Source organism: Flavivirga rizhaonensis (assembly GCF_004791695.1).
GTDB lineage: Bacteria > Bacteroidota > Bacteroidia > Flavobacteriales > Flavobacteriaceae > Flavivirga > Flavivirga rizhaonensis.
This window is the reverse complement of record NZ_SRSO01000030.1, coordinates 1-57,671: the sequence shown is the minus strand read 5'-3', so window position 1 is coordinate 57,671 and position 57,671 is coordinate 1. Positions and strand designations below refer to the sequence as shown.

Genomic DNA, 57,671 nt, shown 5'->3' with positions numbered 1-57,671 from the left:
CAAGGGCAATAAACTTTATGCCATTGTTCTCGATTGGCCAGAACATGGCAAGGTCAACATCGCTTCGCTTGCCAAAAACGCCGAGCATGCCAAGAACCTGGACATATCCGAGGTTCATGTTTTGGGGAGCGGGGAATCCATCGAGTGGTCACAGAACAACGAGGGATTAGTGGTAAACATGCCAAAAGAGAGGCCCTGCGATTTCGCTTTTACTATTGTTTTGACTCTATAAACATATATTAACCTTCAAGGTTTCAAAACTAAAATAAAAACACCTACAAGGTGTTAAAAACCTTGAAGGAATATATACAAGTTAAGCAATTTCGCTATGAATGTACTTTTCATAAAAGAAGTTTTATACCTTAGAATAAAAACCTAGCTACATAACATTAATAAGCCAAGGCAGATAAAAAACTGATTTAATAACAATACTTTCTAAATGAAAAAAAGCAACCTCATATTTTTATTACTATCAATATGCTACACGTCTCTAGCACAAAACCCATTGGTAACTCATCTATTTACCGCAGATCCAACAGCTCGTGTCTTTGATGGTAAGCTATATATTTACCCCTCTCATGATATCGTTCCTGAACATGGCGTTGATGCACCTAAGTTTTGCATGCCTGATTATCACATGTTCTCATTAGAAAATGGAAGCACGTGGAAAGATTATGGTGTAATTCTAGACCAAAACGAAGTACCATGGGGCGAAAAGAATTCGAATGGTATGTGGGCTCCAGATTGTGTTAAAAAAGGAAACACCTATTATTATTACTATCCCGCAAAGCCTAAAGATGGTTCAGCATTTAGACGAATTGGTGTGGGCACATCAAAATCGCCAACTGGTCCTTTTAAATGGGGAAAAAGCTACATAAAAGGTTTGAAGGGAATTGATCCTGGATTGTTAATAGACGACGATGGCAAGACTTATTTGTACTTCGGCGGGGGTAAAGAACTCTTTGTTTCACAACTTAAAGATAACATGAAAGAAATTGCTTCAGAACCCATTAAAATTGAAGCGTTGCCTGAAGGTTACAAAGAAGGTTCTTTTTGTTTTAAAAAAGACGGGATTTACTATTTTACTTTTGCGCATGTATTCCCTGGCGAAGGCTATACTATTGGGTACGCTACGGGCAAAAGCCCTTTTGGGCCTTTTCAATACCGAGGTAAGATAATGGATAATATTGGTAATGGTACGAACCATCATTCTATTGTTAATTATCAGGGGAAATGGATTTTATTTTATCATTGGTGGGATATTAGTGGATACAATAAACTACGATCCATGCGTGCAGATTATATGGAGTTTAAGGAAGATGGCTCCATTAAAAAAGTAAAGCCTTCGTTACGAGGCATTGGTAGTCCAAAAGTTGGGGATACTATACAAATAGATAGGTATAACGAGATAAATGGCGCGAAAACTACTTTTGTAGGTGGTAATGAACCCAGTGGTTGGATGGTTTGCGATACTAGAATGTTGAGCCATGTGAAGTTTAATAATGTTGATTTTGGTAATGGCTCAGCGACAAAAATGCAAGCAAGAATATCCAGTGGACAGCGTATAGGTCATTTTGAGGTAAGATTGGGTAATCCCAAAGGACAACTAATTGCAGATTTTCCTGTACAATACACCGACGGATGGAATTCTTGGAAAACCATTGAAGTTCCACTACTAGAAAAAGTTACAGGCAATCAGGATATTGTTGTTGTTTTTATTTCGCATTGGGATGTCGATAAAATTGTAAACCTAAATTGGTTGCTTCTTAAATAGATACTTTGCTTTTTTTGGTAAAAATTCCAATTATATACATACGTGCTATTATATAAACCATGAGAACAATTATTCGAATTGACAACAAGCACAACAAAATATAACTTTGTGTATTACATAATAAATTATTACAGTAGCTTTTTAATATGGTTTGCAAACTATGAACTCATCTTGACTTTTTGTTTTTAACCGAAAATGAGATAAAATTTGTTCAGATGAGGCATTTTTTGCAAGGCATAGCAGTGCTAAGCATAAAAAAAGTAACAACATATGGGCGAATTTTAGCCATTTTTTAGGAAATAGAAAAAGTCAAGATGAGTTCTATATTAAAAGGATCCTATATATACAATACTATAAAACAAAAAACAATGTCGGTTTATGAAAAAAACTATACTACTGTTTGCCTGTATGTTATCACTATCTATGTTAAATGCTCAAGTATGGGCACCAGCAGGACAAAAAGCAAAAGAAGGAATTAACGCAACCAACAGCAAAAATTTTCCTTTTATGAACCCAACGCTTCCTTTAGATGAGAGAATTTATGACCTCATTGATAGGCTAACCATCGATGAGAAAATCCAATGGACCAAGAGTTACAATTCAAAAATTGAACGATTAGGAATTTCAGATTTTGCATGGCAAGGCGAAGCTTTGCATGGTTTGGGCATGAAACGGGCCACGATGTTTCCGCAAAGTATAGGCTTGGGCGCAACCTGGGATGATGCCCTCATGCTAAGAGTGGCAAGCGCAATTTCAACCGAGGCTAGAGCAAAATACAATAATGGAGAGGGCGCTAATCTTTCATTCTGGTCGCCTAACATTAATTTGGTAAGAGACCCACGTTGGGGCCGAAATCAGGAAACCTATGGCGAAGACCCACACCTAACGTCTAGAATGGGAGTCGCTTTTGTAAAAGGGATTCAAGGAGATGACCCCAAGTATCTAAAAGCCATTTCTTGTCCTAAACACTTTATGGTACACAACGGTCCTGAAGTTGGTAAAACCTACGAAAACCGCATTGTAAGCGAAATAGACCTTTTGGAAACTTATAAACCTGCATTTGAAGCTGTTGTAAAAGAAGGGGGAGCCAAAGGTATTATGGGTGCCTACAATATGCTCAATTGGGAATCATGTGTAACATCAAAATATCTCACTACGTCATTATTAAGAGATCAGTGGGGTTTTGATGGCTATGTAGTTACCGATTGCGGTTCGTTATCAACGGCTTCCAATGTTCAAAAACGAGTGGCTACTCAAGAAGAAGCTGTGGGACTATCCATAAAAGCTGGCGTAGATCTTAATTGCGGAGATCAATTCGAAACGCACATGAAAGCAGCACTGGAAAAAGGCTATCTCACTGAAGCAGAAATTGATAATGCATTATACAGAACCATAAAAATAAAGATGCAACTAGGATTGTTTGACCCTCAAGAAATGTGTGCATACAGTAAAATAAGTCCGGATGTCATTCAATCTGATGCTCATAAAAAACTAGCCCTTGAAGCAGCACAAAAATCAATGACTTTATTAAAAAACGACAAGACACTTCCTATTACTAAAAAAGTGAAGTCTATTGCTCTTATTGGTCCCAGTGTAAAAAATTCACATGTTTTAACAGGAAACTATACCGGAATACCAGACAAAATCTATACGATTTACGAAGGTATTGAAGCTAAGGCCAAAGAGAAAGGCATCACTATAAATTATGCAAAAGGCACTATTCATGGAGATGAAGATTATATGGAATTAGTACCTAAATCGGTACTTACAACTCCCGATGGCAAACCTGGGCTTAAAGCGGAATTTTTCTATGAACCAGATTTTAAAAAGTTGGTCAAAGAAGATATTGTTGATGAAGTAGATTATACTTACGAGTGGAAATCTATTGTAGACGAACAAAGGTGGAATGCTAATTCGGTTAAGTTTAGGGGATATCTCACTCCCAAAATTTCAGGCGAGTATTTGCTTTCTATGGAAGGTGGACAAGGTTTTGGTCTAGTTATAAATAACGATACTATCGTATACCGTGATAGAGATAGAAAAGGAAACTGGCAGAAATACCAAGTCCTTAAAGACACCTACACTTTAAAAGCGGGAGAAAAATACAAATTAGAGGTATTTGTAAATAAAACGCAAGGTAAAAACGATATGCATTTCAATTGGAAAAAACCTGGTATAGACCCTGTAAACCAAGCTTTAGAAATGGCTAATAAATCAGATATTATTATTTTTTCTGGTGGGTCAAGCAATGTGTTTGAAGATGAGCAAAACGATCGTGAATTTATTGGCCTTTCTAACAAGCAACAACAGTTACTTTCTAAATTATTAAAAACAGGAAAGCCAGTAATTATGGTACTTGTTAATGGGAGTATGACGGCACTCACTCCTGAAGATTTAAAAGTAAACGCCATTCTAGATGCATGGTTCCCAGGGCAGGCAGGCGGACTGGCGGTTGCAGATGTTCTATTTGGTGATTACAACCCAGCAGGAAGAACAGCCGTAACATTTTATAAGTCTGAAAAGGATTTACCAGACTTTAGAGATTTTAGTATGAAAAACAGAACCTATAAATACTTTACTGGCACACCTAATTTTAGGTTTGGTCATGGATTAAGTTATACCAAATTTAAGTATAGTAACCTAAAAGTTTCTTCGGAATCTAGTACTAATCAAGATTTAGAAATATCGGTAGACGTTACCAACACTGGAAAATATGATGGTGATGAAGTGGTGCAGGTTTATGTACATATCAAAGATGCCGATATGCCGGTTCCTATATCTTCACTCAAAGCATTTAAACGTATACACATAAAAAAAGGAAAAACAGAAAAAATAATATTCACACTTAAACCTAAAGACTTGGCTTATGTGAATAGAAAATTTGAACGTGAGGTAAAACCAGGAGATGTAGATATATTTATAGGAAATTGTTCACCAGAAGTTAAAAACAAAAAAGCTATTGCTTCAGAAAAAATATTGAAGAGCACAATTAAGTTAACAGGAGATAAAATCATAATTGAGTAACGAGAAGATTAACCCGCTCTATACATTAGAAAATCCCAGCCTGACCGGTCGGGCGGCTATTGTATCTCTGAGTTAATATATAGATCGGGATTAATGACTCAAAAAAAGTGTTTATCATAACTTTATAATCTGCTAGTGTATAACTCAAATAATAAAAATGATCATGAAATTCAATTCCACATCAAGACTTTCAATGCAAGTAATCCTGTTATTTATTATTTCCTCAGCTCTTGCGCAAAAAAGTAATAATCGGCCAAATTTTATTTTTATTCTTACCGATGACCAAAGGTTTGAATTACTAGGGGCAAATGGAAATCAGATTATCCAAACTCCTAATCTAGATCAATTGGCCAAGGAGGGCGTGTTATTTACAAATGCACATGTAACCAGTGCCATCTGCACACCTAGCAGGGTCTCCATCTTACTAAGCCAGTTTGAAAGAAAGCATGGTGTTAATTTTAACTCAGGAACTGCTGTTTCTAAAGAAGCATGGAAACAATCATACCCTGTAATTATGCGCGAAAATGGCTATTATACAGGGTATATTGGCAAAAACCATAGTCCAATTGGAGAGGGTGGTTATAGTAGTGGTGTTATGGAAAAATCCTTTGATTATTGGTATGGTGCTCACGGTCATCTGTTTTTTTATCCAAAAGAAAAACATAAAATATTCAACGGAGCTCAAAATGATACTCAGGCTGAAATATTAAATGAGGGGATAAACGATTTTTTTAGTAATGAATTTAAACTAAAAGGTGCGGAACATTTTTTGAAAAATCGCCCTGTAAACCAACCTTTTTGTTTGAATATTAATTTCAATCTTCCCCACGGCGCAGCCACAAGCCGTATGGAACAACGTGAAAGTGATTCTACTATCTATAAAACACTATACCGTGATATTGATATACCATTACCAACCCATTATATTGCTAAAAAAGATATAAAAACTCAAAAACTACCAGAAGATTTACTTTTTACTGAAGCCAGACAACTAGGATATGATTTTACCTATACACCAGAAACCATGAAAGAACGAAAGTTACGCCACATGCAAGCGGTTACTGGTATTGATGCCTTGGTTGGTCGCTTAAGAGCTAAGCTTGAGCAACAAGGTTTAGCTAAAAACACCATAATTGTTTTTACGTCAGACCATGGATTATTCTGGGGAGAATTTGGAATGGCCGGAAAAGCTATGTGCTATGAAGTATGTACTCGTGTACCTTTTATTGTTTACAATCCTATGGCGCCTAAAAAAGCTAGAGAAAAAGTCAGTAATGCATTGGTACAAACCATTGATGTTGCACCTACACTACTTGATTATGCGGGAATACAAATGCCAGAACATTTCCAAGGAAAAAGCATTAGGAAAATTATTGATGGGCAGAGTAGTGATGTCCATGCATATCTCTATACTGAGAATCTTTGGTCTAACACGTTTGGCAATCCTCGCTGTGAAGCTGTACAGAATAAAATATGGAAATATATTAGATACTATAGAAATGATAACATGAAATCCAATGAAATAATGGAAATGACCGAATTTCTAGGAATTAATAGGATGGAAATGTTATATAAAATATACCTTCCTGAAGTAGCTAAATATCGAGCTTATATAGAAAACCCATTACGAGGAGAGCAACCTGTATTTGAAGAATTGTATAATTTATCTGAAGACCCAGATGAAATCACCAATCTGGCATTCGATAAAAATCATGCCATACAAATAAAACATATGAGGGAAATATGGAAAGAAAAAATAAAATATGCCCGTGGCAATGAATCCCCCAAAGTTGTATTAAAAAACTAATACTAGTCCTAAATTTGGAATGAACAAAACGTAAACTGGCTACTTCTTAAATAGTTCATGGCATTTAATAAAATTATAACTTAACTAAAACATGAAAAAATCTTTGAGACACTTAATTTTAATAATCATTTCTTTTTTTGTTAATGTAAGTATATCACAAACAGTAAAAAGACCTAATATTCTTTTTGCTATTGCGGATGATATGTCACATGCCAGTTCTTACGGTTTTAAATTTTTACATACACCTAATTTTGATACTGTTGCAAAGGAAGGTTTGTTGTTTAACCATATGTATACACCTAGCAGCAAATGTGCCCCTTCCAGAGCCGTGTTAATTACAGGTAGAAACCCCTGGCAATTAGAAGCCGCAGCAAATCACCAACCAACATGGCCAGATAAATTTAAAAGTGTTATTGAAACACTTACAGACCATGGTTATTTTACGGGTTTTACAGGTAAAGGCTGGAATCCGGGAATTCACCCTGAAGGTCGTAATTTAACGGGTAAAGAATACAATAATTTAAAAAGAGAATTTGTTCCTGCTAAAGGAATAAACACGTATGATTATTCTGCAAATTTCAAACAATTTCTTGCAGACAGACCTAAAGATCAACCTTTTTTCTTTTGGTATGGCTGCAAAGAACCACACAGAGGTTACGAATATAAATCTGGGGTAAAGCATGGTAAAAAAATTGAAGATCTAGATTTTATGCCCTCTTTTTGGGTAGATTCTGAAGCTACAAAACATGATATTTTAGATTATGCTTTTGAAGTAGAATATTTTGACCAACATTTAGGCGAAATTTTACAATATTTAAAAGAAACAGGGGAATTAGATAATACACTAATAATCGTAACCTCAGATAACAGCATGCCCTTTCCTAGATTTAAAGGTCACCCACATGAATTTGCTACACGCGTTCCTTTTGCTGTGAAGTGGCCTAAGGAAGTTTCAAGCCCTGGTAGAATTGTAAATGATTTTGCAAGCTTTGTTGATATTGCACCAACATTTCTTAAAGCTGCTGGGATTAAAGAAAACAAAAGCGAGATGCAACCTATTGAAGGCAAAAGCTTGATGGATATTTTTAAAGATAAACCAAGAAATCGCTTAGAAGTGTACACAGGCAGAGAACGTAATGACATGTGTAGACCAAACGGCTGGTCATACCCTGTGCGTAGCATTCATAAAGGTGATTTTGTATACATGCACAATTTTGAACCTAATCGTTGGCCATGTGGCACCCTAGAAGCTGGTTTTAGAGATACCGATTGGAGTCCAACCAAAGTGGCTACTATGGAAGAAAAACCAGGAACAACTATCTATGATTTATGTTATGGAAAACGACCTAAAGAAGAACTTTATAACATTAAAGATGACCCTGAATGTTTAACTAATTTGGCAGAAAACCCAAAGTATTTAAAAATTAAGAATGCTTTAAAAAAACAACTTTTCAAGCAACTAAAAAAACAAGGAGACCCTAGGCTTACTGGTTATGGTGATATTTTCGACACCTACGATTTTGATAGACGTGCTCCTGAATATGATAAATTAGTTGAGAAACGTAAAAAAAAGGATTAGACTGGAAAACAAAGCATTATAAACTGCAAATAATAACTGTCTGTCAGATTAAGTCTTGTTCATTACACCTATACTTATAAAATTCATTTTAATAATAATCCCAAAAATCATAACGTTCATTAATACTTTCTTTTTTATCTCCCAGTAAAACGGCTTTCTGCTTCATCTCTTTTCTCATTTGTAACACTACCTCTTTAAATTCAGGGAAGAAAGACAAGTCTTGAGTTTCCCAAGGGTCTTTTTCAACATTGAATAATTGTGTAACCCTTGAGCCAGATTCGAATTCAAGTTCTATCCCTTTTTGTTTTTTGGAATCTTTTGCTCTAACATATTCAATTAATTTATAATCCCCTTTTCTATAGGCACGTTGAAATTGTCTATAAGCATGATAAGTATAATCTCTAACTTGCTCTGTACTATTATTAATTACGGGAACTAAGCTCTTACCATTAACAGACTCAGGAATTGGAATATTAACTAGATTGCAGATGGTTGGAAATATATCGTGTGTATAACTTAATGCATTTTTTCTAATACCTTTTGTCTTCATAAATCCTCCAGAAAAAACCAACGGTATATGCACCCCATCTTCATCATAAATATTTTGTTTACCCATTAAACCATGATTTCCAACCGCTAACCCGCTATCACCTGCAAAAACAATCAATGTGTTTTCATAGGCTCCTGTTGCCTTAAGTGTGGCAATAACTTTTCCTATTTGGTCATCTAAATGTGTAATTATTGCATAATAGTCTGCCAATTCTTTTTTCGCTATTTCTGGAGTCCTTGGCCAAGGCGCTAGCGCTTCGTCTCGTAGAACCATATGGCCATTATCAAAAGGATGCTGATCCATATACGAAGGAGGTAATTGTATGCTATCTGATGGGTACATGTCCTTATAGTGTTGTGGTGCTTGACGTGGATCGTGAGGCGCATGAAACGCTAAATACATAAAAAAAGGTTTGTTTTTTTTGCAATTCCTTATAAAGTTTGACGCATTTTCAGCAAAAATCTCTGATGTGTGTGGTCCGTTCAATTCAGTTCCCGTAGACCCTTTTTTATCATCTTTGGTTAATTGTCGTCGTTCAACTTTTCCTTTTTCCCCATTTACAAGTAAATAGGCATCTTCAGCGCTAAAGTTTCCTTTTTTATCCCAATCCCACAGGGGCATTCTAAAATGATCAACTAGATATACACCACGCCCCATAATAGTACTACCCGAATTAAAGGACCGTACCAAGGACTTATTGTCTTGATGCCATTTCCCAACGATATGTGACATATATCCTGCCTTTTGAAATGCTTCTCCGATAGTAACATGGTCTTCTGGTATAGAATGCCCTTGCCCCCTTAGCGAAAACAATTGTCTACCAGATAGTAACATCGCTCTACTTGGAATACAGGTTGCTCCAGAAAAGGCTCCCATTAAATAGGCGTTTTCAAAAACAATACCTTCATTAGCCAAGGCATCCATATTTGGTGTTTTTACCTGCATACCGCCTAAACTATGTACGCCTGTATATCTGTGGTCATCTGTATAAATAATCAATACATTTGGTTTACTGATTTTATTATTTTGACCATTAGAGACTATAGATGAAAGCACAAGAAGGGTAAGGAAAAGTTTGTTGTATATAGTCATTATATTATGTTTTATGATTTAATTAATTTCGTAAAAAATAGTAGTTTAAAATTGCATCAACTTTTAATCAAACTATACTTTTAAGCTTCTTTTTACAATATTGAAAACTGGCTTTTGTCTTGTCTGTTATTATTTTAACGAACTCTGTCTTTCCTTTTGGTCTTTGGAGTATTATCTAATCAATTTTCAATCAACTCCTTTTCAGATTCAAAAAATTGAACCCCAATTCAGATTATATTTGCACATTTCAACAGGAAAAAGTACACCCTATTCCTTAATACTTAATTCTTCCCGTTTTTTATTCATTTATTATGGCTTTCAGCTTACTTCTATCTATAACATGAGATTCAACATCGTCAAAAATAATAGACTTCCTTTCGTCCTTTGTAGCAATATTAAATGTAGTAGTGCCTATGTTCAAATTTTCAATATGTCTTCCATAGATACCATAAGCAGGAAGTACTCCAAAAAACGTGAATTCAGGATATTTTTTTTCATCCTCTAAAACCTCAACAACATTGGCTTTTAAACCACCTCCCGGAAGTTTAATTTTTATATTCTCCAAGTTAATGGTTCCTATTTTATGGTTTGGAGTTCCTGTAATAAAAATTCCAGTGGGTGGGTTAACTCTGGAATGTTCTAAACTCCGAGTTACAGCATTCACATTACTTATTTTAATGTCAGTTATTGAACCTACAGGTTGTATCTCTGAATCCCTATACGTTCTTAATCGCTCACCTAAGCGTATAAATATGGGCATATCTACATTATTCATTTCAATGCTGTCTATGGTTATATTATGAATGTTGGCCCCATCTACACTTAATATTTTAATACCACCTCCTTTGGTGTCATAAACTTTACTATTTCTAATATCAATATTATAAAAATCGCCCATAGACTCTGTTCCAAATTTTATAGCACCCCAATCACTTTTTAAATTACAATTATCAATTTTAACATTATATGTTGGTAAGGGGCTGGTGGATTTAATACAAATGGCATCGTCTTCAGAATTTATATTGCAATGGGTTATCACAGCATCGTGACTAGAATCTAAATCAATACCATCGTTATTTTTATTGGCATGATTATAAATAGTAATATTGTTAACGATTATACTATTTGATTGATAAAAATGACACGCCCACGCCGCCGCTTGCTTTAATGTAATATCTTTCAGGTTTATTTTTGAAGATTTCACAAAACGTAATAAAAATGGACGGTTTTTACCAAAGTTTTTAGTTTCTTCTATACCTAATGTTTTCATTTTTTGAATCAGGTTTTTTTGAAGAAATGCAGCACCGTTTCCATCTATAATACCTTTACCCACTATACCAATGTTTTTGGCATTCATAGCGCCAATTAAACAAGTTCCTCTTTCCTGTCCTGTAGCGTCTATAAACGTATCAATACTCTGATAGTCTATTGGATTTGAACTCCCAACGAGTTTAGAATTTTCATCAATGTGAAGTGTTACATTATTTTTTAGTAATACGGTTCCGCTAATATAAATACCTTTAGAAATTAATACTGTTCCTCCTCCGTTCTTAGAACATGCATCTATGGCACTTTGAATGGCTTTTGTATTTATGATTGTACTATCACCAACGGCACCAAAATCATTAACATTATAAAGTTTATTATTAACGTTACATGACACCAAAGGTCCAAGGACAATTAAGAAGCCAAATAATTTAAGATACTTGGTAAGATTCATTTTATCTGAAATTTTTGAATGGTCTTTAGACTTATTTCAATACTATTATTAGTTATTGTACTTTTTATAGGTACTGTATAGAAACAGGTTAAAATGGATTTATTCATTATTATTGAAAAATAGCTACTTGATAACTATGTGTTTTTTATCGGCTTCTTTTTGGTTGTAATACAATTGTTTAATATCATGATTTACAACGTCATCAAACACTACAAGAGGTCTTTCGTCTTTTAAAACCGTTTTTATATGTACATTATTAATAAATAATCCGCTAATATGACGTGCATAAATACCAGAGGCTGGCAGCGTTCCTACCAAATGAAATTCTGGCCACCACCCCTTTAGAACATCTAATGTGTATTCATTTAAATCTGTTTTTTCTGCATCGGCTTTGTTCCCTCCTCCAGAAACGGTCATTTGCACATTGGTTAATTGAATATTGGAAATATAGTGGTTAGGCATTCCTGTAATAAATATGGCAGAATTTTTATCCAGTTCCTTATTATCTACAATTAACCCATTAAAAATAAAGCCATGCATCGCCTTCATTGGAAACATGTCTTCAGGAGTATCGACCCCAGCACGCTGTTGGCAAAATGTCATAAAAATGGGTCTTGGCACGTTTTTCATTATCAAATTTGAAAACACCATATTTTTCATTTCTCCGCCTTCATTCATCTGAATCTTTAAGCCAGAATCTTCAATATCATGAAACGTACAATTACTAACTGTAACGGATTCAAAATCTCCACGAGATGCCAAACCTATACGCATGCCTGCCCATTTACTTGTAAATATGCAATTGGTTATAACGATATTTTTACAAGGTTTTTCTGGATTTGATGTTTGTAAACAAATAGAATCATCACTAGTATCGAAAGCAGAGTTAGCGACACGTACATTGGTGCATCCATCAAAATCCAATCCATCGCCATTATTATTTACCCGACTTAATATTTTTATACCGTCCACTACAATGTCATTACAGTATAACCATGCGGATGTCCATGAAGCTGGGTTTTTAAGGGTGACATCTTTTAAATGAATATCATTACAATTAAAAAAACGCATCATCATTGGGCGTCCATTCTTTTTTGCAGTAAAATTCTTAGTGTAGCCGTTAGCATCAATAGTTCCATAACCTTCAATGGCAAAGGATTTGGCATCTTTCGCAAAAATTAAACAACGATCCATGTGGGGTTCGTCTTTATAGGTATTTTTATGCGTATTGGTTGTGTAATCCTCATAGTTTGTACTCCCCAATAATACCCCACCATTTTCAATATGTAAGGTGACAAAGTTTTTTAAATAGATGGTACCAATTACAACGGTTTTCCCAGATGGAATTAAAACTTTTCCGCCACCATTTTTAGAGCATAAATCAATAGCCCTTTGAACAGCTTTTGTGTCTAAAGTAATACCATCTCCTTTGGCTCCATAGTCTAGTACATTGTATTCTTTTGCAAAAACATGAAGATTGAAACTGATTAATAAGATTAGCGCGATTCTTTTCATTATGATTTATTTAATGCAGTTATCTAAAAAGTAATAATCTTTTTAAGTACATGATAAAATTGAGGTAAGCATAAAGGACCTTAAATTATATTTAGATCTTAGACCTGACAGGTTTTAAAACCTGTCAGGTCTTGTTGTAAAAACAATATTAAACTATTTTGATATGATAGAAATAACGTCAGATTCTAATCCATTGGAAGTCGCTGTGACTTTAATAGTTCCTGCATTTTCAGTAGCTTTAACTATTGCTAAACATTGTCCACTAAACGCTTTTCTGTAATTTTCTTGGAAAGCTTCTAATGAAGCTGCATTCCCATTACCAACTGCTGTTAAAGTTCCTTCTCCTTCAACATTAAAATTCACTAAATTAGAAGCCTCTGGACATAAATTACCGTCTTTGTCTTCTATTCTAACTGTAACAAATGATAAATCCACACCATCAGCATTGATATCAATCCTATCAGCATTCAACTTAATTTTGGCTGGCTTACCTGCAGTTTTAATTTCTTTTGTAGTCACTTCTTTACCCCCTATATAACCAACAACTTTTATATTCCCTTTCTCGAAAGGCACATTCCACGACAATCTATATTTAGACTTGTACATGCCCTTTTCAAATCCATTATACTCCGCATGAATCATAGTAAAATCTTTACCCTTTACTTTCTTTCCAAAGGATTTTCCATTCACAAATAATTCTACTTCCTCACAATTTGTATAAGAATAGACAGGAATTATCATACCTTCTTTCCAATTCCAATGCGGTAGTACATGTACCATAGGTTCTGTTATCCATTGACTTTGATATAAGTAATACCTATCTTTTGGAAATCCACACAAATCTACTGGTGCAAAATACGATGAACGCGATGGCCAGTCATCGTTCCAATAGCCATTTGTTGAGTTATCTCTGCCTCCGTAAGGCGTTGGTTCTCCCAAATAATCGAAACCTGTCCAAATAAATTCTCCAAGTGATGTTGGATTTTGTTCCTGCGCATCAAACTCTACATCTGGTGGATATGCCCATTTAGGACCAGTGGTTTCATCGTGACTGGATACTTGAAAGGTTTCTTTTCTATGTTTGTATTCCAAAGGTAAGTGGTACACCCCTCGACTACTTGTTTGAGAAGACGTTTCAGACCCATAGTATATCATATCTGGGTTTTGTGACCTTATTTCTCCATAAAAGGATGGTTTGTAATTTACGCCTACCACGTCTACCTGATAAGCCAACTTATTCTCAAAAGAAGCAGGATAATAGTTAAACCCAGCGGTTGTTGGTCTGCTATCATCTTCATCATGACAAATATCATTTAAATGCTTCGCTAATTTCCAGCCATCTTTTTTTGATTGTTCTAAAATTTCGTTTCCTATACTCCACATGACAACAGACGGATGGTTGCGGTCTCTTTTTATCATATCCCGTAAATCTTTCTCATGCCATTTATCAAAATATTTGTGATACCCGTTAGGTACTTTAGCTATTTTCCATTCATCGAAAGCTTCATCTATTACCACAATTCCTAATCGATCACAAACTTGCAACATCTCAGTTGATGGTGGATTATGGCTCGTTCTTAATGCATTAACCCCCATATCCTTCATCATTTGCATTTGGCGTTCTGTGGCTCTGTAATTAACAGCTGCTCCTAGTGGACCTAAATCGTGGTGCATGCAAACCCCATTAAACTCCACCGGTTTTCCGTTTAAAATAAATCCTTTTTCTTTATTGAAATGAATGGTTCTAATACCAAATTCTGTTTTATATTCATCTACAATAACACCACCGACTTTAATTTGACTGGTTGCTGAATATAAATTAGGTTCGTAAATGCCCCATTTTAATGGGTTATCAATTTCAATATTTTGAGTAACTTCATTTTCTGTCGTTTTTTCAACAGTAATAGCTTCTGAAGCTGAAGCCACAATAGTTCCATTAGGGTCTATTATGATGGTTTCCAAAGTTGCCTTTGCTAACGCATTCCTAGCATTTTTGATTTTAGTTTTTATGCTTACAGTAGCTTGCCTATCTGTAACAGTTGGTGTTGTAACAAAAGTCCCCCACTGTGGGATGTGAAGGGCATTATTTATTTTTAAACGCACATTTCTGTAAATACCTGCACCTGGATACCATCGTTCAGACAATACCTCTGGAGCTAATTTTACGGCAATAACATTATCTTCCCCAAACTTAATATGTGACGTTAAATCGCATTCAAACCCAATGTATCCGTAATGCCTTTCGCCAACAAATTTACCATTAATATAAACTGTAGCATTATCCATAACACCATCGAACTCCACAGAAATTTGCTTATTTTGGTGTGCTTCATCAATGGTAAAATGTTTTCTGTACCAAGCTATACCATCAATAGGTAATCCACCATTTCTGGCATTATGCACATTACTAAATGGTCCTTCGATAGCCCAATCATGTGGTACATTTAATTTTCGCCAACCACTATCATCAAAGCTACTATTCTCAGCTCCCACAATCGTATCTTTTTGAAATAGCCAATCTTTATTAAAATTTTGATCCGCTACAAATGAAGGCTTTTTTGTATTTGATTGACAGGACATAACCAGTAAAGTCCCTGCAAGTATACAGATAGTATAGTATAGTTTGAAATTTTTCATTTAATTCGATTTAATTATTTATTGTGAATTCGTACTGATTCAAATTATAACGTATTGTAAAGTCCTTCCAAATTCACTGGGTCATCCATATCTTTTTGAAGCTGAATCAATTCTTCGAACAATGTCTTAACTCTTTCTTTATTTGAAGGATTGTCTGCAATGTTGTTCATTTCCTCTGGGTCGTTCTTCAAATCAAATAAGAGTATTTTATCAATATTAGGGTACACCAATAATTTATAACCATCTTTTCTAATCATACGCTGTACATCAAGATAGGCACCGTAAATAGCATTGTAATGGCTTTTATCTGTTGTTCCTTTAGCAATATCTAAAAAACTGTTAAATTCTACATAGGTTGGTTTTTTAACACCTGCTATTTCTAAAGATGTTGCCATAATATCTTGTAAATAAACATCTGCATTCACTTTTTTGTTTTTGGGAATATCTGGTCCTATAACTAGCATTGGTGGACGAATACTATGATCGAATAAACTTTGTTTCCCCAGTAAACCATGTCTGCCCATAGCTAAACCATGATCTGCTGTGAGGAAAATATAGGTGTTATTCATTTTTCCGGATTTTTGAAGTGCTTCAAGAATTAATTTTATTTGAGCATCTACATGTGTAATACTAGCATAATATTCTTTAGTATGTACTTTTATGGCATATTCTGTTCTTGGAAATGGTGCCAGAGCCTCGTCCCTTAAATCGTTACTGTTTTCAATATTGTGTCTATAAGGATACTCTGGTAAATAACTTTTTGGCACGGAAATCTTATTAATATCGTACATATCTTGGAATTCCTGAGGTGCTTGTCTGGGATCGTGTGGTGCATTAAAGGCCAAATACATAAAAAACGGTGCGTCTTTAGTTTTCGCTTTATCTATAAAATTGATAGCATCATCTTTTAAAACTTCGCTCCAATGTTTTCCTCCTTCCCAAAATCCGCCAAATTTTGTATCTGTAGGACTCCAAGTGGTATCATTCACATGTAATGGACGGTTATAGCCAACGGGCATAATAACGCCTGAACCTCCCCTTTTTAATGCTGGCATAGAATCAAACTTGGAAGCCATTATTTCGTGAGTCCAACTATCATTGGGCATTCCTGGACGAACGTGTACTGTATGCTTGAAAACATCATCGGCTTTAGCATCTATGTGCCATTTTCCTGTCATATAAGTATCGTAACCCGCAGATTCCATGAGTTTTCCCCATGTTTTACTTAGCGAAATAGAATCTTTTTTTAACCAGTTTTTTCTATAGTCATTGGCTCTCCATACAAACCTTCCAGACATAATCATAGCTCTTGAAGCCGCACACACCGCACCGCTCCACGACCCCATATTATAGGCATGGGTAAAGGTTGTACCTGAACTAACCATATTATCCATAGCGGGTGTGATAATTTCGTTATTGCCTAAAGCGTGAATTGAAGAATACGTTTGATCATCTGTAAAAATGAATACAATATTAGGTTTTTCCCCATCATTACCTTTTTTGGTTGTTTGGTTACAACTTACAATAAAAAAAATGGTAAAAACAATACAGATTTTCACTTTCATACTAGATGCAATTTAAAATAATAATCCTCGCTTTTAAAACGAAAGCAAGCATTATAAAAACAGAATAATATAATCCCATAGACCATTACAAAAATGAATAATAGTATTACAACTAGTTACTACAAATGATTTTTAAACTAAAACAAATGATTAAGAATCCTCTTAATCGTTATCGGCATTAATCAAATTTGTGCTTTTAATATATTTGCTAGGGATAACTCCAAATTGCTTTTTGAAACATTTTGAAAAATAGGACGCTGTACTAAACCCAGTCATATACATAATTTCTTTAACCGATAAATCACTCTTTTCTAATAATTGTACAGCACGCTTTAAACGAATATTTCTTATAAATTCACTAGAAGACAAACCCGTTAGCTCTTTTGTTTTTAAGTATAAGTTACTTCTGCTTATACTCATTTCTTTAACTAATAACTCTACACTAAATTCCGAATTAACCATATTTTTCTCAACAATACCAATAGCCTTTTGCAAAAACTTTTCGTCAGAGGAGGTTACTGTGACTTCTTCTGGCTGTAATGTTATTTCCCTATTAAATCGTCTTCTTAACTCTTCCCTATGCCTTAAAATATTAGCTATTTTCAACTCAATTAATTCAACTGAAAATGGTTTCCTAATATAAGTATCTGCTCCTGTTTTAAGGCCTTGAATTTCCCATTCCTGAGACATTTTTGCAGTAAGCATGATTATTGGTATATGACTGGTTTCTTGTGTTGTTTTTAATTTATTACATAGCTCTACGCCATCCATGACTGGCATCATTAAATCTGTAATAATAATATTTGGCATAACCTTTTTTGATAAATCGAAACCTTGTTTACCATCTTCAGCTTCATATATATAATATTTTTCTCCAAGACTATTTTTTAAAAAAGACCTAATGTCTGGATTATCATCAACTATTAACAATACAGGCAATTTAGAACGCATTCTGGATACATTTTTATCTACAATATCATCTAAAACACCAATAGCATGCGATTCTGCATCTACTTGATTAGCTAATGAATTATCATCTAATGTATAGTGAAAATCTATTTGATCGTTATTTTCATAAGACTTTTTATCTTTTGGTAACCAAACTAAAAAGGTGGTGCCATTTTCACTATCACTTTGAACATCGATATGCCCTTTATGTAATTCTACTAGATTTTTTGTAAATGACAGACCGATACCCGCTCCTTTTGCATTTAATTCTTTTCTTCCTATATCTGTATAAAATCTTTCAAAAATATGTTTAATTCGATGTTGAGGAATGCCAGGTCCGGAATCTTTCACTTGAATAACCAAATAATTTGACTCATCGATTTCAGGTTTCAATGTTTTTGAAGGTTTAAAATCTATACCCTCGAATATTTGTAAAGTAATAGAGCCTTTTTCTGGTGTAAACTTAAAAGCATTAGATAAAAGGTTGTTTACAATTTTTTCTAAAGCATCAGCATCAAACCATGTCGTGATTGATTCTTTTGTAGACTTTAATTTAAAATCAATCATTTTCTTTCTACTTAAAAATTGAAATGGTTCTGCAACTTCCTTAAGGAATTCAACAATGTCGCTTTTGTTTAGAACCAGATTCATTTTTCCTTTATCCATTTTCCTAAAATCTAACAACTGATTTATTAACCGTAATAAATAGTCCGTATTTTTCTGCATAAGTACATACTGACGATTCGCTTCCTTAGACGTAATATTCCCAACATTCTTTTTTAAATATTCTAAAGGGCCATTTATTAAAGTTAACGGCGTTCTAAACTCATGTGATATGTTGGTAAAAAACTCAAGTTTTAAACGATGTAATTCTTCATTCTTTTCCTTTTCAAGATGCTCAAGTTCCAGTTGATGCTTTTTGGTAGAACTAATGATGGTATATCGTCTGAAAGCCAACAAGCAACCTAAAGCTAAGAGCGTGTAGATCATGTATGCCCATGTAGTACGCCAAAAAGGTGGAATTACTTTTATTGTTAACTCCGTAGGCGTATCATCCCATACACCGTCATTATTAGAGGCTTTAACTTTTAATGTGTACGTACCTGGTTGCAGGTTTGTATAAGTAGCAAAACGATTCTCTGAAGAGGTATGTATCCAATCTTCATTAAAACCTTCTAACTTATAAGCATATTTGTTTTTTAAAGGTGCCGCATAGTGCAACGCTGCAAATTCGAATGAAAAACTATTCTCGCGATGCTTAAGTTCTACAGTATCAATATCGTTTATAGATTTATCTAAAACAACCCTACCATTCATTTTCTCTCCAATAGAAATAGGCTTATTGAATATCGAAAAACTTGTTAAAACAGTTTCGGCATTTACTATGTTTTCTTTTAAACTATTAGGATAAAACACAGTAACGCCATTAACACCACCAAATAACAGCTCTCCTGTACTTCGTTTAAAACTTGCCAATTCACTAAATTCATTACCTTGCAAACCATCATTAACATCAAAATTCTTAAAGGTTTCATCGCTTATATTAAATCGGGACAAGCCTTTATTTGTTGATAACCACAAGTTACCTTCATCATCTTCCAACATGGCTTTAATGACGTTGTTGGGCAGCCCATCTTTTTCAGAATATGTTTTAAAACGATCTGTTTTACCGTCTGTAGACGGTATAAATTTACATAGACCGCCTCCTAGAGTTCCAGCCCAAATATCGCCTGAATTACTTTCGAATACGGTTAATATATAATCATGACTAATACTTTCTGTATCATTTTTTATATTCTTATAAACTTGAAATTTAGGTTGCTTAGCACGTACTTCAGTTAAAGATAGCTTAGACAAACCATCTCCGGTTGCAAACCATATATTGCCCTTAGAGTCTTCAATAATATCGCGGATTATATTATTCGATATACTAAAAGGTATATTTTCATTTTCAGATAAAATATCCTTTTTATACTCATTAGATTTGTCGGTAGCTAGCCACCTATGAACCCCTCTGTTGTAGGTACCAATCCATATATTTTTATTGGAATCTTCAAGAATTGAAAATGCACTTGTACCAATTTCTTTAACTTCTTTAATACTGTTATCTGAAATTTGATCTGGATTTGTAATATCTAATTCATAAAGGCCAGGGCCGTTTTCTGCACCTATTAAAAGTTTCTTCTTTCCGTCTATTTTAATTTCTCGAATAACAAAAGGCTTAAGAACCTTTTTTAAATTTATAAACCCTTCATGTATAGACCCATTTAAATTTTTTTTAAGCATATTCAAACCTCCCCCTTCGGTACCTATCCATAAGTAACCATTACTATCTTCAAATATTGAACGAACTTTATCATTGCTCAAACTATTAGAATCCAACGTTTTTCTAATATGCTGAAATTGCTTTCTGTCTGGATCAAATTTATTAACCCCTCCTCCATTTACACCAACCCAAATAATTCCCGTACGGTCTATAAATAAAGATTTAATGTTGTTTTTACTTAAACCCCTTTTTGGGTCTTTAGGGTTATACTTATAATGATGCTTTAACGTAGGAACATTTAAATTCGAAATATTTTCATATTGCATCAATCCATCATCTGTTCCTAACCAAATATTTTCTTTGTATGTTAAAATTTGATTAATAATGCCTCCATAAATTTTCTGAATTTTGTATGTATCTGATTTTGATTTAATAATAAATACACCCCTAGTAGTTCCTGCAATTAAATTCCCATAACTATCTTCACAAATTGACACAACTCGTACTTTAGGCAAATTTAAAGTTTGGTTAGCAGATTGAAAATATAAGTCACCATTCTTATCTCTGGATAATTTAGATAATCCTTTAGCCCCACCTATCCATATTTGTTTGTATTTGTCTTCATAAATTGAATAAACAGTATTGTTTTGAGGCAAAAGTGTTTTATTGTTATAAATTTCGTAATGATTAAATTTTATTGAGTCCAATGGTTTTTTTAAATCAACCATATCTACTCCTTTATCTGTACCAATCCATAATCGATCCTTACTATCGGTATAAATAGTGCTTATATGGTTACTTATTAAACTATTGGCATCACTTTCATTATGCTTATAATTAGTAAACTTCTCTTTAGCTTGATTGAAGTAACTCATGCCATTCCCTGTTGTTCCAATCCACAAACCACCTTTACTATCACCTACAATCTGCCAAATTAAATTGCTGCTTATGCTATTAGAGTTGTTTTTATCTGGTTTAAAAACCCTGAATTTATAACCATCATATCTATTAAGTCCATCATGAGTACCAAACCACATAAACCCATGATTGTCTTGATATATGCAATTAACATCGCTTTGCGATAAGCCATTTTCTGTTGTTAAATGAACAAAAACACCAGGATTTTGGGCATTAGAAACACCTATAAAAGCAATAATAAAAACTAAATATTTAATATAAGACACAGAAAAAATATACTTTTAAATGGTTAAACCTCTTCTAACAAATATACCAAAAGAATATACATGGTTCAATTTAAGCCCGCAGAAGAGTGCTTAAAACGAAATTCAACAAAAAACGTAAAATTCTCAATAACAAATACTTAAATAATTTTACTTATTAAAAAAATTAAGTACATAACATATGTGTTAGCTTTTTAAACATTTAGTATAATTAAATAATTTTTATTGACTACTTAAATGGCTCTTTAGGCTGAAAATTAACTGCAACTAACAAAAATACAGGAACAGGAAAACCTTATGTGAAGCTATCAGCAAGGATTATCTTGGGCAAAAAATGAAGCAAAATGAATAACTACAGAAAAGTGTTTAAACCAATATGAAACTTTCCTTTAGCTAGAAAAGTTAATTATCAAAAAAAAACATTTGTAATAGTATCCAAAACAAATGTTATACAATTGCATTCTATTATAAAGTAACTTTACGAGAAATATACCCCGTATGAAAAAACTAAACTACCTTTTTTTATTATCATGTTTCTTTTTTATAAACAGTTCACGAGCTCAAGTTGAATTATTATTTCCCCGAAACAATGATGAACTGACCGATATTGCTGTTTCTTTTAGAGTAAAAGTAAGCACAGATGGTCCTTACGAACTTCAGGTTTCCAAAAACCAAAATTTTACGGCGCCTGTTGTAAAACAAGCACGTACCGTAGACGATAGATATGACGATAGAAACATCGTTTATTTCTATTCAAATTATGGCACTATAAATCCTTCCAAAAAATTCTTATTAGATCCAGGTACTTGGTATTGGAGGGTAACACAAGATGGAGGGACTACTTTTAGTGAAACCAGAACACTTGTAGTTAACGATGATAAATCTCCAACTCCCGTACAAATAGATATTAGTCCTGAGAAACCCTTTTTTCATTTTAGAATAAATAGTCGAACAGTTTATGAATCTTCTGACCCTGCAGCGTTAATGAAAGAAATGGTTCCAGACCATTTAAAAGATTATGTAGTTTTAGACCTCGGACAATCATTTTTTAGTAACACGCAAGGTGTTGATTTACTAGAATATTCACGTTTTTTTGATGATTTAGGTTATAAGTTTTTATTTGATTCTGGTGGCGTTGGCGACTTATCTCCTAGAGGTAGAAGTAGTTTGCTTTCTGAAATTGAAATGGCCTTTAAAGAATTACCAAACTGTGTTGGGGCAGCAACTTCAGAAGCCTTTTATGGTTACTTTTTTGATGAAGATAAGCGATCTAATATAGACGGTATTATAGAACTATGCCGAAAATACGGTAAAGTATTCTCTTATGGAGATATGAATTGGCAAGCAGCAAAATGGCCATTATTTTCTTATGCTAATTACGATTCTTATTTAGATAAAAATTATGGAGATTACTTATTGCCCCAAAATAAAACTACAGATCCGTGGGGTGCTTATACTAACGTAAGTTCTATTCAGGGTATGAAACTTACGGGAATGATAAAAAATATTGGAATGTGGTCTGATGCCTGGTGTTGGGAAAAATTTGGTGATGTAGACGATTTTGAACTTGAAGAATGGATGAATGGCACGCATGCCACCGGAAGTGGCACAAAATACCACCCTTATATACAAAACATGAAACAATTTATTTATGGGATAACTTATGGATCTACTGTATTTACAATTGAACAAAGTACACAATACGATCGTTTTACAGGCAGACCTACAGATCATTATCACAGATATCTTGAGCCATTTATTAATGCCGTAATAGACGAAAAATTAATTCCGTCGGAACAAGCAATTAATAACAACTTCAAAATAATAGTAGATACAGGAATTAATACGACTGATGCCAATAGCACGCCTAACATAACCTATATGCCAGGGAATATATGGGGCGATGTTCTTCGCTCAACATATGGTATTTCAGACCTTGCGCCTTATAGCGATGTTGTATTTACCAAACAAAACTACGACATACAACAAAGTGCCTATTTAGAAATGATTCCGAATACAGACAGGTATCCTTCTGGTATTCCGTTTTTACCTAAATCGTCGGTGAGCCCGCCTGTTATTAACGGCACGCCATTGGCCGTTGTAAAACTAGAGGACCTAGATACGCAAGCAGAAGCAGATGCCAATTTAAATATATTTTATCCAGAAAGCACAAACGAAGCTTACGCACAAATTATTGATAATTCCATCTTTGTGTTCAATACCTTAGAAAATCACGATATAAAACAAAGCTATACCCTAAATATAAATCATGCTGGTATAGAATCACTATCTGGAAATATTGACTTAATGAGTTATGTTATTGGTAAATTAAAGCCTGATGATGGAGGTTCGATATTTTTTCAAGTGAATGGTTATGTTCCTAATCCGAGTTTGAGAGAGGGTGAGTATTCACTACCTGCCTACCCGTCTATATTGACCTTTAAATGTACGGCTCAGCCCAATATTAAAATTGAGGAATTGGGAGCTATTAAAAATTACAATTGGAATGACGCCACAAATGAACTTTCCATTGAAATTGACCATACTATAGCAGGAGCCGTTAATTTCACGCTTCAGCAAGATCCAGTTACAGAAACCATCAGTATTGATGATGTGCCAGATTTAATTACAACTTCATCAAATTTAGATTTCAAAATAGGTTATAATTTAAGAGAAACTAGGGATATTGTTGTATCTGTATTAGATCCCAATGATGTGATAATGGCATCAACAACAAAAACCATAATTAAAGGTGTGAATAATGATGTATTTACGCTGAATTTTAATCCTATTCCAGCCTCTGGAACAGGTTATTCGGTTGTTGCTCAAATTAGACCCGTTGGTGGCGATGAAACACAAATCATTGTTGAAAAAAAAACTCCCTTTGAGTTTTTAACTGAAGCCACTTGTCCAAATACAGACGTTTACAATGAATGTTTTGAAAACGGTATTGGTTTATGGTTTGGTGGGTCTGGAACAGCAATACGAGAAGTTCAAAGAAACGAAGTTTATCAAGGAAACTATGCTTTAATGGTTAAGGGCGAAGGCGCTTCTGCTGCTACAATTTCAAATCTTAACCCAAATAACAATTACCAAATTAAAGCTTTTGCTAAAAATTTAGGAACTGGAAATATTAATTTTGGACTTAAGGATCACGGTGGCCCAGAACAATCTACAAGCGTAACAAATACTACTTTTGAAGAAAAAACCTTAAGTTTTACAACTGGTGCAAATAATACAAGTGTTAGAGTTTACTATTACTCTCCTAATTCAGATGCAGAAGGCTATTTAGATAATATTTCGCTAATAGATTTGGGTTGTGCTGGTGCTAACTGTAACGATACTGATCTGGATGGCGTTCTTAACGCAGATGACGATTGTCCAAATACTCCTGCTGGAGCTGCTGTAGACTCAAATGGTTGTGAAGTCTTTTCAGTAGTTGCTGATAATTTTTTAATTAAAACAACAGGAGAAACTTGTAGCTCTAAAAATAACGGTAGTGTTTTAATAACCGTTCAAAATAGTAATAATGCCAGTTATACAGCTATCCTATCTGGAAATGGTGTTGATGTTACAAAAAACTTTACTGCACAAACCATTTTCGAAGATTTGGGTGCTGGTGAATATACGCTACAAATTACTGTAGCCGAGGATCCAGATTTCAATGGAGAATTCACAATAACCGTAGGAGAACCCGAGGCTCTGGGTGTAACTTCGAAGGTTAATAACAATTCTAAAACGGTAAGTCTTAATTTTAATGGCGGACAGCAATACAACATTTCTGTAAACAACAGATTATTTAGAACAAAAGCATCAAACATTACTTTACCCCTAGAAGATGGCTTAAATTATGTTGTTGTGAAATCTGATAAAGATTGCCAAGGAATTTACTCACAACAATTTGTAATTGGATCAGAATTAAAACTATTCCCTAATCCAGCCACTCAAGAGCTCAATATCCTTTTACCAATGTCAAATTCCAAAATAGAAGCCATAAACATCATTGATTTAGTAGGGAAAAACAAACAATTATATCCATACGTTGCTAACGGCGAATATAGTCTAAAGGTAGATATCTCTAACCTTAAGAAGGGATTCTATTTTGCGAATATAGTAACCAACAAAAATTCGTATACTTTAAAATTTATTAAAAAATAATATACGGTTTTATCATTTAAAAAAAGTATAAGATGAAAATAACAATAAATAATACTGTTTTAACAATTATTCTAAGCACCTTAATGTTTTCCTGTGGAGGTGGTAGTGACGATAGTACTGAAGATCCTGGTAACAATACGCCCCCAACGATTCCGAGTCTATCTGAGCCTGTAAATAACTTATTATGCACAGATAATAACTTAACATTCAAATGGAACGCTTCTTCTGATCCTGATGGAGACCCAATATCCTATACACTGGAAGTAGCAACCGATAACGGTTTTACTCAAATAGTACACAGTTTTAATAACCTTTCGTCAACTTCTAAATCCATACTTTTAGATGAAGGACTAGCGCATTATTGGAGAGTTAAAGCGAAAGATAATAATGGTGATTCTAGTAGCTATTCCAATACATTTCAGTTATACACAGAAGGAGAAGGGGAAATAAACTATCTGCCATTTTCTCCAGTGTTGGTTGGTCCCGATATTGACGCAACCTTATCAGATTTAAATACATCTTTATCTTGGACTGGTAGCCATATAACTACTGGCGCTGTATTAACATATGATGTTTATTTAGATACTAGTAACCCTCCCACAACAGAAGTGGCAAATTCCATATCTGAAACAACTTATTCAACTACATTAAATGCTTCTACGGTTTACTATTGGAAGGTGGTGGTAAAAGACGATAATGGAGGAGTAACTCATGGTCAGGTTTGGAGTTTTAAAACTAATTAGCGTCAGTTCGATTTAATTTTAATTTTTTTATAAAAAACAAATCTAAAGGAGCGTAGTCGAAGTACTCAAGATAAACTTTCGAGACATCTCATAAGGATGAGATTCCTCTTCAATAGCTACGCTATTATACGTTCAAGTAAAATATATTTTACTCTCCGTAGCATTCGGAATGACATAGTAAAATAGTTAAACGGTTGAGTTGACAGTCAGTTTTTAATATGTCGAACTCACGTCAATTAATCTTTTCAAAACTCTTTGTAATCAAACGGTTTTTAGAGAGAAAAGATTTAAAAATCCTATCAATTTGTAAACACACCATCTGTTCTTTTCAGCCTTGGATCTCAACTGGTTTGAATGTTCTTTGAATTGCCATGTCTGATATCTTCGTAATTTATTATTACATAGAGTTATTTTTCTATTTTAAATCTTAATAACTTTAAAAGTTTTAATATTATCTAAACGAATAAAATATATTCCCTTATTTAACTTAATTGTATGTTTTTTTATTTACAATACCTTCTTCAACTTTAGCACCATTGGCTTTATAAATAACATAGCCTTCAAAATAATTTTGTTCAGAAAAACATGTAGAATCTTTAACTGGATTAGGATAAATAAATACATTATTTCTTAAATCAATTTTATCAACTACCGAAAGTATAGCACCATTTCTAATTACAAATTCTTGTAGCATAATACCTTCTGTATTCTGGCCTCCAACAGGCCTTAGTTGTGCTTTAAAATAATAGTTTTCATTTGATGCCATGTTATAGGTTAATGCATCATGGTTGAAATAAGCATAACCAGCATAAGCCGATACTATATTATCTTCAACCACAGTACCACTTGAGTTTTTTAGTTCAAAGTAAATCTCTCGATCTTTGTTGGCTTGATATACCATATCAAAATTTAAACCTGCATTTGAAACTTCAAGTGTAGACACATCAATTTCAAGCTTCTCATTATAAATTTGAACAATTGGTTTATCTTCTGGATTAACGATTACGGGGTTGGTTTCTTCAATAAGAAAATCGTCTGCATACCCTTCATCATTTACCGATGGCGCATAAAAGAAGAGCTTGGCACTTCCTGTGCCATCAGTAGTAAAAACCAATTCGTTTAAAGTATAGTTTGAATTTGAGATATTTACAGATAAGCTTCCTCCAACAACGCCTTCTTTTATTCCGAGAGTGATATTTCCAGAAACAATCTTTGCGTAACAACTGAGCTTATATTCTGTATTGGGTTTTAAAGATACCTTTTGTACAGCAGATCCTGCACCTGCAATATGTAGAGTATGATTTCCTGTATTTATATGTTTTACATCAGATACAACTTCATGGTTATAGGGATTAGGCCATCCAACCCATCCTGTGAGGTCGCCAGATTCAAAACCACTATTTTTAATAATCTCATCATCCACTGGCTCGTCGTTTGGATCTAGGACATTCACTAGTTTGTAAGATCTTACCCAGTCGTAGTAACTGGTGTTTTTTGTATCATCCGCCAACTCTTCATCAGTAGGGAGCGATACCCATGGAAACGGATAAGTTTCTGTAACCATATGCAAATGCATTGGTTGGTCAAAAGGATTATTTTTAATGGTTGCATTGAAATCTACGGACTTTGGTTCGTTACCATCTAAGTAAAATGTAGCTTTTTGCTCGTCTTGCCACCAGGCACCATATATATAAAATTGGTCTGATGGTAATGTCCCATTGATTTCGTGAATAATTTCATCAGACCGCAGATCGTTAACCTTATTATCACAATCGGTATACCAAAAATGTGTGTTGGAATTCATTCTATTGGCAAAGTAAGAACCTGGGAAATTTCCTGTTCTCCCTATCATTTCCATGATATCCAGCTCTAAACCATATTTATCATCACAAGGTGTTTCGGCAAGAGGCACATTTTTATGTGTGGATAACCAAAAGGTAGTAGACAAGGTACTTTTAGACACTTTCACCTTGCTTTCATAGTAACCAAAACTAGCTTCATTTGATTTTGATACCACAGCTCCGCAAGCAATATTATAAGTGATTTTATCCCCATTCCACATGGTTACTATCGTATCTTTTGCCATCTTCCCTCCTTTTATCACTAGCATTCCGTTTTCAACGCTTATTTGAGATGGCAGAAATATACCAGGTGGTCTTCCCACCCAATTTGGATGGTAATTATACCATTTTTCCAAATCGAGTTCGTTTCCATTAAATTCATCTGAAAACTTTTCATTTAAAACCCATCTTTTGCCTTTAGGTGGTTTTGGAGGTTGGGCATATAATTCTATACCAAGAATTAGGAACACGAAACACAAGATTATTTTATATCTATTTATTAGCGTAACTACTATCATTATTCAGATTGCCCTAATTCCAACTCAGCAATTATAGCTTGTTCTCCATTCGCTTCAAGAATTTCTAATTTAAGATACCTTAAATCCGTTTTTGGTAATGCTAACAAACGATATTTGGAATTAGCCTCCCATTTTTCTGAAGCAATCTCTTTAAAATTAACATTGTCCTTACTTGCATAAACTTTAGCGTAAGTTATATTCCCTTCAGCCAAAGCGGCTTCAGGGGCTGGTTTACATCTGTGATTCGGCACGATAGTTAATACATCAATATTCTCAACAACTTCACCGAGATCCATTACTATAGTTTGAGGAAAACTTTTATCAGATTCCCAATGAAAATGATTTGTACCTACCTGACGTGCATCGTATAAGTTTTCAGATTCTCCACTGCTAGCTGTAACAGATTGTATTGGTGCTGTAGTTATAATTTGTGGTCCTTGATTTGGTAAGGTTGGTCTAGACAAGTTCGGCTTCCATTGTTTACCAATTTCGGTTAGCATATTCGTGTAAATTGGGTCTAAAAGTCCGTCTCTATTCGGCATGCAATTCAACATAAAATTGCAATATCTATTCTCGCAATCATTAAGTTTATTCAAAATGGTTTCAACGCCATCGCCTTTTATTAATCCATCTGGTGTTTTTTCACTCCAAAACCAACCATTGCCCTTTACACTGCAATGTCCTAAAGCAGATGCCATAGTATTATCTTCGGCTGGGTATGCTCCAAAAGGTCCTTCAAAATAAGGAATATCCATATGAAAAGGAGCTTGTAAATGTGTATGATCTGTAATTAAGCATTCGGGTTGCAATTCTCTAATTAAAGCTCTGATTTCATGATAAGGCACTTCTTTGTGTCCCATTCTCCAATACCAACCATCCATAACAAAATAATCTACCTTTCCGTAGTTGGTTAATAGTTCTGTAATCTGTCCTTTAATAAAACTTAGTTTTTCTGTATCTATCTTACCTTTATCCACACCATTGGTACTATCCCAAATAGAATAATATAGTCCAACTCCCAAACCTTTTGCTCTAAATGCATCTACATACTGGCGTACAATATCTTTTTTATATGCCGTTGAAGCCACATCGTACTCTGTGTATTTACTATCCCAAAGCGAAAACCCTTCGTGATGCTTTGTGGTAAGAAGTCCAAATGTCATGCCTGCAGAAATTGCTGCATCTGCCCATTGGTTGCAATCTAATTTTTGTGGATTAAAGGAATCTAATGGATAATTAGCTTCTCCCCATTCTGCACCGTAAGACATAATATTATAACAAATAAACATGCCAAATCGCTTATCTATAAACTCTTCTTTTAATTTTTGAGAAGGCTTGATTTTTATAGAATCAGCTTTACCAATTTCTATATCTGAAGCGGTATTATTAGTTTCTTTAGAATCTTTACACGTAAATAATATCGCAGAAAATAATATAAGTATCACATTAAACATTGAAAACTTTAAGGCTTTTTTTTGTTTCATTTTTTTAAGGTTTAATTAATAAGATGTTTTTCCAACTTCTAATTCGTTTATAATTGCAGAGGCACCATTTGCCTCCAATATTTCCAGTTTAAGATATCTCGCAACACTCTTTTTAAAGCCCATAGCTCGATAATTAGCATCTGGTTTCCACGTTTGAAATGCTACTTCTTCATAGTTTATATTATCTACACTTGCATAAAGTTTACACTTGGTAACATTCCCTTCGGCTAAGGCAATTTGCGGGGGCGGTATACTTCTGTGGTTTTGTACGATAACCAAAACATCCAGGTCTTTTTGAACTTCCCCCAAATCCATTACTATATTTTGTGGATATTTCGAGTCTGACTCCCACACATTAAAATTCCCCCCTTCTACTTGTCGGCTATCAATAAGATAATCTGCTATACCACTACTAGCTTCTACAGATTTAATTGGTACGGAAACTGCAACTTGTACCTTATCATTCGGTAATGCTTTTCTAGTAGTATCTGCCTGCCACTTCTTTCCAATTTCAGAAAGCATATTTATGTAAATTGTATCTAATAAACCATCTCTATTTGGCATGCAATTCAACATAAAATTGCAATATCTAATTTCACAAGTCTTTAGTTTTTCAACTACTACATCAACACCATCATTTGGCTTCATACCATTTGGTGTTTCTTCATTCCAAAACCACCCATTACCTTTTAAACTGCAATGACCAAGTGTGGTGGCCATGGTATTATCTTCTGGAGGGTATGCTCCAAGCGGTCCTTCGAAATATGGAATTTCCATATGGTAGGGCGCTTGTAAATGCGTATGATCTGTGATAAGACACTCTGGCTGAAGTTCTCTGATTAAATCCCTTATTTCATGGTATGGGACTTCATTATGCCCCATTCGCCAAAACCAACCATCAATTACGAAATAATCTATTTTTCCATAATTTGTTAATAATTCGGTTAGTTGACCTTTTATAAATTGAAGCTTTGTATCATCAATACTATCTTTAACCACATTATGCGTAGAATCCCATATTGAATAATATAGTCCTATTCCTAAATTTCTCTCTCGAAAAGCATCAACATACTGCTTTACAATGTCTTTTTTATATGCTGTAGATGCTACATCATACTCTGTATATTTACTATCCCATAGACAAAAACCTTCATGGTGTTTAGTAGTTAACAATCCGTATTTCATTCCAGCAGAAATGGCTGCATCTGCCCATTGATTACAATCTAATTTTTGCGGATTAAAAGATGTAATAGGGTAATTTGCCTCTCCCCAATACGCCCCATAAGACATAATATTATAACAGATAAACATGCCAAATCTTTGATCTATGAATTCACTTTGCAGTTGATACAAGGTTTTTTTAGAATCGGACACCTCTTCTTTAATAGAGGTACTTTGTGATTTTTTGCATTGCATTAAGCTGACAAACAACACTAATACAGTTACAATATTAATTGTTCGATGTTTAATTTTATTATTTTTCATTTTGCTAGAAATTATACTATGTATCACTAAAAACCAACCGCAGCAGCACCATCAACAGGCAATAAAACGCCATTTATATAAACTGAAGCATTGGATGCTAAAAAGACAGCGGCATTTCCTATATCTTCTGGTTTCCCGAAATGTTTAAATGGAATTCGGTTTAAAATTTTATTTTTTCTTTCAGTATCACTATCCAATGCTTGGTGTAACATTTTAGATTCTATCCAACCAGGTGCTATAGAATTTACACGAATACCATCTTCGGCATAATCGGCTAATAACCCTCTCATTAACCCTAACATACCCGTTTTAGCACTGGTATAAGCTACAACTTTTGTCATCGCCATAATCCCCGTCATGGAACTAATCATAATAACAGAACCTTTAATATCGTGTCTCTTCATGGATTCCATCACTTCACGGCTTAGTGTAAATGAACTTAGCAAATGGGTTTGGATAATTTTTAAAAAACCTTCATCTGTAGTTTCTGAGACAGTGGCTTTTAAGTGAATCCCTGCATTATTCACAAGGGTATGGATGGGACCACAATCTTTAATAATTTGTAAAACCAATTTCTTCATACCTGATTGATTGGTAATATCGAACACATAGTAGCTTGAATTTTCTCCTAATTCGATACAAGCGCTTGCTAGGGTTGATTCTGTTCTTCCAATAATCACTACACTACCACCTGCTTCAACAAAAGACTTTGCAATACCTAAACCAATACCTGAACCTCCGCCCGTTATTAGAGCCGTTTTTCCTTTTAAACTGAATTGTGACAAATTCATTATTCTATAATATTATCCTGGTAAACAACCAGGTTCTAGTTGATTAAACTTTTTATAAGCGAGTTGAAATTCTTGATGCAACAATTCTTCAGATTTGGATAGCTTTCCGTTTCCTAAATTCAAAATACATTGTTCTAATTCATCGGCAACCTCATTTAATGTGGCTTCTCCATTTAAAATTTTACCTGCGTTAATATCCATATCTTCAGCAAGATTATTATAAGTTTCTGGATTTGCACAAATTTTTATGACTGGCGCAACCGCAGAACCTACTACTGAACCCCTACCAGTTGAAAATAGCACAACATGAGATCCACAGGCTATTAACTCTGCTATTTCGGCATTATCGTTAGCATTTGGCCATCCAAACATGGGTTCGCCATCTGGAACAACATCCAACAAATACAAACCACTGGTTGTAGGACAAATTGCAGGCTTTATAATACCTTTAATTTTGGAATTGCCACTTTTGCTATATGCACCCATTGATTTTTCTTCGATAGTAGATAAACCGCCTTTGGCATTCCCATCCGAAAAACTTCCGAAGCCCATTTTCATGTAATAATCTTTGGCCTTATCGACTGTTTTAACAAGTTGTTTAGCCAACTCTGGGGTAGATGCTCTTTCAGCCATGATATGTTCACAACCTATTAGCTCTCCTGTTTCTTCAAAAATAGCTGTAGCTCCTTGTTCTAAGATACTATCAAAAACTTTTCCTATTACGGGATTTGCTGTAATTCCACTAGTGGCATCAGACCCTCCACAAATAGTACCAACAATTAACTCGTCCATGGCCATATTTACTGTGGGTGTATTTTGAAGGATTTCAACCTGTTGTTTAATCCACGCCTTTCCTATATCTATTGAATTTCTACTTCCTTTAGATTGCTGAATCGTTATGGTTTTTGCTGGTCTACCCGAAGCGATGACTTGTTTTTCTAACGCTTCCTTATTTAAGTTTTCACAGCCCAAGGAAACAATTAATACCGCACCAACATTGGAATGCGTACAAAGTGCTTGCATCATTTGGTTGGCATAATCGTTTGGTGCGCATCCATGAAAACCAATAACATGTACGCCTTTATCTCTAAAATTATATTGTATTTCTCTAGCAACATGATGGGCACATTCTACCGTGTACGCCACCAGCGCATAATTTCGAATGCCTTTTTTACCATCCTGTCTTAAATATCCTTTTAACATGATTATTTAGTAAACTGTTTCATGTATAAACTTTCCATGTTATGCACATGTATATGCTCACCTGCATGCACCTGTTGTGTTATAACTCCAATAGGTACACCATATTTTTTAACAAGAGCTCCAATAGGTAAATCCTTAAGTGCTATTTTATGACCAAAATCGATGTCTGAAATTGCACAGATTGCCTCTCCGTCTATAGTAATTTTTTCGTCTTTACTAAGGTTGGAAATAACAACACCCACGTTATCTGATGCATTGAGCACTATAATTTTTCTACTGGACATAATTTAATTATTTACATAATTCCGAAAGTCTCAAAAGCTTCAACGGTACTCATTCCATTCTCTAAAGCTTTCTGAACTGTTTTCTCTCCTCTAGATTTTTCTAATGCCAAAGCAAAAGCTTCTTCTACAGCATGAGACGGCACGATTGCTACACCATCCCTATCGCCGTAAACCACATCTCCTGGATTTACTGGAACACCCCCAAACTCAATAGGTAATCCATAGTCGATCACTTTACCTCTTGGGCCTTGGTCTTGCGCATAAGTACCTGCCGAAAACGTTGGAAAATCCAAACGGAGTATTTCGTTGGTATCTCTAGAAAAACCATTAACAACAGCTCCCGAAGCTTCCAATTTCATGGCTCTAGTGCTCATTAAACCGCCCCATAGTGCATAGTTATAAGAAGAACCAGAACATATATATACTTCATTTTTTTTGAGACTATCTAAAGCCTCAAACATAATTCCAAAAGGTTTAGCCATTATTGGATTTGCAGTTCCTTCTAATTTTTCAGCATATACATCAGCTTCTAAAACAGGGAAAGCCCTGCCTATTACAACCATTTCAGTATTTAAAGGTTTTATTTGTTGTGGCAAAAATTGGTGCAAAAGCCCCATTTTATCCATAACGTCTCCCACCAGAGCAACAAAAAGCTCTTTTTTCGCAAGTTGAAACAACTCATTATCATCTTTCCAAAGATTCATTATACTTATATTAGATATTATTAAAGATACATTTTTAATGTTTTAACCACGAACGTTCTATGTCCTCAATTGTACGTCCTTTAGTTTCTGGCATAAGGAATTTAACTACTAGCAATAACAACACTAATTCTGCCGCAAAAAAGAAGTAGATAACTCCTGGCGATGTTGCCGCTTCCATTATTGGGAACACTTGCGCTACTAAAGCACTTGTAATCCAAATAAAAACAGTAGCTAGAGCAATAGCTTTTCCTCGAACTTGGTTGGGGAAAATCTCTGATACAATTACAAACTTTACGGGACCAATAGCGCAAGCAAAAAATGCTACAAATGCATTAATAGCAATTACAATTGGCCAACCCATAACGCCATTCATAAATAATAAACCAATGACAATATGACTAAAAAACGCTCCTATAGCACCAAAAGCCAAAAGTTTTCTTCGTCCAACAGAATCTACAAAGGCTAATGCAAACAGAGTAGCAACAAAATTTACTAATGCAATACTGGCGAAACCACCTAAAGAACCGCCTAAATCGAAACCTGCATCCTCAAAAATCTGCGGACCATAATAAAATATTACGGAAACACCACATGCCTCTGAAAGCACACAAATTAAAACAGCCAATATTAAGGGTTTGCGTAACTTATTTCTAAAAAGATCAGAAAATTTGACGGATTGTTCTACCGTTAATGTATCTGCTATTTCATCTCTTATTTCTTTGGCTCTTGTATTTCCATTAATTCTGGCAAGAATTCTTTCAGCTTCATCCGCCTTATTTCGCTTTACCAACCATCTAGGGCTTTCAGGAATAAAAAATGCACACACCAAAAAAAGAACTCCTGGTATGGCCTCTGCCATAAACATAGCACGCCAATTTTCATCTACAGCAAACCATTTCCAAAATGGAGATAGTGTACTAACACCAGTGTTGCTTGTGGCGAAGTTAAAAATACCCCAATTTGTAAATACACATAATACGATACCAACGGTTATGGTTAACTGAAATAAAGTAACCATTCGGCCACGGAACTTCTCTGGAGATACTTCTGAGATATACAAAGGACAAACCATGGTAGCCGCTCCGATACCAAAACCTCCTAACAATCTTGCAAATATTAAATTGGTAGGATTTGGAGCAAACCCACTCCATGTTGCAGAAAGAAAAATAAGAATGGACGAAATCATCAAAGTTTTTTTTCGACCAAATGCATCTGAAATAGGACCTGCAACACCAGAACCTATAGCGCATCCCCAAAGTACACAGCTAACATAAAACCCCAATTGAGCGTTAGTAAACGAAAATTGCTCAACAACCTGAGAATTTGTTCCTGAAACTACTACGGCATCATAGCCAAAAAGCAAGCCTCCACAGGCTGCTACAATACATATAAAATATAAGTATGCATTAGCTCCTCCCGCATCTTTTTTTGTAAAAATTTTACTCATATTTAAAATTTAGATTATGTAATTAGTATTTACTATCTATTTGCATTATCCTAAACACCACTAAACCTATATAAATATTCCATACTGTAAATGATAAATATTTAAAATTAAAATACCGCAATCTTATATGACACAAAACCACGGTATTAAATGTCTAGAAATTGAGATTAAGAATTCTCAACTTAATTTAGTTTAGTTTGAATAACAAATGTATTAAAAGTTCCTTCCTAATAATTGATCTATAATATCTACAAATTGCTTTAATCTATCTTAAAAAATCACTTAAACTCATTATTTTAGAATAATTAAGATAACACAATACTTTTCTATTTATTTCTTAAACTCATAACTAAAACTCCAATTGAAAGACTCTCCCCTTGAAATATCAATAAAAACCATTGGTTCTGGACAATATGCAATTTTCCAAGCGTAAAGGTAAAAGAACCCCGGTGCAACATCATAGCTTACAAGTGTGGTTGTTTTACTTTTAGAATTAAACAGTGTAAATGTTTTAGCATCTTTTGTCTTTATACTTCCTTGAACTACGGCAGAATCCTTTAGAGTACCTTTAATTTTTAATTCATTTTGAGTGAAATATGCTTTTGATCCAAAGTCTGACTCAGGTTCAATAGAATTTGGAAAACTCAATTTGTAATGACTTCCTATGGCATCATTATCAAATTTGAAATAATTATGGCAATACGGATTGGTTTCAATTGTTTTACTCCCTGTATTTTTTAGCGAATGGGATACTGTTATTTCTGGAGCATCTGGGTTAAGAATTATGGTTTTTGTGTATTCATAAGCATATCCAAAATCTGTGCTTAGTTTTTGCGTAAAACGTATGCTATCTTTGTGGTGTTCTATTTCCCATTCCGCAGATTTTATCAATTTATAACGATAGTCCCAATGGTAAGGATCGTTTGTTAATTTTTCCAATACGCCAACACCAACTTTCACAAAGGGCTCGCCTATTTTTGCCTCGTCATAGCCAAGTGGATCTCTAAACTCTTCGGCTGTACCAGTAGCTAATCCAGGGTTTGTTGGGTCATGACTTGTGTTTGGGTATTCAAAATCATTGTCTTCCAAATTCTTAAAATAGGTGTGATGATCATATGTTACCTGTGCAATAATACCTGACCAATCGAACCTCACACCACGATAGTAGCCTTTATCCTTATCTGGAAGTAAAATTGTGACTTCTAGTGCATCGTTTTTTAAAGTAGCGTAAGGGTATTTAGGAGATACTGTATTCTGAATATGATTTGTATTTATTGTGTTTACAATAAAAAATAACATTATTAAAGTGTTATAAAAATTCATACGCTATTGAAATGTAAAATTATAAGTTAAAGATAATAAAGGACTATTTAAAGCAGAAAGTTGAAACGAACCTAAAGGGCTATCTTGAAAAATGACTCTATTTAATCTTTCTTCTGTACGTTGTGTATAATAAATATTAAATGGGTTTTTTCTACTATAAATATTATAAATAGTAAAAGTCCAATCATTTTTCCATCTTTTATTCTTTTTGCTACCACTAAAGTGAACATTCCAAGAAAGGTCTAAACGATGATATATAGGAAGACGTGCATTGTTTCTATCTATAAATATTGGAACCTCTAAATCATCTACTTTAACAACTGCATTTGCAACTGTGTAAGGTCTACCTGTTTGTCCTGTGAAATTAAAACTAAAGGTATTATATTTATCACCTTCTAAATTAATAGTAGCATTGACAACATGAGTTCTATCAAAATCAGATGGATACCAATTATTGTTATTTACTCGATCGGCCAGATTTTCGTTGTAAGATTTTAATCGACTTTTAGCCCATGTATAATTAATCCAACCATTAACATCTCCTTTTGGTTTTTTAAGACTAAACTCGACACCATAAGCCTTACCTATACCCTGAACAACATCTCGCTCTAAATATTCTTGAAGAAAAAAATCTGCACCAGGTTTGTAACTCAATACATTTTTAGTGTCTCTATAATAGCCTTCTAACCCCATGGTTAGCATTTTATCATCTTCTCTGAAATTATGATAAAAACCTAAGCCATAAGTTTCTCCTCTTTGTGGTTTTATATTGGTGTCTGACATTTTCCAGCGCGATGTAGGGATAGGTGTTGTACTGTTGTACACATTTTGAAGGTACTGGTTTATTATAGCATAACTGGCTTTAACAGATGTTTTTTTATTTAACTTGTATGAAAGTCCTAATCTGGGCTCAAAATCGTTGTAAGATTTTACTAAATCTCCTTTTTTAAATTCTTTAGTATCTGAAATGGTTTCTCCTGTTTCATCAAAACTTGCCAGAGTATATGGCCCTACTAACCTAAAATGATTATAACGTAATCCTGCTGATAAAGATAGTTTGTCTGTTGGAGACCAATTGGCATTTAAGTATCCTGATAACTCATAACTGGTTTCAGAATTTAACGATACTGGAAGTACACTATCTGCACTACCTGGATTTAAATTCCCTGGCTCAATTTTGTATTTATTAACCTGTATTCCAGCATAATAATCAAATTCATTATTGACATTCTTTTTTAATTCTGATATAAGGCTTAAATAATTTATTCTAGATTGAAATCTGATTTCATTATTATTCCCAAATTCGGGAAAGATAATCTGCGGTGTGTATTTACTGCTTACTAAAATTGTTTTTAAACTCGTTTTATTATTAAATGCATGTTGCCAATTAAGTGTGCCATTTAGCATTCCAAAATCATACTGATTACTTTTTGCATTTACATTTTGTACTTTGGTTATTAAATCTAATTGATAAAAGTCCTTACTATAAAATCCTGTAAAGGTTAATTGGTCTTTATTGGTTGGTAAATACATTAATTTTACGGTAGCATCACCAAACTTAGCCTTTGTATTTTTCAATCTTTCAGAAAAAACAGGTAGTAAAAAATCTGTTAAACCAGCTCTAACACCAGCAACAACTGTTAATTTATCTTTTATTAATGGTGTTTCGACAGTTAAGCGGGTAGACACTAAACCTATACCACCACTTAACTTAAATTTATCTATGTAAGGGTTTCTCACTTTAACATCTAAAACTGAAGCCACTCTACCTCCATATCTGGAAGGAATATTTGCTCTATATAAATCTATAGATGATAGTACATCTGGCGTAAAAACTGAAAAAAGACCAAATAAATGTGTTGGGTTAAATACTGGCGCATAATCGTATAAAATGAGGTTTTGATCTAACGATCCTCCCCTAACGGAAAGCCCATTACTTACATCGCCTGCATTATTAACTCCTGCTAATAAAGTAACACCTTTTAATACATCAATCTCTCCCAATGCTGAAGGTAATTTTTTAATTTCTTCTGCTTCTAATTGTATCGCCCCCATTTGAGGCCTATCTATATTATCATTTGCTTTTTTAGCTCTTAGTATTATTTTAGACAATTGCTCCTGGGCTTCTTCCAAAGCTACTTCTATAAGTATATTCTTATCTAATAAAATCTTTTGATTATGCGATTTAAATCCTATATAAGTGATGCTTAAATTGTATTCCCCTTTGGGTAAATTTATTGCAAAAGAACCATCTATATTGGTAACTCCTCCACAATTACACGGCGTTATATAAATCTGGGTATCCTCCAAATTTTCATTGGTATTTTGATTTTTAACTTTAAAGGACAATTCATACGTATCAGATTGAGCTTTAGCGCTATGAATTAGTAAAATTGATAAAAGAATAAGTAAAAATATTTTCATAAAATGTAACCTTAACTAGTTGTAATTAATCTATCCACCCCTCTGGTCTTATCCCTGTTCTAAATCTAGATTCTTCACATGACACACTTGTAATTGGGTTACAACGATCTGGTGGTGGTACTAATTCACATTCTGATGGGAGACAAATATCTCTACAACGCTCATAAAAAACAGAGCCTCTATCGCGCAATACTGGTGTATCTTCAATTTGTGACCTATCAATAAAAACGGATTTCACAACCGCTGATGCCGCAGTAAACCTGCCTAAAACAAACTCGTTACTATCATTAGGGTTGAACATATTCCCAATAAGTGCCGCTGGAGGTGGTGCATTAAAACCCCCGTTATTATCTACAATATCTTTTAAAACTTTATAATATTTATATGCAGAAGGAGATAGCGAAAATTGTTGCATTTCCACTACAATATTATTTTTAGTATATAATATGACGTTGCCTACAGGCAAACCTTGTACTAATACGCCATTTGTAAAATCATCAGAAAAAATTGTTATGTCTTCATTGTACCGTATTTCCCAACAATCCGTATCACAACCATATGACATCAACTTATTTTTAAGTAGAGATACGGGACTAGCAACACATTTTCCATCTCTAAAAATACGTTCGGGACATTGTTCGCAAAACTCGAGTTTCTCAAACGAACGAAATTTCCAGAAATAATAATTCTTGTCAGCACCAGGATCATCAAGGTCTAAAGAAACAAAATGGCCTGGCAGGAAAGCTTTTTCGCTTTCTCGGTATAATAACTCACTATTATAAGTGGCTTTTAAATTTGAAAAACCTACTGGTGCTATTATGGTTTCTGGTTTAGATTTATATACTCTACCATCCGAAAACTTAATTGAGAGTTCCCATATTTCATCAACTGAAGCGAAAAAATCATTTGGGGGCACATAAACTTTATCAGACTCTGTTAAGAAAACTTCATTATTTGTTTCAACATTCCTGTATGATACAGTTGCATTTTTAACAAACAAATCAACCAAATTCCCTGACAAAAAGGAGGTTTCTGTTATTAGAACGTATGATCCACCAACTGCAGTTGAAACATATGCATCTACATATACCAATCCTTCTTTATACTCATACTCTGGAACAACAGGATCTGTACAACTGGTATGTAATGTTAAACTTAAAAAAGACAGAAACACAAAAAGACACTTTATTTTACGAAACATATTAGGCTATTTTTCAGCATGTTAAAGTTAGAGTAATCTTAATACAATTAGCATGGTATAATGCTACAGAAAAGGATGGTATAATGCATGTTAATATATAAACCGCCTCTCTTTTTTGCTTCTTTTAGAGAAACCTAAATAATATAAAAACTCGCAATACTTAAAAACACTCCGCTAGTTTTGGAATTTATTTAATTATTATTGTTTTTGAAATATTCCTGGCTTTTATAATGTAAAGCCCTGAGGTTAAATTTGATGATAACCTAATGGTTGTTATATTATTGGTTTCATCAAACGATTTATTTAAAACATTAATAAGACGCCCTTGAATATCGAATAACATAATGTCATCCATCTCGCTGGTATTTGAAATATACAACTCGTTATTTTCTATTGGATTAGGATAAAAAACCATATCTTTAACTTCTTCAGTATGCTCATTTTTAGAGAAATAAGGTAAAGCGTAGTTAAATGCATTAATTCCTATTTTCTCGCCTATTAAACGCCCAGGTAAATCATCCGCTGGAGGATGAATGCCTCCCCAAATCCTTGACAAACTTGTCTGATCTGAGGCATCTCTGTAAGTTGCCCACTGTAATCTTACATCAACCGACGGACCTTTTTCAAATACCAAAAATTCATCTTTTTTTGCCACAAACTCGCCCATACCGCCTGGGAAAAATTCGTCTCCAGTTAGTAGAGTCAGCACCTCGGCCGCTGCTCTAGAAAATGTGGAATGGCCCGAAATATAACCCGCAAACGGGGGCGTAACAAAAGAAGGGCGTTGGTAAGGCCACCAATTTTTTGCTAAAATCCAACCTACGCCAGCAACATCGGTTTCAGAATTTTGAATAAATTCATGACCTTTCCATGCCAATACCTTAATTTTATTTATGTTTTCGTTATTTTTTCCAGCTAATATGTCGCCTTCTTTTACCAACTCGATATAGCCGTTTATTAATGGTAAACCTCCAATATGATAATTTGGCAAGCTTTGATCTGTACTTTGCCCTAATTCTGCCATATATCTTATTGCAGAAATAGGCCTTACATAATCATGCCATCCTTTTATACTCCATGCAGTTACGGCGGCATCATGCATGGCACCACCCAGAATAAAATAAGCTTTCACATCCCATTCTAAAGCGTCAAGAGATGCTCCTTCACCATTGAATTTCTTTTCAAAAAGCGGATGGTCGTTCACGTAATTTAGAATGGTAAACCAATGCCCTGGGGGGGTTTCAGAATCTGGACCATCTGCCCAAAACTCTGCCAGTACCCTTGCATAATCAGCTCTAGGAACCATTTGGGTTTCGTAAGGTTGACCCGTTACTGGATTAAGTTGGTGTCCCTTACTAATATCGCCACCATCAATTAGATTGTAAAACGTATGATGATCAGAAAATGATTCTGGAATTGATTCGATATCAATGTTACCAATAGATTTTGGGGAAATATCCCACATAATAGCATCGGAAGGATCTAAATGTGAGCTCCAAACAGATACAAGAGAAAAATTCCATTTATATAAATCACTAGATGTTGTGTGCTCTGAAATACTTAAATAAGGTGGGGTTCCAGGATCTGAATAGACATTATAATCGTTACCATCTCTTTGGTGTGCAATCTTATCACTTTTTTCTAGTGCGAATGGGAAAACATTACCCCATTCAGGACCCAAAAAATCTGGTGTAGAACCCGCTATTAAATTACCACTTTGATCTATAAATGTATTGAAACTTAGTGGTTGCCATCGATTAGGATCAATTATTCCTATTGGTTCTTCAGGTACTGACAGTTTAAGAGGAGGATTGAGGGGTTTATAAATTAAATTATTATATTGATCGCTTTCGTTTGAACCATCCATATTACCATAATCAATTATGGTTTTGGCAATAAAATTCCCTAAGGCTTCTGCACTTCCGTTTGAATAATCTATACTATCATAACTAGTATCATATCCTAATTGTTGCATTATTAAATCGAATCGTTCTAAGGTTTCTTGAGCTCCTGGAGAGTTCTTGAAACGTTGTGACAATAATCGATAAGCGGCATAACTTATAGCTTTTCGTTGTGCCACTTCTGTTCTTTCAGTTGTTGAAAACCCTTTAAAACTTCTTAAAAACCCATTTACCTGTTTCCCAATAAGATACGTTTTGGCATTATCACTTATAATAGCCCACGCATCATAGAGCGCTATGGATGTATGGAACAAATTTCGGGCATGAACGGTTGGTCTTGCAAAGTCATTTCTAATGGCCTCAAGCAAAGCTTCATTCCATATTCTTGCAATAGATACATGATCTGGTGCATTATTAACATTCAAAGGCACCTCAAGTTCTTGGGGCTCACTAATGCATCCAGTACCGACTTCAATAACCGTTATTTTTCCTGAAGATTCTAATCCCCATTGTACAGTAATTTGTGCTGTTCCATGACCATCAATAATATGCCCGCCTTCTACAGACCAATTAGCTGATCCAGTAGCAGAAATTGGATATGTGTATGTCTCTATTTTATTTATACCTGAACTTGATGGTCCTTCGATTGGTTTCGTTTCAATGTAAGTACATGTTGAACCATCATTAAAAGTAGCATCTGGATTGTAACTACACGACTTTGGATCTGTACACCCAAATATTTTAGCACTTGGCATAATATTTAAAACTTCATAACCCTGTCCTTCAATAACTTTGATAAATGTGTTGGAATTTAAATTTGGATATGTTTCAATTAATCCAGAAGGCCATTTTATTTTAAGTTCCAAAACTTGTGTTGCATTACCTAAACCAAAATGTACTGGTTGTAAGTTTTGTGATAAAAAGCCAACCCCTGAATAGTATCTATTATAAACGCCACTAGACGTAGAAACGGTAACTGTTGAACCAATAGCATCTCGATTGGAAACCGTACCTTGAAGCTGCACGCGTAGCCAATTTAAATTATCAGGTTGACCAGTATCTATTAATTTATTTTCATAAAAAAATGAAGGTTGCTTTTGATTGGTTACGAAAATATCCAGATCACCATCATTATCATAGTCAAAATCAGTAGCTTCGGTGCTTCTTGTAATTTCAGCTAAACCAGAATTAGCAGAATCATCTACGAACGTGTTATTTCCTTCAATTGTTAAATTTTTATAATAAGTATTAGGTTGTGCTTCAACAAAATAATAGCCATTGGCAACAAAAAGGTCTTCATCTCCATCCAAATCAAAGTCTGAGAAATTACTTCCCCATGACCAACCAGATTTCATTATATTTTTTTGAGGAGATACCATGGTAAACATACCATTACCATCATTTTCGAATAAACTATTTTCGTCAACTCCAGATGTAAACACATCAAAATCGCCATCATTTTCATAATCACTAATAGCTATGCTCATATCATTAACATTTGCTCGACTTCCCAATGCAAAGGCATCAGCTTGATCAATAAATGATTCACCATTTTGGTTTATGAATAAATAATTTACATCAGAAAGATCGTTTGACACATACATATCCAGATAGCCATCATCATTAAAATCAAAAGGTACCATCATGTAACTTCGTCTGGCCAAATCTAATTTTAGTCCTGTATTTATGGTAACGTCAGTAAACGTTCCGTTGCCATTATTTCGGTATAAGGTATTATTATAACATAAGCCCCAACTGTTAATATATAAATCTAAATAACCATCGTTGTCAAAATCAAACCAAGTCGCTCCTGTATTATTGCAACCGTTATTTTGAACAATTCCAGAAGATTGCGTAACATCTGTAAAAGTACCATTGCCATTATTTGTAAATAACTGAACTTTATGCGCATAGGTAAAGAAAATATCGGGGTAGCCATCATTATTATAATCTCCCCAAGACACCGAATACTTAAAACCGTCTAGACCAAAAAAATCTATACCATCGTCAACATCTTCTACAAACAAATTGGTTAAACCAGATTGAACAGTTACATCGGTAAATCGTCCATTATTTTCATTACGAAAAAGCCTACTGAATGATCTTTCAAAACCCTCTCTTTCTTGCCTTTTAGCAACTACAAAAATATCTAAATCGTTATCATTGTCATAGTCTGCTACGGCAACTCCATTATTATCTTCCAGGATATTTAAGCCTGTATAGACTTCTGCTCGAACAAAGTTTTGAGAAAAAACTGTGGGTGAACAAATACTCGTGACAAAAAATGCGAATAAGTATACTTTTTCAAACATGGCAAGTAATCGATTAAAGAATGTTGCTAAGAAACCAGATATTGTTTATACTATCTAATTCTACAACTTTCTCTTATTCCTGAGAAAAATTGTATACGCTAAAAATACACTTATCCAAAAAAATGATTTACAACAAATGGTTTAAATTATAATATATATGGTATATTTTGAATATTATAGACACTTTACTAATTACTATGACCAAACATATAAAATTAGTAAATCTAATAAAAAGATGATGGCTTGTTAAGACCTAAAAAAAAGGGTTATCATAACCAAATTTTTCTCATTGTTACTGCCTTATACCTTTTTGATATAACTTAAACTTTTGAGCGTTCTCCTGTATACAATGCTACTAATACATTGAGATTAGGTATCTAAAAAGAGAACCCTAAGTATTAACCAGTAATGTGTTTAAAAAATAATTAAAAATCTATTGCATTACTAAATCGGTCTTTATAAATATTCTTTATTTTTTAGATAATAGGTTAAGCCATTTTTTAAAATATCCTTTTTAAAACTTTTATCTATTGGTAAATTAGCTTTTAAGTCTAACTTTTGAGCATAAAAAATTTGTGACGAAATGCCTATTATGATGATTTTTTTATCTTTTTAATTTTTATATTTTTGAATGTATAATAGTAACGAGTCTTTTTTATGACTATTCCTTATTAGTGAAATGTTAAAATTTTATTTTATCTACATATCGTTCAAATAAATATCATTATCGAAATCTTTAAAATTTATTTTTTTAATTTAATTTCAATGACTCCATTTCCTCCTCTAACACCATAAAAAGACATTTCGCTCCCTTTTAAAACACGAATAGATTGTATTTGATTAGGTTGCACTCTATTATAAATACTTCTTATACCATTTCCAATAACTATTCCATCAATTACAAAAAGAGGCTCCGAATTACCATTAATGGTATTTGTTCCTCTTATTTGAATTGTAGCATTTTCATCATTGCCAGAAATATTTACACCAGAGACTTTACTTAACATATCAATAATAGTTAAGGTATTAGTATCCAATTCATCAGGCTTTACTTCATTTGAAGCTGTTTTATTGCTATTCTTAACTGCTTTTTGAGACGGCGCACATTGAAATAAAAAGCCAGCAACGAATAATAAAAAAAGTAAAAAAACAGATTGGGTTCTTTTTTTCATGTTACGATGTAGTAATACCAATTCTCATTTGGAATAAACTTAACTTTATGATTATATTTTCTCTATTAACAAATTGTCTAATATTTCGGATAATTCTGGGTCTGATGGTAGAGGTGCATTTACTGTAACAATTTTTCCTTCTGGGTCAAATAACATAAATCTTGGCACACCATCAATATCATAGTCTGTCATCACAGAAGCTTTCCAAGCACCTTCTGCTAGTAATTGAATTCCTCCCAACTGTTTATCTGCAACAAATTTTTTCCAAGCCTCTTTATCAGAATCTATAGAAATACTTACAAAAGCAATATTTTTATCATGATATTGTTTTTCGATTTTTTCAAGAAAAGGAATTTGCCGCTTGCAAGGCCCACACCACGTAGCCCACATGTCTATATACACATATGTACCTTTTAAGTCATCTAGAGATGTCGTACCTCCTTTAAAATTTTCATAACTAAAAGAAGGTGCTTTTTGTCCTTTTGTTAATCTTTTAGCAATGTTGTACTTCTCAATAACTTCAACTCGGGTTATAGAGTCTGTAACCATTTCCATAATACCAGTATTCAAAGCCTCAATATTTTCAATAGTTGGGTTCATAAATTTTTTCATATCTGAAGCTAGACCGTTCTTAATATTCTCACTTTTAAGAGATTTAATAGCACTAAAAACTTTGGCGATTGTGTCTTTATGGTCTAAATCGGTTACTTGTGGATAAAAGTCATAGTTTAAAAAATTTCTAAGAGATAATAAACGATAAGCACCCGAAAAACCATAATCTAAAGCATTGTCATAGTCGATAGTATTTAAAATATCTGTGATTTTAGCAGATGGCTTAAATGTTTTATTATCTGTAAAAGCTCTATGATAAGATTCATAAGAGTATAACTTGTACAGGTAGTCATATTCTAGATTTTTCAGTTCGCTTTCGTAAAACTTAGGATGTGTTTGTTTTAAAGATGCTAGTAGTTTTTGAAGTTCAGATTTCATATTCGAAAACAAGGCGATATATTTGGTTTCATCAAGTTTGGCATATTCAGACCTCTTTGGTATCAATTCTTTTTCCTTGAGGCGTTTTGCCACTAAATAATTATTAATTACCGCACCATTTCCGCTATATTTTTGTGTTTCTCTAGGTCTTTTAGCATCAAAACTTACATTAAGGTTGTTTCCAGGTTCTATATATATATACTCATTAAAGAATATATAATGACCTGGGGTTTTTAAATAGATCGTATCAGAGAAAATACCATTTTGATCAACTTCTATTTCTTTTAAATAATTAGCAGTTTCTGTTTTAGATACTCCATAAATTGTTATTTTGGTATTATCACTATTTTTGACATTCCCAGATAAAATGGCATAATCAATAGTTTTTTGATTGCATGACGTTAGCAATGCTACTAAAATCATTATATTAAAAGTCATCGTTATTGTAACGAGATTTTGTGATATTTTACGTTTCTTATAAAGAGTCATATTTAAAATTATTTAGTATTTTATTAAATTTAGATATACCAGATACCTATAGATATTTATTAAGTATAAATCAACTAAAAAAAGGAGTGATGAAAACTATTACCACCCCTTTCTCAAACTAATTCAAATAATTATTTCTTTAATTATGTTTTCTATAGTAAAGATTTAATGATTTTATAATTAAAAAACACAATAATTAAAATTTTCTGTTTCATCTATAGTGGAGATATTCTGATCACTATAAGCAACTTCTAAAACAATATCACCAGCGGGTGTTAAAACTTCATAGCTTACCTCATCCGTCCACCTTTCTCCATTACTATTGAATACTACGGATATTTCAGTCGCTCCAGCGATTACATCAAATGTATCTTCAACTGTATCCTTTCCAGCACTTTGAGGTACAGAGTAATCTGTAGATACGCCATCAACCATTATCGTTACAGCCGCAACATTCCAACCATCTCCATAACTATCTCGCATTCTTATAGTCCATGTACCAGAAGCGGGAGGTTGTTGTGGGCAAAAAAGTTTAACATTTACGGTAGCTGGTTGTACAGTAAAATCATCATCAATCAAGTTTAGCACTAAAGTCTCACCAGATAACTCAAGATCATCAGTTACAATAATATCGAAACTTCCAGTTGTTTGATTTGCTGGAATAGTAATTGAATTAGGTATTGTGTATGACGATGGTGTTATGTTAGAAGCATCAGTATCCACTTGAATAGCATGCACTCTTTCTGAACTTGAGGCTATTGAAGCCGCTACAGATATACTCTGTGTAGAAGAACTACCAAGAGTTACTGTTAAGTTATAGTTGTCTTTATCAAAAGAAGCAAAACTAAATGTGGTATTAGTAAAATCCTGCTCATCTTCACATGATAGAATCAATGACAAAGTCATTAGAAAAAACAATATTTTTTTCATGATTTTTATTTTTTAATTAGAGTTAATATTTGGATTTCTATCCAATTCTACATCAGGAATAAGCCATGTCCAACGTTCATCACTGGCAGGAACATTCATAACTTTAGCCACGGCAGGATTATGATTGCCTCCAGAACGATCTAGATCTAAATTATTTCGTTTTAAATCTTTAAACCTGTGCCCTTCACCCCAAAGTTCCGCTCTGCGATACATCCATATCTCATCTAACAGGGTTTGACCAGTATTTGTTGAGAGCGTATAGTTAGGATCTCTATTTGAATTTAGGTTAAACAATGTTTGTGCTGCTGCTGTATCATTACCACTACGTTGCTCCGCTTCAGCTTTAATCAACAACATTTCTGCAGCCCGTATGACGGGAATGTCACCCGTTTGATCTCCTACAGTAAGTACTTCTGATTCAAATTTAAACGAATGATATGGCACTACTGTATAACCACTACCTGGAAAAATATCTGGATCTGGAGCATCTTCGCTAAAAATGGTCGACCTAACGTCTGTATCTGGTATAAAATCATATAAAGCTGAGAAGATCACTCTAGGATTAGCACGAACATCACTTGAAACACCGTTCCATGCCATATTTATAAAGAAACTAGCGAAAATATTAGAATCTCTTGCCCCTTCTTCCATATTCCAGCCCCAAATCCACTCATCGTTATTAAAACTATTAAACCCACTTTGGTATGCTGTATTATCCATTAAAGAATAATTAGCTAGAGCGGCAGTAGCCATATTAATAGCCATTTGCCAATCTTCTTGAACAAGCGCTACCCTGGCTTTTAAACTAAGAACAACTGAATTGTTGATATACGATTTATCAATTCTCTCTTCTGAATCGAGTAGGCTCATAGCAGCATCAAGGTCTGAATTGATTAGCTCATATGTTTCAGCTACCGTATTTCTCGGTTGCGTAGATTGTGTAGCTGTTGTATATAGTATTGGACCAAGTTGATTGTTTGCTCCACCAGGCTCGTATCTATCAGCGAATAACTGCACTAAATCAAAATATACAAAAGCTCTTGCAGCCAACGCTTGTCCTTTGATGTTGTCTTTGATTGATTGCGGTCCGCTAGCACCATCGATATTATCGATAATAGAATTCGCTACGTTTAGAATATTATATGCTTCTAACCAGTGATATTCTAATAATCCCGCATCAGAACCTGTAATCATACCCCAATTGTACGCTTCAGTCCATCTTAGCGTTGGAGATGTACCAACAAATGGAATATCCTCTCCCAAAAAATCCATGGTCATCATCATTGTAGGATAGCCACCGTATTCATAAAAACCGTTTTGCGGTGCATTGGTGAAATTATTGGAGACATCGTATAAAGATCGAATTAACCCATTAAGAGCAAACTGTGCATTTTCCGTATTATCAAAAATCACTCCTTGCGCTGGATTATTTTGATTTACGTTGTCTAAAAAATCTTCTGAACAAGAAAACAGTGTGAAGACTAATGCACTAAAGATTATATATTTTATTTTTTTCATAATTTTCATGATTAATTTTTTAAAAACCAATATTTAAGCCTAAACTAATGATTCTTCCAGGTGAGTAGTCTGTTACACTCTGACCTAAGCCAGCACCAGCATTAAGCCCTTTTTGGGCAGAAAAAAATGCCAAATTCTCACCAGTTACATACATATTAAGATTGTTCATGGCTATATTACTCAATATTCTTTTTGGGAATTGATAGTTTAAAGTGATACGTCTAATATTTAGACTTGTACGACTCACTAGATTCCTATTGGAAAACGCTGTCACGTTATTTAGATGATTTGTGTTAAAATCAACACGGGGTACATCTGTTATATCACCTGGCTGTTTCCATGCATTTAAAATATCTACATGTGCAGTTTGCCCTAATCTTGGGTGCAATAGCTCTAGGTAACTAACATTGTTCATATAACCACCAATTTGATATGTTAGTAATGCTGTTAAGCTAAATCTTTTATAAGTAAATGTATTGGTGATGCCTCCAAATATGTCAGGTGTTGCTGTTTTACCCGTACGATAATTTTGCGCATTAGATGCATTAGAGGTTAATGTATCATTAGCTACAATAATATCTCGTGCAGGATCATAATCGTTTGGAGAGCGTAAACCACGATATAACGGATCACCATTAGCAGGATTAACCCCCACAAAGTCTCTTCCATACCATTCAAATAAGTCATGTCCTTCTGTTAAAAGTCTGAAGCCTAAATTTACTGGTTCATCTCTTGAAAGTTCTGTAACCTTAGTACTTGCTGTTGAAGCATTTATATTGACATTCCATGTAAAATCATCGGTTTTAATTATATCAGACTGTAATTGAATTTCTAAACCTTCATTAACAATTTCGCCAATATTTACATTGAGTTCGTTAAATCTAATTCCTAATGAAGGTGCTTGCGGAACTTGAAATATTAAATCTTTTGATGTTTTGTTGTAATATTCAATAGTACCCGAAACTTTGTTACCAAATAACGTAAATTCTACACCTATATCTGTTAATTGTTGACCTTCCCATACCAGTTCACGTCCTCCAGGGTTACCTGGCACATAGCCCAGTAGATTTCCATTATCATTTCTTGAATACGTGGCTTGCGATTCGTAAGCACCAAAGCCAGCTACATTACCTGATGTACCATGTGATGCTCTTAGTTTTAAAAAGTTTATCCAGTCTGCATCATTTAAAAAGCTTTCATTGCTTAAAATCCATCCTAAACCAACGGAATAAAAATCACCCCATCTAGCATCTTCCTCTAAAATGGAGGTACCATCTCTTCTGTAAGATAATGATGCAAAATATTTAGCATCAAACTCATAATTTAATCTAGAAAAATAGCTTTCTAAACTGGTTTCTATGAAACTTGAAGTAACTCTAGACTCATCGTCTATTGCACTAGGATTGAAATTATTAAGTTCAATATTACCATCAAATATCTGATTGGAGCTAGCTGCTGAAAAGCGTTCATTTTGATTGTTTACACTTTCATGACCCAGCAATATATCAAAAGTATGCTTTCCAAATTGTTTATTATATGATAATAATTGATTAAATGTAATTGCTCTTTGTGTAAAATTCCTTCTACTGGCATCTCGTTCTCTAGGGTCTGGATCAAAGAAGAAACTCCTAACATTATTGTTATTTAAATCAACACCTAAACCAGTTCTAAACCTTAAACCTTTTAAAAAGGTTATATCTACATTTGATCGTCCTGAAAGAATTGTAGTGGTATTTAAATTATCGTTCACTACACTCGATTCAATTGGATGGCTACCAACTTGGTATGGCCGATCACCAAAAGCATTAGCATACAGCACATTACCAGTTGCTCCCAATCTATCTTGGCCTATATCATAAACACGGTTACCTAGTTCATCAAGCACAAAACTTCCATCTGCATTATGCATAAATACTGGATAAATTGGCCCAATAAGTCTAGGGAATGAAATTGGATTCCCTCCAAAAGCAGTATTAGTAACACGATCTCCAACACCAATATTATGGCTGGCATTTAAGTTTGCGCTTAACTTTAACCAATTAGTTGCTTGTGAGTTTGTATTGATACGAGCATTAAATCGTTCAAGTTTTGAATTTAATACATACCCTTCATCTTTAGTGTAACTAAATGAAGCAAAATAATCAGATTTATCGTTACCTGCCGAAACATCCATACCATAATTTGTTCTTAAAGCAAGCCCAGTAGTAGCATCCCACCAATCGAAATCATTAAATAATAGTTGCGCATTAGGATTAAAAACTCCTTGATTATTTACTAATTCGTTATCTGGTACATTATACACATTATAACCAAGTTGCGATATCAAGTTATCTGTTGCTAATGCAGCTGCCGTTTGAGAATCATTTGAGGCAGAAAATTGATTTTTTAACCCTTGCCACATTACCTCATAATATTGAGGTTTGTCTAATGTTTTTGCTAAAGATGTTGCCGGTGTTACGACACCTAATTGGCTTCTAAAGTTAAATCTTACCTTTCCTTTTCCTTTTTTAGTTGTAATTAAGACAACACCATTAGCGGCTCTAGCACCATAAAGTGCAGTTGCTGATGCATCCTTTAATACGGATATACTTTCAATATCAGAAGGATCAATTGTACTTAGCGGGTCAAAACTGTTAAAAGTACCACTGGTATCATTAGTAACATCAAAAGGAAAGCCATCTATAACAAATAATGGCCTACTTATAGGCTCAAATGACGAACCCAATCTGGCTGTACCTATACCTCTAATTATAATTTGAGGGGAAGCTCCTGGGCGACCTTCTGCAGTTACCGTTTGCAAACCAGCTACAGTACCTTCGAGCGATTGAGCAAAATTGGTAATGGGTCTTTCTTCAATCTCTTTGGCATTAATAGTTGATACAGAACCTACTAAAGATTTCTTTTTTGAAGTTCCATAGGCAACTACAATGGTTTCTTCTAACGATTCCACACTATCTTCCAGAATAACATTAATAATATTGGAATCACCAATTTTTATAATCTGTACCTTTTTTCCTAGATAAGAAAAGCTAAGTAGTTGCCCTTTACTGACTACAATACTATATCCTCCATCAAAATCTGTCAATGTTCCCTTTGTAGTACCATCAACTATTATAGAAACACCACTAAGAGGCAAACCCCTTTCATCCTTTACTACTCCAGTAATAGGTTCTTGTATGGGAGATTGATTACGTTCCTTTAAGACAATAGTCCTATTTGGTGTTAGTTCATAGTATAAATTACCAAAAGCAAGGCTTTTAACCAATAAATCATGCGCATTTATGAGGCCTTTTTTTAGATAAATTTTAGGCGCATTTTTAAAAGCATCAGATCTATAAACAAATCTGTAATCAGTTTGCGTTTTAATAATTTGAAAAACTTCATCAATTGTGATGGTTTTATCTGAGTCAATATCAATTTTTACATCTTGAGAAAATAGCTCTCCAGAAGAAAGACTGAAAGCTGCAGTGCAAAATAGGAGTATAAAAGTTCTCATAATGAAATTAATAATTTCTTTTCTTTTGAAGAAAAGAAAATAGTTAGTTTTTATTTCCATAAATTTGTTATGTGTTAGTTAATATTTATTGATTAATGCTTACAGAGGGAAATACAGGTTTGTAGTGTGAGAATTCCGAACCTTATTTCCTTCTTTTTATTTTAAAAAGATAGTATTGTTCTTTATTTCATATGTTAAATTGTTAGAGTTAGTTATTATTGTTAGTATGTCTTGAATGCTTTGATCTTTCCCTAAAACACCAGTAAACTTTATTCCTTCTATTTCTGGATCTATAAAAATAGCTTGAGTGTCATACCATCTGGATAATGTTTTCATGATATCTTTAAGTGGCATATTTTTAAAACTGAAAATGCCATTTTTCCAGGCAATAGCTTCAGATACATTAACTTTAGATATCAAAATGTTTGAAGAATTTACATCTATAATGGACTGTAGATTTGGAGTAAGTACTTTTTGATTGGTATAGTTATTTACTAACACACTACCTTCAACTAAAGTTGTGTAAGTAAAATGATCATCTTTATAGGCTTTGATATTGAATTTGGTTCCTAATACTTCAATTTCTTGAGATTTCGAGTGTACTATAAATTTAGAACCTCCATGGTTGGTGCTTGGAGACACTTCAAAATAAGCTTCACCATATAATAATTCAATGCTTCTAGTTTTTCCATCAATAAAATTAACGGGGTATTTTATTTTAGATTCTGAATTTAGCCAAACCTTCGTTCCGTCAGAAAGTTTTACAATATATTGCCCTCCTCTAGGAATAGTTAAGTAGTTATAAGTTGTTTCTTGTTTTTTTGTTGAGATTTTATTATAGACTAATTCCTTACCATTACTAGTTTTGCTATCATCAATATAATTTTCTTCTTTTTCTAAGCTAATATTTGTACCATTCTGTAAAGTTAAAATAGCTTTGTTAGAACCTTTTGTTATGGCTTCCTGAGATATAACTGGAGTAACTGGAGTATCATTACTAATAATTCTATTTGAATTATTAAATAAAAAAGGGGATAATAAAAGCACTAATACTGCTGCCGCTGCCGCATACTTGCTAAATTGTTTTATACGGTGTCTTCGTAAATTTATTTTCAGTTTTTTATTGACTGTTATTTTTGCTTTTTCTAAATCAAACTCATCCATACTTGAAGAAATTAAGTATTCGGTTTTTATAAATTGATTAAAAAGAACCTGATTTTTTTTATTTCGCAACCATAAATCAAGAATGATTAACTCATCTTGATTTGCTTCTTTATTAAGAAACTTAACAATAATTAATTTGATTCTTTTTTGCCCCATTTTATTACACTATTCTATTAACTATGATGAAAAATAATTTGATACCCCTCTATTTTTTTTAAACTTTTTTAGAATAATTAACAATTCATTTATACATTTGATAAGAAACAAACTCAAAACTTGAATTTTCACGAACATAACTATTTATCAAAAAAACTGAAATCTGGAGATAAAAAGGCCTATGATTTTTTAATGGATACCTATTATGGCAAATTATGTTCTTATGCTCGTTCTTTAATCAACGATAAAAATAAGGCAGAGGATATTGTTCAAAATGTAATGGTAACCATATGGGTTAATAGAAAGAAAATTAACTATACATCTTCAGTTAGAAGTTATTTATATAAATCTGTTTATAATGAATTTATAGCTGAATTTAGAAAAAATGTTAAAGTGATTTATTTAGAAAAAAAATATATTGAGGCTATAGATTTAGTTATAGAAAATGAGAGTTTGGACATTGATAGGTTAATGACAATTGTAAATAAAGAAATTAACAATTTACCTACTAAATGTAGAGAGATTTTTATTTTAAATAAGAAAGAGGGGCTTACTCATCAAGAAATTTCTGAACATTTAAATATTTCCATTAAAACAATAGAAGGACATATGACTAGGGCTTTTAAGCTTCTAAACAAAAAATTAGGTGATAAAATCAAGCCTATCTTATTTATCTTATATGACTTTAATAATGTTTTAAAAGCAAAAAGTTTTAACATTTAATTATTTCTACTTTTTATTACTACCTAGGTTTAGTTTTTGTGGGTAGTTCTTTCATAACTACAAGACAAAGGGTTTCTTAAATATCTTATTTGTAAAACTCTCTTAAATATCTAGGGGAAAAAATCAATTTCAAAATAATTTAAAAGCATAAGGCTGAAAACTTATGAGCGGATAATTATCCTTTAAAACGAATTTTGTAAGTGAAATATTTAGTTATTACTTAGGAGCAGTTGAGATTTAGAACGCTGTGTTGCACCGGTAACTTATTTAAGCGGCATTGGCAAAGACATTTATTCAAAAGATGCGATGCAAAAATTATTGTCTTTAGTATATCAAGTTAAAGACCGAAAAGAACAAATTTTGTTAACTATTAAATTTCAAAATCATGAACATTGTTGAACGTTATAAAAAACCAACTCCAAAGTTTTTCAAAACTTTACGAAACATTGGTATCGCTTTAACAACAGCTGGCGGTGCTATTATTGCAGCTCCTATTACAATGCCTGCTCTGGTTGTCACTATTACAACTTACGACAGTTGCAGGAACGGTTACTACTGTCGTTAGTCAAGCAGTGGTAAAAGATGAGGATACATCAGAAATTGGAATAGATGCAACTGACGATAGATCATAATACTAAATCTGCCATTATTGGTGGCACTTTCTTTTCATCAGTAGCTAATATCGGTGTTGAAGACCTCACTACAACAATTGTTTTGGCTATTATTGGTACTGTTGTGAGTTTTGTCGTTTCAGTTATTTTAAAACATTTGTTTCAAAAGTTTAAAACGAAATCTAAAAAGTAAAATAGAAACTACTAACCCAACAACATTAATTTTTTAAAAGAAACTAAAACAAGGAAAGAGAAAGCAGAGAACATCAAGCACGCTAGTACTTATCTTTGTTTTCCCTTTCCTTTTTAACATTATAGTTCAGATAATATTGAAACGAGTGTAATATTTACCCTTATAATTTTAACGAGCGTAATATTTTACTATATTTACTCTTGTTTAATTTACAGATGTAATTGTTACTTTAATTTAAAGATTGAAAAACTTTTAGTAGATACTTCTGCTATTTATTTGAGTAAATACATTATTAAAAATAAAGCAGATTACTATGTAAAATAACGAAACGTTACAGAAAATGAAGATTGAGAAGCATGGGTGCTTTACTTTACATGCATGAGATGATAGAGTTTACTGCAAATAAAGGCTTAAAGCGTTTAAAGGATGTAACAGCACTTATAAAGATGTATGACTGAAGAGGTAAAAGCTACAATACCTAAAGTATATTCTAAAGAACTTATAGAAATCTTATTTAGATTGCCTTATACAAAACGTCAATTTTTAATTGATGCGGAATTAGGTACTCCAAAAACTGTTGGTAATTATCTCATGGAATTAGAACATGCTGATTTTTTAACTTCTGAACCTGAGTTCGAGCTAAGGATTTAGAAAAACAATGCTAATTGTTCAGACTTATATGTTTCAAATTTGATAGCAGGTTTCTTTTCTTGAAAAGAATAAGCAATTAAACTAGCAATCAAGTTGGTAAT

The 57,671-nt window shown here is 33.7% G+C and carries 35 protein-coding genes and 1 pseudogene (1 of these 36 running past the window's edge); 11 read left to right on the top strand and 25 right to left on the bottom strand.

The features are described from left to right. The 5 genes from EM932_RS17520 to EM932_RS17500 form a co-directional block, all read left to right on the top strand. Positions 1–232: part of an alpha-L-fucosidase C-terminal domain-containing protein coding region (locus EM932_RS17520; protein ID WP_317129379.1), annotated on the top strand (this coding region is incomplete at its 5' end). The annotated region extends 205 nt beyond the left edge of the window; the window shows 232 of its 437 annotated nt. Positions 233–439: 207 nt separating this feature from the next. Further along, a complete protein-coding gene (locus tag EM932_RS17515; protein ID WP_135878503.1) occupies positions 440–1,774 on the top strand; it encodes a family 43 glycosylhydrolase in 1,335 nt (444 codons plus the stop codon). 378 nt (positions 1,775–2,152) lie between these two features. Beyond that, a complete protein-coding gene (locus tag EM932_RS17510) occupies positions 2,153–4,798 on the top strand; it encodes a glycoside hydrolase family 3 C-terminal domain-containing protein (protein ID WP_135878502.1) in 2,646 nt (881 codons plus the stop codon). Between the two features lie 163 nt (positions 4,799–4,961). Then, positions 4,962–6,605: a sulfatase-like hydrolase/transferase gene (locus EM932_RS17505; protein ID WP_246041134.1), complete on the top strand. Its 1,644-nt coding sequence runs from the start codon at positions 4,962–4,964 to the stop codon at positions 6,603–6,605. Between the two features lie 91 nt (positions 6,606–6,696). Continuing rightward, the gene (locus tag EM932_RS17500; protein ID WP_135878501.1) at positions 6,697–8,184 is read left to right on the top strand and encodes a sulfatase family protein; all 1,488 of its coding nucleotides are present in this window, start codon (positions 6,697–6,699) and stop codon (positions 8,182–8,184) included. 88 nt (positions 8,185–8,272) lie between these two features. On the opposite strand, the gene EM932_RS17495 is transcribed toward EM932_RS17500, so the two are convergent. The 6 genes from EM932_RS17495 to EM932_RS17470 all read right to left on the bottom strand — a co-directional run bounded on the left by EM932_RS17495 (position 8,273) and on the right by EM932_RS17470 (position 21,661). Further along, on the bottom strand, positions 8,273–9,826 hold the full coding sequence (locus EM932_RS17495; RefSeq protein WP_135878500.1) for a sulfatase-like hydrolase/transferase: 1,554 nt from the start codon (positions 9,824–9,826) through the stop codon (positions 8,273–8,275). A 298-nt stretch (positions 9,827–10,124) separates the two neighbouring features. Beyond that, a complete protein-coding gene (locus EM932_RS17490) occupies positions 10,125–11,546 on the bottom strand; it encodes a glycoside hydrolase family 28 protein (protein ID WP_135878499.1) in 1,422 nt (473 codons plus the stop codon). A gap of 123 nt (positions 11,547–11,669) precedes the next feature. Beyond that, positions 11,670–13,061: a glycoside hydrolase family 28 protein gene (locus EM932_RS17485; protein WP_135878498.1), complete on the bottom strand. Its 1,392-nt coding sequence runs from the start codon at positions 13,059–13,061 to the stop codon at positions 11,670–11,672. 153 nt (positions 13,062–13,214) lie between these two features. Next, entirely contained in the window at positions 13,215–15,698 is a 2,484-nt protein-coding gene (galB, locus tag EM932_RS17480) for a beta-galactosidase GalB (protein ID WP_135878497.1), read from the bottom strand. A 44-nt stretch (positions 15,699–15,742) separates the two neighbouring features. Further along, the gene (locus tag EM932_RS17475; RefSeq protein ID WP_135878496.1) at positions 15,743–17,263 is read right to left on the bottom strand and encodes a sulfatase-like hydrolase/transferase; all 1,521 of its coding nucleotides are present in this window, start codon (positions 17,261–17,263) and stop codon (positions 15,743–15,745) included. Between the two features lie 162 nt (positions 17,264–17,425). Then, positions 17,426–21,661: a hybrid sensor histidine kinase/response regulator transcription factor gene (locus tag EM932_RS17470; protein WP_246041131.1), complete on the bottom strand. Its 4,236-nt coding sequence runs from the start codon at positions 21,659–21,661 to the stop codon at positions 17,426–17,428. A 495-nt stretch (positions 21,662–22,156) separates the two neighbouring features. Here EM932_RS17470 and EM932_RS17465 point away from each other — a divergent pair, with 495 nt between their 5' ends. Then, on the top strand, positions 22,157–25,816 hold the full coding sequence (locus EM932_RS17465) for a T9SS type A sorting domain-containing protein (RefSeq protein ID WP_135878494.1): 3,660 nt from the start codon (positions 22,157–22,159) through the stop codon (positions 25,814–25,816). A gap of 32 nt (positions 25,817–25,848) precedes the next feature. Further along, positions 25,849–26,559, top strand: a complete 711-nt coding sequence (locus tag EM932_RS17460) for a fibronectin type III domain-containing protein (protein ID WP_135878493.1) — start codon at positions 25,849–25,851, stop codon at positions 26,557–26,559. A 487-nt stretch (positions 26,560–27,046) separates the two neighbouring features. Here the strand turns inward: EM932_RS17460 and EM932_RS17455 are convergent, their stop codons facing one another. From EM932_RS17455 to EM932_RS17370, 18 genes are all read right to left on the bottom strand, one after another. Then, positions 27,047–28,870, bottom strand: a complete 1,824-nt coding sequence (locus EM932_RS17455; protein ID WP_170179839.1) for a carbohydrate binding domain-containing protein — start codon at positions 28,868–28,870, stop codon at positions 27,047–27,049. 47 nt (positions 28,871–28,917) lie between these two features. Next, positions 28,918–30,402 (bottom strand): alpha-L-fucosidase, encoded by a 1,485-nt coding sequence (locus tag EM932_RS17450; RefSeq protein WP_135878491.1) that lies wholly within the window; start codon positions 30,400–30,402, stop codon positions 28,918–28,920. A 15-nt stretch (positions 30,403–30,417) separates the two neighbouring features. Further along, positions 30,418–31,887 (bottom strand): alpha-L-fucosidase, encoded by a 1,470-nt coding sequence (locus tag EM932_RS17445; protein ID WP_135878490.1) that lies wholly within the window; start codon positions 31,885–31,887, stop codon positions 30,418–30,420. Positions 31,888–31,913: 26 nt separating this feature from the next. Then, on the bottom strand, positions 31,914–32,678 hold the full coding sequence (locus tag EM932_RS17440) for an SDR family NAD(P)-dependent oxidoreductase (protein WP_135878489.1): 765 nt from the start codon (positions 32,676–32,678) through the stop codon (positions 31,914–31,916). Between the two features lie 12 nt (positions 32,679–32,690). Beyond that, complete coding sequence (locus EM932_RS17435) at positions 32,691–33,881, bottom strand: UxaA family hydrolase (RefSeq protein ID WP_135878488.1); 1,191 nt, start codon at positions 33,879–33,881, stop codon at positions 32,691–32,693. Between the two features lie 2 nt (positions 33,882–33,883). Beyond that, positions 33,884–34,165 carry a UxaA family hydrolase gene (locus tag EM932_RS17430; RefSeq protein WP_135878487.1) on the bottom strand — a complete coding sequence of 94 codons (282 nt, stop codon included), beginning with the start codon at positions 34,163–34,165 and terminating at the stop codon, positions 33,884–33,886. An 11-nt stretch (positions 34,166–34,176) separates the two neighbouring features. Further along, positions 34,177–34,869, bottom strand: a complete 693-nt coding sequence (locus tag EM932_RS17425; protein WP_135878486.1) for an RraA family protein — start codon at positions 34,867–34,869, stop codon at positions 34,177–34,179. A gap of 34 nt (positions 34,870–34,903) precedes the next feature. Beyond that, positions 34,904–36,316: a sugar porter family MFS transporter gene (locus EM932_RS17420; RefSeq protein WP_135878485.1), complete on the bottom strand. Its 1,413-nt coding sequence runs from the start codon at positions 36,314–36,316 to the stop codon at positions 34,904–34,906. Between the two features lie 330 nt (positions 36,317–36,646). Beyond that, complete coding sequence (locus EM932_RS17415; protein ID WP_135878484.1) at positions 36,647–37,615, bottom strand: hypothetical protein; 969 nt, start codon at positions 37,613–37,615, stop codon at positions 36,647–36,649. A 27-nt stretch (positions 37,616–37,642) separates the two neighbouring features. Then, the gene (locus EM932_RS17410) at positions 37,643–40,063 is read right to left on the bottom strand and encodes a TonB-dependent receptor (protein WP_135878483.1); all 2,421 of its coding nucleotides are present in this window, start codon (positions 40,061–40,063) and stop codon (positions 37,643–37,645) included. A 25-nt stretch (positions 40,064–40,088) separates the two neighbouring features. After that, the gene (locus tag EM932_RS17405) at positions 40,089–41,264 is read right to left on the bottom strand and encodes a DUF4249 domain-containing protein (protein ID WP_135878482.1); all 1,176 of its coding nucleotides are present in this window, start codon (positions 41,262–41,264) and stop codon (positions 40,089–40,091) included. A 187-nt stretch (positions 41,265–41,451) separates the two neighbouring features. Continuing rightward, a complete protein-coding gene (locus tag EM932_RS17400) occupies positions 41,452–45,477 on the bottom strand; it encodes an FG-GAP-like repeat-containing protein (RefSeq protein ID WP_135878481.1) in 4,026 nt (1,341 codons plus the stop codon). Between the two features lie 743 nt (positions 45,478–46,220). Continuing rightward, complete coding sequence (locus EM932_RS17395; RefSeq protein ID WP_135878480.1) at positions 46,221–46,649, bottom strand: TonB-dependent receptor plug domain-containing protein; 429 nt, start codon at positions 46,647–46,649, stop codon at positions 46,221–46,223. A 51-nt stretch (positions 46,650–46,700) separates the two neighbouring features. Further along, entirely contained in the window at positions 46,701–48,077 is a 1,377-nt protein-coding gene (locus EM932_RS17390; RefSeq protein WP_211344316.1) for a TlpA family protein disulfide reductase, read from the bottom strand. A gap of 231 nt (positions 48,078–48,308) precedes the next feature. Continuing rightward, positions 48,309–49,058 carry a DUF1735 domain-containing protein gene (locus tag EM932_RS17385; RefSeq protein WP_135878478.1) on the bottom strand — a complete coding sequence of 250 codons (750 nt, stop codon included), beginning with the start codon at positions 49,056–49,058 and terminating at the stop codon, positions 48,309–48,311. 12 nt (positions 49,059–49,070) lie between these two features. Then, positions 49,071–50,576, bottom strand: coding sequence for a RagB/SusD family nutrient uptake outer membrane protein (locus EM932_RS17380; protein WP_170179838.1), 1,506 nt, complete (start codon positions 50,574–50,576; stop codon positions 49,071–49,073). Positions 50,577–50,595: 19 nt separating this feature from the next. Beyond that, entirely contained in the window at positions 50,596–54,072 is a 3,477-nt protein-coding gene (locus EM932_RS17375; RefSeq protein WP_170179837.1) for a SusC/RagA family TonB-linked outer membrane protein, read from the bottom strand. Positions 54,073–54,228: 156 nt separating this feature from the next. Then, a complete protein-coding gene (locus EM932_RS17370; protein ID WP_135878475.1) occupies positions 54,229–55,392 on the bottom strand; it encodes a FecR family protein in 1,164 nt (387 codons plus the stop codon). A gap of 120 nt (positions 55,393–55,512) precedes the next feature. On the opposite strand from EM932_RS17370, the gene EM932_RS17365 reads away from it, so the two are divergent. The 4 genes from EM932_RS17365 (at position 55,513) to EM932_RS21115 (ending at position 57,570) form a co-directional block, all read left to right on the top strand. Further along, entirely contained in the window at positions 55,513–56,115 is a 603-nt protein-coding gene (locus EM932_RS17365; protein ID WP_135878474.1) for an RNA polymerase sigma factor, read from the top strand. Between the two features lie 385 nt (positions 56,116–56,500). After that, positions 56,501–56,680 (top strand): hypothetical protein, encoded by a 180-nt coding sequence (locus EM932_RS17360; protein ID WP_317129378.1) that lies wholly within the window; start codon positions 56,501–56,503, stop codon positions 56,678–56,680. A gap of 44 nt (positions 56,681–56,724) precedes the next feature. Next, complete coding sequence (locus EM932_RS17355; protein ID WP_246041129.1) at positions 56,725–56,919, top strand: hypothetical protein; 195 nt, start codon at positions 56,725–56,727, stop codon at positions 56,917–56,919. 450 nt (positions 56,920–57,369) lie between these two features. After that, positions 57,370–57,570, top strand: coding sequence for a hypothetical protein (locus EM932_RS21115; protein ID WP_211344315.1), 201 nt, complete (start codon positions 57,370–57,372; stop codon positions 57,568–57,570). On the opposite strand, the pseudogene EM932_RS21505 reads toward EM932_RS21115, so the two are convergent. Next, a pseudogene (locus EM932_RS21505) lies at positions 57,567–57,671 on the bottom strand (IS982 family transposase); the annotation flags it as partial. The gene EM932_RS21115 and the pseudogene EM932_RS21505 sit on opposite strands and share 4 nt — an antisense overlap.

Bases quoted from the DNA above. Each gene is read 5' to 3' on its own strand.
- EM932_RS17515 (WP_135878503.1), top strand. From the start codon at position 440: ATGAAAAAAAGCAACCTCATATTTTTATTACTATCAATATGCTACACG.
- EM932_RS17510 (WP_135878502.1), top strand. From the start codon at position 2,153: ATGAAAAAAACTATACTACTGTTTGCCTGTATGTTATCACTATCTATG.
- EM932_RS17505 (WP_246041134.1), top strand. From the start codon at position 4,962: ATGAAATTCAATTCCACATCAAGACTTTCAATGCAAGTAATCCTGTTA.
- EM932_RS17500 (WP_135878501.1), top strand. From the start codon at position 6,697: ATGAAAAAATCTTTGAGACACTTAATTTTAATAATCATTTCTTTTTTT.
- EM932_RS17495 (WP_135878500.1), bottom strand. From the start codon at position 9,826: ATGACTATATACAACAAACTTTTCCTTACCCTTCTTGTGCTTTCATCT.
- EM932_RS17490 (WP_135878499.1), bottom strand. From the start codon at position 11,546: ATGAATCTTACCAAGTATCTTAAATTATTTGGCTTCTTAATTGTCCTT.
- EM932_RS17485 (WP_135878498.1), bottom strand. From the start codon at position 13,061: ATGAAAAGAATCGCGCTAATCTTATTAATCAGTTTCAATCTTCATGTT.
- galB (WP_135878497.1), bottom strand. From the start codon at position 15,698: ATGAAAAATTTCAAACTATACTATACTATCTGTATACTTGCAGGGACT.
- EM932_RS17475 (WP_135878496.1), bottom strand. From the start codon at position 17,263: ATGAAAGTGAAAATCTGTATTGTTTTTACCATTTTTTTTATTGTAAGT.
- EM932_RS17465 (WP_135878494.1), top strand. From the start codon at position 22,157: ATGAAAAAACTAAACTACCTTTTTTTATTATCATGTTTCTTTTTTATA.
- EM932_RS17460 (WP_135878493.1), top strand. From the start codon at position 25,849: ATGAAAATAACAATAAATAATACTGTTTTAACAATTATTCTAAGCACC.
- EM932_RS17450 (WP_135878491.1), bottom strand. From the start codon at position 30,402: ATGAAACAAAAAAAAGCCTTAAAGTTTTCAATGTTTAATGTGATACTT.
- EM932_RS17445 (WP_135878490.1), bottom strand. From the start codon at position 31,887: ATGAAAAATAATAAAATTAAACATCGAACAATTAATATTGTAACTGTA.
- EM932_RS17440 (WP_135878489.1), bottom strand. From the start codon at position 32,678: ATGAATTTGTCACAATTCAGTTTAAAAGGAAAAACGGCTCTAATAACG.
- EM932_RS17435 (WP_135878488.1), bottom strand. From the start codon at position 33,881: ATGTTAAAAGGATATTTAAGACAGGATGGTAAAAAAGGCATTCGAAAT.
- EM932_RS17430 (WP_135878487.1), bottom strand. From the start codon at position 34,165: ATGTCCAGTAGAAAAATTATAGTGCTCAATGCATCAGATAACGTGGGT.
- EM932_RS17425 (WP_135878486.1), bottom strand. From the start codon at position 34,869: ATGAATCTTTGGAAAGATGATAATGAGTTGTTTCAACTTGCGAAAAAA.
- EM932_RS17420 (WP_135878485.1), bottom strand. From the start codon at position 36,316: ATGAGTAAAATTTTTACAAAAAAAGATGCGGGAGGAGCTAATGCATAC.
- EM932_RS17415 (WP_135878484.1), bottom strand. From the start codon at position 37,615: ATGTTATTTTTTATTGTAAACACAATAAATACAAATCATATTCAGAAT.
- EM932_RS17410 (WP_135878483.1), bottom strand. From the start codon at position 40,063: ATGAAAATATTTTTACTTATTCTTTTATCAATTTTACTAATTCATAGC.
- EM932_RS17405 (WP_135878482.1), bottom strand. From the start codon at position 41,264: ATGTTTCGTAAAATAAAGTGTCTTTTTGTGTTTCTGTCTTTTTTAAGT.
- EM932_RS17400 (WP_135878481.1), bottom strand. From the start codon at position 45,477: ATGTTTGAAAAAGTATACTTATTCGCATTTTTTGTCACGAGTATTTGT.
- EM932_RS17395 (WP_135878480.1), bottom strand. From the start codon at position 46,649: ATGAAAAAAAGAACCCAATCTGTTTTTTTACTTTTTTTATTATTCGTT.
- EM932_RS17390 (WP_211344316.1), bottom strand. From the start codon at position 48,077: ATGACTTTTAATATAATGATTTTAGTAGCATTGCTAACGTCATGCAAT.
- EM932_RS17385 (WP_135878478.1), bottom strand. From the start codon at position 49,058: ATGAAAAAAATATTGTTTTTTCTAATGACTTTGTCATTGATTCTATCA.
- EM932_RS17380 (WP_170179838.1), bottom strand. From the start codon at position 50,576: ATGAAAAAAATAAAATATATAATCTTTAGTGCATTAGTCTTCACACTG.
- EM932_RS17375 (WP_170179837.1), bottom strand. From the start codon at position 54,072: ATGAGAACTTTTATACTCCTATTTTGCACTGCAGCTTTCAGTCTTTCT.
- EM932_RS17370 (WP_135878475.1), bottom strand. From the start codon at position 55,392: ATGGGGCAAAAAAGAATCAAATTAATTATTGTTAAGTTTCTTAATAAA.
- EM932_RS17360 (WP_317129378.1), top strand. From the start codon at position 56,501: ATGAACATTGTTGAACGTTATAAAAAACCAACTCCAAAGTTTTTCAAA.
- EM932_RS17355 (WP_246041129.1), top strand. From the start codon at position 56,725: ATGCAACTGACGATAGATCATAATACTAAATCTGCCATTATTGGTGGC.
- EM932_RS21115 (WP_211344315.1), top strand. From the start codon at position 57,370: ATGACTGAAGAGGTAAAAGCTACAATACCTAAAGTATATTCTAAAGAA.